Annotated in this window: 52 protein-coding genes, 2 tRNA genes, 1 other RNA gene and 2 pseudogenes (2 of these 57 running past the window's edge); 25 read left to right on the top strand and 32 right to left on the bottom strand. The window is 62.8% G+C overall.

Features of this window, described 5'->3' with window-relative positions:
* A protein-coding gene (locus ACN9MO_RS18640) for a ribonuclease D (protein WP_057248232.1) crosses the window boundary here: on the bottom strand, positions 1 to 444 show its 5' portion. It extends 183 nt beyond the left edge of the window; the window shows 444 of its 627 coding nt (coding positions 1–444); the start codon lies at positions 442 to 444; its stop codon lies beyond the left edge, outside the window.
* A 108-nt stretch (positions 445 to 552) separates the two neighbouring features.
* Between ACN9MO_RS18640 and ACN9MO_RS18635 the strand changes: the two genes are divergently transcribed.
* From ACN9MO_RS18635 to ACN9MO_RS18625, 3 genes are all read left to right on the top strand, one after another.
* The gene (locus tag ACN9MO_RS18635; RefSeq protein ID WP_057247842.1) at positions 553 to 864 is read left to right on the top strand and encodes a hypothetical protein; all 312 of its coding nucleotides are present in this window, start codon (positions 553 to 555) and stop codon (positions 862 to 864) included.
* Positions 865 to 1,039: 175 nt separating this feature from the next.
* The gene (locus ACN9MO_RS18630; RefSeq protein WP_162733558.1) at positions 1,040 to 2,080 is read left to right on the top strand and encodes a hydroxyacid dehydrogenase; all 1,041 of its coding nucleotides are present in this window, start codon (positions 1,040 to 1,042) and stop codon (positions 2,078 to 2,080) included.
* Positions 2,081 to 2,232: 152 nt separating this feature from the next.
* The gene (locus ACN9MO_RS18625) at positions 2,233 to 4,224 is read left to right on the top strand and encodes an adenylate/guanylate cyclase domain-containing protein (protein WP_113131969.1); all 1,992 of its coding nucleotides are present in this window, start codon (positions 2,233 to 2,235) and stop codon (positions 4,222 to 4,224) included.
* A 6-nt stretch (positions 4,225 to 4,230) separates the two neighbouring features.
* Here ACN9MO_RS18625 and ACN9MO_RS18620 read toward each other — a convergent pair whose 3' ends face one another.
* From ACN9MO_RS18620 to ACN9MO_RS18610, 3 genes are all read right to left on the bottom strand, one after another.
* On the bottom strand, positions 4,231 to 5,187 hold the full coding sequence (locus ACN9MO_RS18620; protein ID WP_113132135.1) for an adenylate/guanylate cyclase domain-containing protein: 957 nt from the start codon (positions 5,185 to 5,187) through the stop codon (positions 4,231 to 4,233).
* Between the two features lie 278 nt (positions 5,188 to 5,465).
* A tRNA-Leu gene (locus ACN9MO_RS18615) sits at positions 5,466 to 5,552 on the bottom strand.
* Positions 5,553 to 5,629: 77 nt separating this feature from the next.
* Positions 5,630 to 7,063 carry a phosphomannomutase gene (locus ACN9MO_RS18610; protein ID WP_113131968.1) on the bottom strand — a complete coding sequence of 478 codons (1,434 nt, stop codon included), beginning with the start codon at positions 7,061 to 7,063 and terminating at the stop codon, positions 5,630 to 5,632.
* A gap of 214 nt (positions 7,064 to 7,277) precedes the next feature.
* Between ACN9MO_RS18610 and ACN9MO_RS18605 the strand changes: the two genes are divergently transcribed.
* Together ACN9MO_RS18605 and ACN9MO_RS18600 are read left to right on the top strand one after the other, a co-directional pair.
* Complete coding sequence (locus ACN9MO_RS18605) at positions 7,278 to 7,832, top strand: BA14K family protein (protein ID WP_113131967.1); 555 nt, start codon at positions 7,278 to 7,280, stop codon at positions 7,830 to 7,832.
* Between the two features lie 184 nt (positions 7,833 to 8,016).
* Complete coding sequence (locus ACN9MO_RS18600) at positions 8,017 to 8,775, top strand: hypothetical protein (protein WP_113131966.1); 759 nt, start codon at positions 8,017 to 8,019, stop codon at positions 8,773 to 8,775.
* On the opposite strand, the gene ACN9MO_RS18595 is transcribed toward ACN9MO_RS18600, so the two are convergent.
* Positions 8,776 to 9,105, bottom strand: coding sequence for a DUF6665 family protein (locus ACN9MO_RS18595; RefSeq protein WP_058324533.1), 330 nt, complete (start codon positions 9,103 to 9,105; stop codon positions 8,776 to 8,778).
* Positions 9,106 to 9,507: 402 nt separating this feature from the next.
* Between ACN9MO_RS18595 and ACN9MO_RS18590 the strand changes: the two genes are divergently transcribed.
* A complete protein-coding gene (locus tag ACN9MO_RS18590) occupies positions 9,508 to 11,103 on the top strand; it encodes a hypothetical protein (RefSeq protein WP_113131965.1) in 1,596 nt (531 codons plus the stop codon).
* Between the two features lie 87 nt (positions 11,104 to 11,190).
* Here the strand turns inward: ACN9MO_RS18590 and rpsA are convergent, their stop codons facing one another.
* From rpsA to aroA, 3 genes are all read right to left on the bottom strand, one after another.
* Complete coding sequence (gene rpsA / locus ACN9MO_RS18585; protein ID WP_057247834.1) at positions 11,191 to 12,897, bottom strand: 30S ribosomal protein S1; 1,707 nt, start codon at positions 12,895 to 12,897, stop codon at positions 11,191 to 11,193.
* Between the two features lie 165 nt (positions 12,898 to 13,062).
* Positions 13,063 to 13,698: a (d)CMP kinase gene (gene cmk / locus ACN9MO_RS18580; protein ID WP_057247833.1), complete on the bottom strand. Its 636-nt coding sequence runs from the start codon at positions 13,696 to 13,698 to the stop codon at positions 13,063 to 13,065.
* 150 nt (positions 13,699 to 13,848) lie between these two features.
* The gene (aroA, locus tag ACN9MO_RS18575) at positions 13,849 to 15,195 is read right to left on the bottom strand and encodes a 3-phosphoshikimate 1-carboxyvinyltransferase (RefSeq protein WP_057247832.1); all 1,347 of its coding nucleotides are present in this window, start codon (positions 15,193 to 15,195) and stop codon (positions 13,849 to 13,851) included.
* 382 nt (positions 15,196 to 15,577) lie between these two features.
* Here aroA and ACN9MO_RS18570 point away from each other — a divergent pair, with 382 nt between their 5' ends.
* A complete protein-coding gene (locus ACN9MO_RS18570; RefSeq protein WP_057247831.1) occupies positions 15,578 to 15,967 on the top strand; it encodes a TIGR02300 family protein in 390 nt (129 codons plus the stop codon).
* A gap of 200 nt (positions 15,968 to 16,167) precedes the next feature.
* Positions 16,168 to 16,243: transfer RNA gene (locus ACN9MO_RS18565), tRNA-Ala, on the top strand.
* A 32-nt stretch (positions 16,244 to 16,275) separates the two neighbouring features.
* On the opposite strand, the gene ACN9MO_RS18560 is transcribed toward ACN9MO_RS18565, so the two are convergent.
* The gene (locus tag ACN9MO_RS18560; RefSeq protein WP_110877824.1) at positions 16,276 to 16,590 is read right to left on the bottom strand and encodes a hypothetical protein; all 315 of its coding nucleotides are present in this window, start codon (positions 16,588 to 16,590) and stop codon (positions 16,276 to 16,278) included.
* 201 nt (positions 16,591 to 16,791) lie between these two features.
* On the opposite strand from ACN9MO_RS18560, the gene ACN9MO_RS18555 reads away from it, so the two are divergent.
* Both ACN9MO_RS18555 and ACN9MO_RS18550 read left to right on the top strand, forming a co-directional pair.
* Positions 16,792 to 17,583 (top strand): YdcF family protein, encoded by a 792-nt coding sequence (locus ACN9MO_RS18555; protein WP_113131964.1) that lies wholly within the window; start codon positions 16,792 to 16,794, stop codon positions 17,581 to 17,583.
* A gap of 67 nt (positions 17,584 to 17,650) precedes the next feature.
* Positions 17,651 to 18,286 (top strand): trimeric intracellular cation channel family protein, encoded by a 636-nt coding sequence (locus ACN9MO_RS18550; RefSeq protein WP_057247828.1) that lies wholly within the window; start codon positions 17,651 to 17,653, stop codon positions 18,284 to 18,286.
* Between the two features lie 65 nt (positions 18,287 to 18,351).
* Here ACN9MO_RS18550 and irrA read toward each other — a convergent pair whose 3' ends face one another.
* A complete protein-coding gene (gene irrA, locus ACN9MO_RS18545) occupies positions 18,352 to 18,774 on the bottom strand; it encodes an iron response transcriptional regulator IrrA (protein ID WP_057247827.1) in 423 nt (140 codons plus the stop codon).
* Positions 18,775 to 19,096: 322 nt separating this feature from the next.
* Between irrA and fabA the strand changes: the two genes are divergently transcribed.
* From fabA to fabI, 3 genes are read left to right on the top strand one after another with little or no spacing between them, the layout of a single operon-like run.
* Entirely contained in the window at positions 19,097 to 19,612 is a 516-nt protein-coding gene (fabA, locus tag ACN9MO_RS18540; RefSeq protein WP_029742379.1) for a 3-hydroxyacyl-[acyl-carrier-protein] dehydratase FabA, read from the top strand.
* 45 nt (positions 19,613 to 19,657) lie between these two features.
* The gene (gene fabB / locus ACN9MO_RS18535; protein WP_058324524.1) at positions 19,658 to 20,881 is read left to right on the top strand and encodes a beta-ketoacyl-ACP synthase I; all 1,224 of its coding nucleotides are present in this window, start codon (positions 19,658 to 19,660) and stop codon (positions 20,879 to 20,881) included.
* Between the two features lie 4 nt (positions 20,882 to 20,885).
* Positions 20,886 to 21,692: an enoyl-ACP reductase FabI gene (fabI, locus tag ACN9MO_RS18530; RefSeq protein WP_113131963.1), complete on the top strand. Its 807-nt coding sequence runs from the start codon at positions 20,886 to 20,888 to the stop codon at positions 21,690 to 21,692.
* Positions 21,693 to 21,770: 78 nt separating this feature from the next.
* Here the strand turns inward: fabI and ACN9MO_RS18525 are convergent, their stop codons facing one another.
* The 11 genes from ACN9MO_RS18525 to rimP form a co-directional block, all read right to left on the bottom strand.
* On the bottom strand, positions 21,771 to 21,992 hold the full coding sequence (locus ACN9MO_RS18525; protein WP_058324522.1) for a hypothetical protein: 222 nt from the start codon (positions 21,990 to 21,992) through the stop codon (positions 21,771 to 21,773).
* Positions 21,993 to 22,255: 263 nt separating this feature from the next.
* On the bottom strand, positions 22,256 to 23,272 hold the full coding sequence (locus ACN9MO_RS18520; RefSeq protein WP_113131961.1) for a class I SAM-dependent methyltransferase: 1,017 nt from the start codon (positions 23,270 to 23,272) through the stop codon (positions 22,256 to 22,258).
* A gap of 81 nt (positions 23,273 to 23,353) precedes the next feature.
* Positions 23,354 to 25,504 (bottom strand): polyribonucleotide nucleotidyltransferase, encoded by a 2,151-nt coding sequence (gene pnp / locus ACN9MO_RS18515; RefSeq protein WP_113131960.1) that lies wholly within the window; start codon positions 25,502 to 25,504, stop codon positions 23,354 to 23,356.
* A gap of 350 nt (positions 25,505 to 25,854) precedes the next feature.
* On the bottom strand, positions 25,855 to 26,124 hold the full coding sequence (gene rpsO, locus ACN9MO_RS18510) for a 30S ribosomal protein S15 (protein WP_029742369.1): 270 nt from the start codon (positions 26,122 to 26,124) through the stop codon (positions 25,855 to 25,857).
* A gap of 260 nt (positions 26,125 to 26,384) precedes the next feature.
* Positions 26,385 to 28,094, bottom strand: a complete 1,710-nt coding sequence (locus ACN9MO_RS18505; RefSeq protein WP_113131959.1) for a sensor histidine kinase — start codon at positions 28,092 to 28,094, stop codon at positions 26,385 to 26,387.
* 183 nt (positions 28,095 to 28,277) lie between these two features.
* Positions 28,278 to 29,213 (bottom strand): tRNA pseudouridine(55) synthase TruB, encoded by a 936-nt coding sequence (truB, locus tag ACN9MO_RS18500; protein ID WP_113131958.1) that lies wholly within the window; start codon positions 29,211 to 29,213, stop codon positions 28,278 to 28,280.
* Positions 29,214 to 29,221: 8 nt separating this feature from the next.
* Positions 29,222 to 29,629 carry a 30S ribosome-binding factor RbfA gene (gene rbfA / locus ACN9MO_RS18495; RefSeq protein WP_063893313.1) on the bottom strand — a complete coding sequence of 136 codons (408 nt, stop codon included), beginning with the start codon at positions 29,627 to 29,629 and terminating at the stop codon, positions 29,222 to 29,224.
* Between the two features lie 72 nt (positions 29,630 to 29,701).
* Complete coding sequence (gene infB, locus ACN9MO_RS18490) at positions 29,702 to 32,401, bottom strand: translation initiation factor IF-2 (protein ID WP_058326186.1); 2,700 nt, start codon at positions 32,399 to 32,401, stop codon at positions 29,702 to 29,704.
* A gap of 105 nt (positions 32,402 to 32,506) precedes the next feature.
* Positions 32,507 to 33,214, bottom strand: coding sequence for an RNA-binding protein (locus tag ACN9MO_RS18485; protein WP_057247817.1), 708 nt, complete (start codon positions 33,212 to 33,214; stop codon positions 32,507 to 32,509).
* Positions 33,215 to 33,219: 5 nt separating this feature from the next.
* Positions 33,220 to 34,839 carry a transcription termination factor NusA gene (nusA, locus tag ACN9MO_RS18480; RefSeq protein WP_057247816.1) on the bottom strand — a complete coding sequence of 540 codons (1,620 nt, stop codon included), beginning with the start codon at positions 34,837 to 34,839 and terminating at the stop codon, positions 33,220 to 33,222.
* Positions 34,840 to 34,884: 45 nt separating this feature from the next.
* The gene (rimP, locus tag ACN9MO_RS18475; protein WP_057247815.1) at positions 34,885 to 35,505 is read right to left on the bottom strand and encodes a ribosome maturation factor RimP; all 621 of its coding nucleotides are present in this window, start codon (positions 35,503 to 35,505) and stop codon (positions 34,885 to 34,887) included.
* Positions 35,506 to 35,777: 272 nt separating this feature from the next.
* Here rimP and ACN9MO_RS18470 point away from each other — a divergent pair, with 272 nt between their 5' ends.
* On the top strand, positions 35,778 to 37,412 hold the full coding sequence (locus tag ACN9MO_RS18470; protein WP_162733557.1) for an MFS transporter: 1,635 nt from the start codon (positions 35,778 to 35,780) through the stop codon (positions 37,410 to 37,412).
* A 226-nt stretch (positions 37,413 to 37,638) separates the two neighbouring features.
* On the opposite strand, the gene ACN9MO_RS18465 is transcribed toward ACN9MO_RS18470, so the two are convergent.
* On the bottom strand, positions 37,639 to 38,877 hold the full coding sequence (locus tag ACN9MO_RS18465) for a lytic murein transglycosylase (protein WP_113131956.1): 1,239 nt from the start codon (positions 38,875 to 38,877) through the stop codon (positions 37,639 to 37,641).
* A 42-nt stretch (positions 38,878 to 38,919) separates the two neighbouring features.
* Positions 38,920 to 39,525 carry a recombination mediator RecR gene (gene recR / locus ACN9MO_RS18460; RefSeq protein ID WP_057247812.1) on the bottom strand — a complete coding sequence of 202 codons (606 nt, stop codon included), beginning with the start codon at positions 39,523 to 39,525 and terminating at the stop codon, positions 38,920 to 38,922.
* A 140-nt stretch (positions 39,526 to 39,665) separates the two neighbouring features.
* On the opposite strand from recR, the gene ACN9MO_RS18455 reads away from it, so the two are divergent.
* Positions 39,666 to 41,492 carry a patatin-like phospholipase family protein gene (locus ACN9MO_RS18455; RefSeq protein ID WP_162733556.1) on the top strand — a complete coding sequence of 609 codons (1,827 nt, stop codon included), beginning with the start codon at positions 39,666 to 39,668 and terminating at the stop codon, positions 41,490 to 41,492.
* Positions 41,493 to 41,556: 64 nt separating this feature from the next.
* Here ACN9MO_RS18455 and ACN9MO_RS18450 read toward each other — a convergent pair whose 3' ends face one another.
* The 3 genes from ACN9MO_RS18450 to ffs all read right to left on the bottom strand — a co-directional run bounded on the left by ACN9MO_RS18450 (position 41,557) and on the right by ffs (position 43,931).
* Positions 41,557 to 41,880: a YbaB/EbfC family nucleoid-associated protein gene (locus tag ACN9MO_RS18450; protein ID WP_057247810.1), complete on the bottom strand. Its 324-nt coding sequence runs from the start codon at positions 41,878 to 41,880 to the stop codon at positions 41,557 to 41,559.
* Between the two features lie 39 nt (positions 41,881 to 41,919).
* On the bottom strand, positions 41,920 to 43,788 hold the full coding sequence (locus tag ACN9MO_RS18445; protein WP_058324515.1) for a DNA polymerase III subunit gamma/tau: 1,869 nt from the start codon (positions 43,786 to 43,788) through the stop codon (positions 41,920 to 41,922).
* Positions 43,789 to 43,833: 45 nt separating this feature from the next.
* Positions 43,834 to 43,931: signal recognition particle sRNA small type (ffs, locus tag ACN9MO_RS18440), an RNA gene on the bottom strand.
* 64 nt (positions 43,932 to 43,995) lie between these two features.
* Here ffs and ACN9MO_RS18435 point away from each other — a divergent pair.
* The 4 genes from ACN9MO_RS18435 to ACN9MO_RS18420 all read left to right on the top strand — a co-directional run bounded on the left by ACN9MO_RS18435 (position 43,996) and on the right by ACN9MO_RS18420 (position 46,607).
* Positions 43,996 to 44,445, top strand: a complete 450-nt coding sequence (locus ACN9MO_RS18435; RefSeq protein WP_162733555.1) for an HIT family protein — start codon at positions 43,996 to 43,998, stop codon at positions 44,443 to 44,445.
* A gap of 2 nt (positions 44,446 to 44,447) precedes the next feature.
* Complete coding sequence (gene nudC / locus ACN9MO_RS18430; protein WP_057247807.1) at positions 44,448 to 45,428, top strand: NAD(+) diphosphatase; 981 nt, start codon at positions 44,448 to 44,450, stop codon at positions 45,426 to 45,428.
* Positions 45,429 to 45,456: 28 nt separating this feature from the next.
* Positions 45,457 to 46,164, top strand: coding sequence for a helix-turn-helix transcriptional regulator (locus ACN9MO_RS18425; protein ID WP_057247806.1), 708 nt, complete (start codon positions 45,457 to 45,459; stop codon positions 46,162 to 46,164).
* A gap of 74 nt (positions 46,165 to 46,238) precedes the next feature.
* Positions 46,239 to 46,607, top strand: coding sequence for a VOC family protein (locus tag ACN9MO_RS18420; protein WP_058324513.1), 369 nt, complete (start codon positions 46,239 to 46,241; stop codon positions 46,605 to 46,607).
* A gap of 162 nt (positions 46,608 to 46,769) precedes the next feature.
* Here the strand turns inward: ACN9MO_RS18420 and ACN9MO_RS18415 are convergent, their stop codons facing one another.
* The 3 genes from ACN9MO_RS18415 to ACN9MO_RS18405 form a co-directional block, all read right to left on the bottom strand.
* Entirely contained in the window at positions 46,770 to 46,907 is a 138-nt protein-coding gene (locus ACN9MO_RS18415) for a DUF1127 domain-containing protein (protein ID WP_064817013.1), read from the bottom strand.
* 485 nt (positions 46,908 to 47,392) lie between these two features.
* Positions 47,393 to 48,247 carry a prephenate dehydratase gene (locus tag ACN9MO_RS18410; RefSeq protein ID WP_058324511.1) on the bottom strand — a complete coding sequence of 285 codons (855 nt, stop codon included), beginning with the start codon at positions 48,245 to 48,247 and terminating at the stop codon, positions 47,393 to 47,395.
* 19 nt (positions 48,248 to 48,266) lie between these two features.
* Positions 48,267 to 49,025 carry a 3-deoxy-manno-octulosonate cytidylyltransferase gene (locus tag ACN9MO_RS18405; protein ID WP_113131953.1) on the bottom strand — a complete coding sequence of 253 codons (759 nt, stop codon included), beginning with the start codon at positions 49,023 to 49,025 and terminating at the stop codon, positions 48,267 to 48,269.
* Positions 49,026 to 49,181: 156 nt separating this feature from the next.
* Here ACN9MO_RS18405 and ACN9MO_RS18400 point away from each other — a divergent pair, with 156 nt between their 5' ends.
* Positions 49,182 to 49,883, top strand: a complete 702-nt coding sequence (locus ACN9MO_RS18400; RefSeq protein ID WP_057247801.1) for a c-type cytochrome — start codon at positions 49,182 to 49,184, stop codon at positions 49,881 to 49,883.
* Between the two features lie 149 nt (positions 49,884 to 50,032).
* Here ACN9MO_RS18400 and ACN9MO_RS18395 read toward each other — a convergent pair whose 3' ends face one another.
* Complete coding sequence (locus ACN9MO_RS18395; RefSeq protein ID WP_057247800.1) at positions 50,033 to 50,977, bottom strand: AEC family transporter; 945 nt, start codon at positions 50,975 to 50,977, stop codon at positions 50,033 to 50,035.
* A 131-nt stretch (positions 50,978 to 51,108) separates the two neighbouring features.
* Between ACN9MO_RS18395 and ACN9MO_RS18390 the strand changes: the two genes are divergently transcribed.
* The 5 genes and pseudogenes from ACN9MO_RS18390 to ACN9MO_RS18370 form a co-directional block, all read left to right on the top strand.
* Positions 51,109 to 51,390 carry a BON domain-containing protein gene (locus ACN9MO_RS18390; RefSeq protein WP_057247799.1) on the top strand — a complete coding sequence of 94 codons (282 nt, stop codon included), beginning with the start codon at positions 51,109 to 51,111 and terminating at the stop codon, positions 51,388 to 51,390.
* Positions 51,391 to 51,638: 248 nt separating this feature from the next.
* Complete coding sequence (cml, locus tag ACN9MO_RS18385) at positions 51,639 to 52,835, top strand: CmlA/FloR family chloramphenicol efflux MFS transporter (protein WP_110877811.1); 1,197 nt, start codon at positions 51,639 to 51,641, stop codon at positions 52,833 to 52,835.
* 126 nt (positions 52,836 to 52,961) lie between these two features.
* Positions 52,962 to 53,177: a MerR family DNA-binding transcriptional regulator gene (locus tag ACN9MO_RS18380; protein WP_425985924.1), complete on the top strand. Its 216-nt coding sequence runs from the start codon at positions 52,962 to 52,964 to the stop codon at positions 53,175 to 53,177.
* Positions 53,144 to 53,764 (top strand): hypothetical protein, encoded by a 621-nt coding sequence (locus ACN9MO_RS18375; protein WP_425985921.1) that lies wholly within the window; start codon positions 53,144 to 53,146, stop codon positions 53,762 to 53,764. Before ACN9MO_RS18380 ends, ACN9MO_RS18375 begins: the two co-directional genes overlap by 34 nt.
* A gap of 47 nt (positions 53,765 to 53,811) precedes the next feature.
* Positions 53,812 to 54,213: pseudogene (locus ACN9MO_RS18370) on the top strand (hypothetical protein); the annotation flags it as partial.
* A gap of 111 nt (positions 54,214 to 54,324) precedes the next feature.
* Here ACN9MO_RS18370 and ACN9MO_RS18365 read toward each other — a convergent pair.
* Together ACN9MO_RS18365 and ACN9MO_RS18360 are read right to left on the bottom strand one after the other, a co-directional pair.
* Positions 54,325 to 54,750 (bottom strand): annotated as a pseudogene (locus ACN9MO_RS18365) (dihydrofolate reductase family protein); the annotation flags it as partial.
* A 78-nt stretch (positions 54,751 to 54,828) separates the two neighbouring features.
* Positions 54,829 to 55,134, bottom strand: the 3' portion of a protein-coding gene (locus tag ACN9MO_RS18360; RefSeq protein ID WP_113131952.1) for an SRPBCC family protein. Its footprint extends 171 nt past the window's final position; the window shows 306 of its 477 coding nt (coding positions 172–477); the start codon falls outside the window, past its right edge; it ends in the stop codon at positions 54,829 to 54,831.

The raw sequence follows: 55,134 nt of genomic DNA, 5'->3' as shown, positions 1-55,134 counted from the left end.
CGGCGAGAGGATGTCCGCCGCCCAATCGGACGACTGCTGCTGCTTGGAAATGTCGACGTCGAGCATTTCCTTGAGATTGTCCTTGAGGCCGTGGCGGTCGGTATAGGTCCGGGTCAGCCGCGAGGCGATCTTGGTGCAGAAAACCGGCGTCGTCGTCACTCCGAACGTGTGGAAGAGCACGGCGATATCGAAGCGGCCGAAGTGGAAAATCTTCTGGCGGGCCGGATCGGCGAGCATGGCGACGAGGTTCGGCGCTTGCCTCTGGCCGGCGGCGATGCGGATGACGTCGGCGGTGCCGTCGCCCGGCGAAAGCTGTACGACACAGAGGCGGTCACGGCGGGGGATGAGACCAAGCGTTTCAGTGTCGATGGCGATCGCACCGGTATAGCGCGCAGCATCGGCTGCGGAAATGTCGCCTTCATGGACCCGTATTGCATTCGCCATCGAAAATCCCCAGATCAAACGAAGTGGTGTGGCCTATAGCGCAAGTTTGGCGCCGGCGATACCGTTACCGTATCCCGCCAGACGGTCGCCCGTTCGAAAGTCCTGACAATGACGTCTTTTCGCTCCGCTCTCGCCCTTTCGGCCCTCGCGCTGACTTTGGGGCTCTCCATCGTCCCGGCAACGGCACAGACCTACCGGGACCTGCCCGGCGTGCGCCAGATGGATCCGCTGAATGGCGGCGGAGACCATACCGTCTGCGAACAGACCTTCGTCGACCGCAACTATCCGTTCGAATCGACGGCCCGCGGCGGCCCCGTCTACGACACGATCTACAATTGCCGCCGCGGTGATGGACCGGTCTTCCAGGGCAGCGACCTGCCGCCGTCGCTCTATCGCCAGAAACGCGGCCTCGGCTATTGAAGCAGGCGTGCCTCGGCGCCCGTCGCGTTGCTCGCAAGCTTGCCTCCTCGACGACCACGCCGCTTAGCCTGACGGTACGGAAGCGGGACTGCCTCCGCCTACAGCACTTTGAATTGCTGCATGTTTTCATCCTTGAATCGGTTACGATCAAAGGAAACATGCAGTGGGAGGAACCATGCCCGATATTATGGCCAACAATCGGCCGCTTGCCATCAGCGCGCCCGCTCCACGCACGCTTGACCTGATCTTCACGCCGCAGGCGCTGAAGGACCTGCACCAGCGTTACCGGATCGTCGAAGCCGAATCGGACGATATCGCCGGGCTTAGCGACGATATCCTGTCCGAAGCGCGCTACATCATCGGCCAGCCGCCGCTCGATCATGCAACGCTCCAGCGCATGGGACAACTCCGGGCGATCCTCAATGTCGAGAGCAACCTGATCAACAACATGCCCTACGAGGTGCTGTTTGCGCGCGGCATCCATGTGGTGACCACCGGTCAGGTCTTTGCCGAACCGGTCGCCGAACTCGGCCTTGCCATGGCGCTCAACATCGCCCGCGGCATCGTCGACGCCGACCTTGCCTTCCGCGAAGGCCGTGAACTGTGGGGCGGCGACGGCAACCGATCGGCGCGGCTTCTCGCCGGCGCCGACATCGGCATCATCGGCTTCGGCGATCTCGGCAAGGCGCTGAACCGCGTGCTCTCCGGTTTCCGCGCCAGGATCCGCGTCTTCGATCCCTGGATGCCTGCCTCGATCCTGAGGGACAACGGCGTCGAGCCGGCATCGCTCGATACGGTCCTCGGCGACAGCGACTTCGTCTTCGTCGTCGCATCGGTCACCAGCGAGAACGAAGGCTTCCTCGGCGAAAAGGCCTTTGCCCGCATGCGCCCTGGCGCTGCCTTCATCCTCTTGAGCCGCGCCGGCGTCGTTGATTTCGATGCGCTGATGGCGGCGGTCGCACGCGGCCATATCGTGGCGGCCAGCGACGTCTTTCCGGAAGAGCCGCTACCGCTCGATCATCCGGTTCGCCGCCTGCCAGGTTTCCTGCGCTCCGCCCACCGCGCCGGCGCGCTCGACAGCGCCTTCAAGAAGATGGGCGACATGGTGCTCGAGGACATGGATCTGATGGACCGCAACCTGCCGCCGATGCGCTGCAAGCGGGCCGAGCGGGAAACCGTCGCGCGCATGCGCTCGAAACCGGTGACGGCGAACTGACCCAGCGATTTTTTGAGGCGGGTGTCGGCGGGGCGTGCATCCCGCCGGTTAACGTGTTTTATGGGAATCGCATTTAACTTTCCTTGCACATGCGACCATCCTTGCACGCTAAGGTCGTCGCCAGTTGATCGGTACGGAAGCAGAGAACCGCAATGGCAGACACGGCGTCCGGTGCTCGACAAGGCAGAACACGCGATGGCTGGAACAGCTCGCTGCGGTCGCTGTTCAGCCTGGTCATCGTCACCATGCTGATTGTCGTCTCGGCCACACTCGTCGGGCTCGATTATCATCGCTCGCGCAACGCCGCGATCGCCGACGCCGAGGCCAATATGCGCGGCTTCATGAACCGCCTCGTGGATCGACTGGGCGTGCTCTCGGGCGATACCTCGGCCCTCGTCAACCTCGTTTCCTCGGTCGCCAACTCCTTCCTCGTGCCGCCGCCGGAGCGCATGAACGACAAGGTGGCGGTGCTGCGCGAGGGCATCACCCGCTCGCCGCATATTGACGGGGTCTATGTCGGCTATCCCAACGGTGCTTTCTTTCAGGTGGTCGATCTCAAGCAGGTCGCCTGGCGCATGGCGCTGGACGCGCCACGTGGTGCTGCCATGGCCGTGCGCTCGATGGAAAAGGATGCGAGCGGCAAGTCTCTGCAGCGCGTGCTCTTCCTCGACAAGGACGGCACGCAGTTTTCCGAGCGGCGGCTGCCACCTACCGGCTTCGACCCGCGGACCAGGCCGTGGTATCGCGCGGCGGTCAACGGAAAGGCCGCGGTCTCGACCGGCCCTTATGAAAGTGCCACCACCGAAACGCTGGGCATGACGATCTCGCAAGCGCATCGGGGCAATCCGGAGATCGTCATCGGCGCGGACGTCATTCTCGATACGATCACCGATTTCCTGGCCCGCGAGCGGCTGACGGCCGGGTCCGTCTCCTTCATCCTCGATGCCGTCGGGCGTCCGATCATCCACTCGGACCTGGTGATGATGCGACGCATCATGGCGGCGAAGGACAAGGATAGCCCGATCGTGCAGGCCGAGAGCGATCCCTTGATCCAGAGCATCCGCCTCAATCCGCCTAAGCCCGGCAAGGCCGACTTCGTCGAGGTCGGAGACCGAACCTATCTCGTCATGGTGACGCCGCTCGAATCCGCGCTGCTTCTCTCCGGCAACCGCGCCGTGGTGGCGGCGCCGCTGGACGAGTTGATGGCGGAGGCCAACCAGACGCTCGTGCAAGGGCTGGCGATTTCCGGATCGGTCGTGGCGCTCGCGGTGCTCGCTTCGCTGGTGCTTGCGCATTTGATCACCAAGGGGCTCAACCAGCTGACGGCCAGCGCCAACCGGCTGCAGGATCTCGACTTCACGACGCCCATCGACGTCTCGTCGCATGTCAGCGAGATCTCCACGCTCGGCGGGGCCATGAACCGGGCGCGAGACGCGATCTTCACCTTCGCGCTCTATGTGCCCAAGGAACTGGTGCGCAAGGGCATCGAGTCCGGTCAGTTCAGCGGACGCTCCGCCTGGCGACAGGAGGTGACGGCGCTCTTCACCGACATCTACGACTTCACCACGCTCAGCGAAAAATATCCGCCGGAAGATGTAGTGGCGATGCTGTCGGAGTATTTCGACATCTTCAGCGAGACCGTCGGAGAACACGACGGAACGATCATCCAGTTCCTCGGCGATTCGGTGTTCGCGATGTGGAACGCACCGGCGGCGGACGAAAAGCACGCAGAACATGCCTGTCGGTGCGCGCTGGCGGTCGAGGAACGCTTGCGTGTCTTCAACGAGGCGCAGCGTCAAAAGGGTCTTCCGGAGTTCCGCACCCGTTTCGGCATTCATACCGGCACCGCCGTCGTCGGCAATGTCGGCGCGAAGGAGCGACTGCAATATACGGCGATGGGCGATACGGTGAACGTCGCCTCCCGCCTGGAAGGCATGAACAAGAACTACGACACCACGATCATGGCGAGCGGCGCCGTCGTCGCCCATGCCGGCACCGCTATCCGCTTCCGGCCCCTCGGCTCGGCGCAGGCGAAGGGCCGCGCCTCTGCGTTGGAGATCTATGAGGTGCTGGGCGCAGAGCCGGCAGCCGCAGACATGCCGGCAACCAAGCCGGAAGGCACGCAAGGCGGGGAAAGCGTATAGGCGGCCTCAGTGACCAACACTGCGGCGCGATCGGGTGACCCAGCGGATACCGGCGACGACAGCAAAGGCGAGCAGCGGCCAGACGGCCCAGAACACTCCATGCCACGTCAGCACGTTGATCGTCAAGAGCACCAGCCCGGAAAGGGCCAGCACACCGATGCCGCGATCCACCCACGGGTTTGCCTTGAACCACGCAAGGCCCGACAAAATGCCGAGCCCGAGCAATGGCCAAACGGACCAGAGCACCCCGTTCCAGGTGAGGAGGTTCAGCACGACCAGTCCTGCGGCGATGACGGCGAGCACGGGAAGAGATCCTCGCTTCGCCGCGGCGACCGCCCCGCCGCCCCCCTTTGCCTCAGCCCCTGATCGGCCGCCATTCCCGCTCGCTTGACCAGCGGAACGTCCGAAGCCTTGGATGCCGATTGCCGGGCGGGGATCGGCCGTGCCGATGCGCACGGCGTAGCTCGGAACACCACCATCGATGTTCTTCACCTCCAGCGGCCCCAGAAAATCGAACCCGACGGCGACCTTGTTGCGCACCTGGTCATAGACCGTATTCGAAATGACGATGCCACCGGCGGGTGCTGAAGCCTGCAGGCGCGCCGCGACATTGACGCCATCACCATAGAGGTCATCGCCCTCGGCGATCACGTCGCCGAGATTGATGCCGATGCGAAACAGCATCTGTTCGTCCGTAGGGCATTTCTCATTGCGACCGGCCAATTCGTTCTGCACGTCGATCGCCGCGCGCACGGCTTCCACGACGCTCGGGAACTCCGCGATGAGGCCATCGCCCCAGGTGTTGACGACACGGCCCTCATGCGCCTCGATGAGCCGTCCCATGGCATCGCGATAGCGCTTCAACGTGGCGAGCGTGCCCTCCTCGTCGGCACGCATCAGCCGGGTGTAGTCCTGAACATCCGCGGATAGGATAGTCGTCAGCTTGCGACGCGTCTCAGACATCGCCTCGTCCTCGCTCAGTTCCGCCGCCCCGGCGGACGATTGCATGGTGCCGCGTTCGTGCGGTCTGCACGCCACTTCGTTGCGAATAGAATATCAATGCTGCCGGTCAAAGCTTCAAGGCGCGTCGCGCGAAAATAACGGCGACGCGCAACCATATCGACGGAAAGAGCGCGCCGCGCGACAGGAAATCGCCTCGATTTGCGGGCAAACGCCAGAAACGAAAAAACCCCGGCTAACCGGGGTTTTTCAAAACCAAATCAAAGACTTGGTTGGGAATTTGGTGCCCAGAAGAGGACTCGAACCTCCACACCCTTGCGAGTACCAGCACCTGAAGCTGGCGCGTCTACCAATTCCGCCATCTGGGCGACGGGCTGGGGTGTAAAAGGCCCGAGCTGAAGTGTCAACAGGGTTTTTGAAGTTTTCGTGTCGGATTGCAAAAAACTCAGTTCGAAGCGGATTCTGCCCACCGGCGGATTGTGGATAGCCCCCTTGAGAGCAGCGCTTCGGCAGCCTCAGACGACTCCGCCTCGACGTAGCACCGCATCTCCGGCGCATTGCCCGAGGGTCGGAAATGGATGATCCGACCATCATCCAGCGTCACTCTCAGCCCATCGATGTCGCTCACCGCAGCGACGCCGCCGATCGGCGCCAGGAATTCCGCAAGATTTGCCTCGTCTCCGCGCAGATAGGCCATCAGCCGGGCGCTTGTTTCCACCGGGAAATTTTCGAGCCTATCGCTGAGCGCCACAGGCAACCGGTAGGAAGCGGCGAGCGCGGAAAGCGAAAGCTTGGCCTCAGCCGCCGCGGCCAGTGCCGCGACAATCGGCAGAAAGCTATCCCGGGTGGGTAGCGCTTCCAGCGTTGCGCCATTGATCTCAAAGGGGCTCGCGGTCAGCGTACCGCCATTGGCCTCGAAGCCGGCGACCTTCTGCGTACCCTCTTTCAGCGCCTGCTGCATGCCGGCGATCACAAAGGGCGAGCCGACGCGGGTGCGCAGGACGGAAAGCCCTTCCCTGCCCTCAAGGCCGGAATTCGACGTGACCGGAGTGACCGCAAGTCTGGCGCCGAGGAAACCGCAAGCCATCAGGCCCAGCAGGTCACCACGCAGGGGCAGCCCATTTTCGTCGGCGACAAGGGGCCGGTCGCCGTCCCCATCCGCCGACACGATCGCATCGAGGCGATGTTCGCGCGCCCAATCCTGAAGCCGCTCGATCGTCTCCGCCGAAACCGCCTCGGTATCAACAGGAATGAAGTGTTCCGAGCGCCCAAGGGCCACGACATCGGCACCAGAGTGGGTCAGCAGGTCGGCGATCAGGTCGCGGGCGACGGTGCTATGCTGGTAGACACCGACCTTGAGCCCGGACAGCGCCCCGGCCGGCAGCAATTGCCGGTTCCGTTCCATGAAGAGGGCGGCGGCCCTGGCGGCGTGGTCCTCACCGGTCCCGGCATCGGCGACCGGCGCGATCTGGTGTGCAATGCCGTCGGCGATGCGGCTGATCGCCACCTCGTCCGCCTTGTCGATCTCGCCATCCGGGCGATAGAACTTGATGCCGTTGCGATCGGCCGGGATATGGGAGCCGGTGATCATCAAGCCCGCTGCCCCGTTGGCGAGGCCGTAGAGCGCCAGTGCGGGCGTCGGCACCGTGCCGCAGTCAAAAACACGCAGCCCCTCGCGCGACAGCGCCGCGGCGCAAACGGCCGCGATCTCAGGGCTCGAATCGCGAAAATCGCGGGCGATGAGGATGGGATCGCCGGGCTTGCTGTGCCCAGACTCCACAAGATGCCGGGCGAAAGCCGTCGCATAGCGGGCCGAGGGTTCGCCCTTCAGTTCCTCGGAGAGCCCGCGCAAACCACTGGTGCCAAACTTCAACTGCATCGCGTACCTCGCTGAGGAAGGGAAGGGACCGGACAAGAACCACAGTGACACGACCGACGGATCGGCGCATCGTACTGAAGAGAGCAACGGGCGGAAATCCAGTGGTTCCCGCAACCACACACAGCGTCCGGCGCCATGAATAAACCAAGAAAAACAAACGTAATACAGGCAGGGACACAAACGGAAGGCATGGCCTTCTGAAAGTGAGGATAAAATGACGGGATTTCGCAATTTCGTTATCGGCTGCAGCCTAGCCGCCACCTCCCTGATCACCCCCATCGGACCTGTTGAGGCAATGCCGATCCAGGCGCCCGATCTCCAGATCAAGGCACAGGGCGACGTCCAGAATGTGCAGTATTACCACCGGCGCTACGGCGGATATGGCGGGTACGGCTGGCGTCGCGGATGGGGTCCAGGATGGGGAGGAGGGCCTTACTACCGGCGAGGATGGGGTGGCCCATATTATGGTGGTTCGGGCCTGAGCTTCTACTTCGGCTCCGGCGGCTATTATGGCGGCGGCTACGGCAGCTACTATGGCGGTGGATACTATCCCCGTTACTATGGCGGATACTATCCGCGTCGATATTACGGTAACCGATATTACGGTAATAGTTATTATGGTAATAACTACTACTATCGCGACCGATATGTTGGCGGCGGCTCACATGTGAGCTGGTGCATGTCGCGCTACCGCTCCTACAATCCGGCGACCAACCGGTTCCTAAGCTACGGTGGTGCCTACAGGGTCTGCTACTCGCCTTACCGATAGGCGAGACTGACGCGCCGCCGCGCAAAGGCGATGCTGCCTCACGCATTTCTCCGTGCGCAATCGCGGAGCAGATGGCTTCGTCTGCCCGATCGGTCCCGATTTGTGGGAAACGTCGGTTAAGCCGGCATTAACCGCGACGACCTACCTTTTCGGAAAGCTCCACGATGCTGTCCGGGGATCATACATGCTGCTTCCGACCCAGCAATCGACCGCCACCGCAACGACCAGCCTGGTCGGCTCGATCCTCAAGGACATCGAAAAGCGGCAGGCGGAAGAAGAAGAAAAGGCCAAGGGCACCAAGGACGACAAGGTCCTGAAGGCGCAGGTCCAGTCCGACGATGCCCGTAGGGAGGCCAACGACAAGATCAACGCGCACTTCTTCGATCGCACCCAGAACGACCCCAACAGCAATCGCGCGGCTCTCGTTCGCCAAGTCGGAGAGTTCTTCGACCTCGACCGCGAGACATTCACATCCGACGCCGCCTTCGCCAGAGCGCTCGAGAACCAGATCAAGAATCTGGATCCGAGCAATATCGCCAAGGTCGAGGAGCAGCTTGGGCTGGATAAACTCGGCCTCTCCCTCACCGAACTGGCTGAGGCACTCAAAAATCCAGGCGGCCGGGAAAACGAGACGCTGAAGGCGGCGCTTGGAGAGACGAGCGGCAAAAGTTCTCAAAGCCAGGCACAGGCTGCCAACGCGGTGGATCGGCTGAAGAGCACAACGGAATCCGGGTCGCTCGAGGAAGCCCAAGTCGACAGCTTGCGCAACGATCCCACGCGCAGAACCGACAAGCAGTCGCTGGTCGAACAAAACGAGCAGCTTCGTGCGCTCCAACTCAAGGACGAGATGGAAAATGTCGCCGAGCGCCGCGAAGCCGAGTTGCAAAACCTGGTCCGCTTCGACGAGAACGGCCTGTACAGCCTGACGGCGCAGAGCTTCTGATCATTTCCTCCGCACGATACCGAGCCTTGCCATGACCTCCTTGGGAATGCCGTAGCGGCGAACGGCATCGCGGCTGTCACGCAGCCCGCAGATCTCGCGCTGGATGAAAAAGGCCCAGACGACATCGGCTGCTTCATCGAGAAGCCGCTCGCGCAAATCCGGGGCCGCCTCCGCCTTCAGTTCCGACAGTGCGGCAAGCGCCTTTTCCACCTTCAGCCCATGCCGGCCGAGCGCATCGGCCCGCTCGGACATGAGTTCATATTCGAGCACGTTGAAGGCGCCGGTGGTCGAGAAGGTCGGGCTCAGGGCTTTTGGGGGACGAACGCTCATCCGAAACTCCTCAGAAGTCCAGAAGATGGCGCTGTCGAAGCCCGCAGGCAAGGGCGGTCGGCTGCCGCAGCGATCGAAACTTGGTTAAGATTTCATAAACCTCTTTCACCTAGCCTCAGTGATCATGCCGATTCCCTTATCCGCGGCCTGGTCGCGGCTGTCCGGCCATTGGACCCCTGCATGTTTCTTTAAGAAACATGCAGCAACTCAAAGTGCTACAGCGACCTTTGCGCGCCTCATAGGGCGCGCGGCGCTGTAGACGCGCATGAGGCGCCAACCCGTAAGTGACAAAGAAAACAGTTCGCACGCGAGCCGGAAATCGGTCCGTGCCCAAGCGTGCACCCGCGTTTCGTCGCTCACCGATGATTGGTCAACCTGAGGTCAAGCGAGATGGAGACCAGAATGCTGATACCCATCCAGACGGCCCGAGCCGCGGCCGCTACCGCAGAAGACACGAACACCAAGGCACAGCAGCCGGCAGCGCTGTTGCCCGCCGGCCAACGCGGCGAAGCCATTCAAAAGATCCTGGACGCGTTGACCCGACACCTCTCGGGTCGCGAAATCCTCTCCAAGGACGCTTTGGTGCGGCTGATGGAGGATCTGGCGCGCATCCTGAAGTTCCCACCCCTGCCTCAGGAAGGCGGGCGCGATTTCGTTCGGCGCCTGGTGGCCTTCCTCGAAACGATGCCTGCATCCGATCGGCTGTTGCTCGAGCGCCAGCTCGGCGGGCGCAGCCTCGCCGTCCGGGTCGGCCTGCTTGCCGAACTGCCCGCGATCCGCAATGGCACGAGTGCCCCGAGCAGCACCGTCACTCCGATGCCCACTCAAGCGCGCGACGTCATCCTGCGTAACCCCTCTCTCCAGCCGGCAATGCCTTTCAACCCGGTTGCTGCGCGTACCCCGGTTGCCGGCGAAGTCGCGCTGCTGCAGGCGGTGCTGCGCAAGACCTTTGGGGTCGGCAACGACACCGACGCGCTCGAACCGCGGGGTGATGACCTGGACCAGGCCGGAACGACAGAGGCGCCCTCAAAAGCCCGAAACGCCGCACCGGAGCGAAGCGAAACGCGTGCGAGCACAGGCAAGCCCACGCCACCGGAAAGCACGCCGGTCGAAACCGCCGCCGCCCTGCTGGCAGGCGAAGGCGAAGTCGAGGAAGCGCCGCAAACGGCCCTCGGACCTGAGCCTGAGGAAACCGGGCCGCCGCCCGATGGCGGGCATGCCGAAACCGAGGTCCCGGCCAGCGAGAGCACGGCGGCGCCGGCCGAAGCCGATACGACTGCCGAAACCGCTGAGGACGCCGACCCCGATGGCACCTATGGCCCAATGCCTGATGCGGAGGAGAAGGACGCCAAGACAGCAACGGCGGCCGGTCGCGGCAATCCCGAGGCCCGGCCGGTGCGGGTGCTCTTCGAGGCGATCAAGACGCTCATTCGCGACAGCGTAACCCTGCCCGGGAGCGCGACCGGCGCCGAGACCAAGCCGGCGGCTGAGCACGCCGATGGTACCGACGCGCCGGCGCCGGTTCCGGCAAAAGAAATCGCCACACCGGTGCGCGCGATCGACGCCGCGGCGCGCCAGCGCGAGATCCCGGACGGCGGCAACGCCCTGCCGTCCTTGCTCGACGACCAGACCGAGGACACAAAGGCTGCCCTGCGCCCGCCTGCGGACATGCGGCCGCAGCGCGCAACCGATGAACAGACGATGCAGCAGGTCATCGCCAGGCTGGTCGAAAACGGCCTGCCGCGCGAAGCCATTCCTTTTGCCATGATCCCCTACCCGCCGGCCGCCAAGGATGCGGCGGAGACCGAAAACCTCAGCCATGAAATGCCTGGCGGATCTGAAGACGAGGCATCGGACGAAGAGCAGGGCGCAGAAGAAGGCGACGGCCACGATCAAGGGGATGGAGCAGAGCCAACGGACGAAGCCATGCTCGAGGGCGAGACGCCGGAAGCACCCGACGCCTATGATCTTTATCGCAGGCTCGGCGGCCTCGGCTGAGGGCGCGACCCGAGCAAGAATTCGGCCAAAGAAAAACCCGCGGAGATCGCTCTCCGCGGGTTTTTCAGTTCAGGTGTCAGGCAACGATTACTCGTTGTTCTGGCGGTTCTTCAGAGCCGCACCAAGGATGTCGCCGAGCGAAGCGCCCGAGTCGGACGAACCGAACTGAGCAACGGCTTCCTTCTCTTCAGCGATTTCCAGAGCCTTGATCGACAGCTGGATCTTGCGGTCCTTCTTGGAGAAGTTGGTGACGCGGGCGTCGACAACCTGACCAACCGAGAAACGCTCCGGACGCTGTTCGTCGCGGTCGCGCGCGAGGTCAGCGCGGCGGATGAACGAGGTGATGTCTTCGTGGTTGACGAGCTTCACTTCGATGCCACCATCGTTGATCGCGATGATTTCAGCCGAAACAACGGCGTTCTTGCGCAGTTCGCCGGAAGCAGCGGCGTCGCCGACTGCATCCTTGCCGAGCTGCTTGATGCCGAGCGAGATGCGCTCCTTGTCGACGTCGACGTCGAGAACAACGGCGCGAACAACGTCGCCCTTGTTGAACTCTTCGATGACCTGCTCGCCCGGACGGTTCCAGTCGAGGTCGGAAAGGTGCACCATGCCGTCAACATCGCCGTCGAGGCCGATGAACAGGCCGAATTCGGTCTTGTTCTTGACTTCGCCTTCGACTTCGGTGCCAGCCGGATGGCTATGCGCGAATGCCTGCCACGGGTTCTCGAGCGTCTGCTTGAGGCCGAGCGAGATGCGACGCTTGGTCGGATCGACTTCGAGAACGACAACGTCGACTTCCTGGCTCGTGGACAGGATCTTGCCGGGGTGTACGTTCTTCTTGGTCCAGGACATTTCGGAGATGTGGATCAGGCCTTCGATGCCCGGCTCCAGCTCGACGAACGCACCGTAGTCGGTGATGTTCGTGACGGTACCGGAGATCTTCTTGCCGACCGGGTACTTCGCACCGATGCCATCCCACGGATCCGACTCGAGCTGCTTCATGCCGAGCGAGATGCGGTGGGTTTCCTGGTTGATGCGGATGATCTGAACCTTGACCTGCTGGCCAATGTTCAGGATCTCCGACGGATGGTTCACGCGACGCCATGCCATGTCGGTGACATGGAGCAGACCGTCGATGCCGCCGAGGTCGACGAACGCACCGTAGTCGGTGATGTTCTTGACGACGCCTTCGACAACCTGGCCTTCTTCAAGGTTCTGAACGATTTCAGAACGCTGTTCGGCGCGGGACTCTTCCAGAACCGTACGACGCGATACGACGATGTTGCCACGGCGCTTGTCCATCTTGAGGATTTCGAAGGGCTGCGGGTTGTGCATCAGCGGGGTGACGTCGCGGATCGGACGGATGTCGACCTGCGAGCGCGGAAGGAAGGCAACGGCGCCGTCGAGATCGACGGTGAAGCCACCCTTGACCTGATTGAAGATGATGCCTTCGACGCGTTCGCCGGCTTCGAACTTCACTTCCAGGCGCATCCAGCTTTCTTCGCGGCGAGCCTTCTCGCGCGACAGAACAGCTTCGCCGAGCGCGTTTTCGATGCGCTCAACGTAGACTTCGACTTCGTCGCCGACCTTGAGCGAGCCGTCCTTGGCCTTCGCGCCGAATTCCTTCAGAGCGATGCGGCCTTCGACCTTCAGACCGACGTCGACAACGGCGACGTCCTTTTCGATGGCCGTAACGATGCCCTTGGCAACATAGCCTTCGGCGAGATCGGTCTTCGCGAAGGATTCTTCGAGAAGAGCGGCGAAATCGTCACGGGTAGGATTGGTAGCAGACATGGAATCTCCTGCATGCATCTCATTCGAGACGCACATGCGCCGGGGGCTGGTGTTGAACAGGCCTGAACCCAGTCCGCCCCATCGAAGGGGCAATCCGGCGCGTGGACGGAATTTCAGGCTATGCAAGAAGAGCGTTTCAAACGAGGGTTGTGAAAGGGCTCTTCTTCAGATCTTCTTGATCAGGGCCGCATCGATCAAAGTCTTCGCGGCCTGAAACGCCGCCTCTATACTCATTTCAGACGTATCAAGCAAGTGCGCGTCTTCGGCCGGCCGCAAAGGACTGTCGGCGCGGCCCATATCGCGCTCGTCGCGCTTCTTCACATCCTCGAATATCGCCGCATAGTCGGCCGGCTGACCGCTGCCGATGATCTCGTCGTAACGGCGTCTCGCCCGTACTTCCGGCGACGCAGTGACATAGAGTTTTACCGGCGCACCCGGGCAGACAACCGTGCCGATGTCGCGTCCGTCGAGCACCGTTCCGGGCTCGCGCAGCGAAAAGGCGCGCTGCGCCTCGACCAGTGCCCGGCGCACCGCCGGCATGACGGCGATCTTCGATGCCGCCTCGCCGATCGCGTGGGCGGAAAGCACCGACCGATCAAGCCCGGCGAGCTCGACCTCGCGCGCCATCTTCTCGGCGACCGCCTCGTCATCGAGCGGCAGCCCGCTATCCAGCAGCGCCTTGGCGGTGGCACGATAGGTCAGCCCCGTATCGAGATGATGAAAGCCGTATTCCTCGGCGATCCGGCGCGAGAGCGTGCCCTTGCCGGCCGCTGCCGGCCCGTCGATGGCGATGGTGATCATAAGTTTCCTGCAATCGATGTTGTTACTGGCCTGTAACTGAAAGCGATGCTGGCTTCCATGCTTGAACAGCGACTATCTTAATCCACACAATCAAAGAAGCATCCTCCGCCGACGAACCTGAGCGGATATCGGCCGGTTCGCCCGTCGGCTTCACGCGATCCTCGCCCCGAGCCCCGCCATCAGATCAATGTACCCCGGAAAGCTCGTCGCAATCATCGTCGAGTCATCCACCTTGACGGGGTGCTCCGCGGCAAGACCCAGGACAAGGAAGCTCATGGCGATACGGTGGTCGAGATGGGTCTTCACCACTCCGCCTGAGGCATTTCCGAGGCCCTTGCCGCCGCGGCGACCGCGCACGACGAGCGAGGATCTGCCCTCCTCGCAGTCGACACCGTTGAGCTTCAGGCCCGCGGCGATGGCGGCGAGGCGATCGGACTCCTTCACGCGCAGCTCATCGAGACCATGCATGATGGTCGCGCCTTCGGCAAAGGCGGCGGCGATGGCGAGAATGGGATACTCATCGATCATCGAGGCGGCACGCTCTTCGGGGACCGTAACGCCTTTCAGTTCGGAATGGCGTACCCTCAGATCCGCCACGTCTTCTCCGCCGACCTGCCCGATGTCGATCACCTCGATGTCGCCGCCCATCTCCTGCAAGGTCAGGATCAGCCCCGTACGGGTCGGGTTCATCAGCACGTTCCGGATGGTGATGTCAGAACCCGGAACGACGAGCGCCGCGACCAGCGGGAAAGCCGTCGAGGACGGATCGCCGGGCACATCGATCTCCTGGGCGACGAGCCTGCCGCGGCCTTCGAGCCGGATGGTGCGGACACCGGTGGCATCGGTTTCCACCGAGAGTTCGGCGCCGAATCCGCGCAGCATGCGCTCCGTGTGGTCACGGGTGATCGCCGGTTCGATGACGGTGGTGATACCGGGCGCATTGAGACCGGCGAAGAGCACCGCCGATTTCACCTGGGCGGACGCGACCGGCACGCGGTAGGTGACCGGCGTCGGCGTCTTCGGTCCGCGAAGGGTCACCGGCAGCCGGTCACCCGTAGCAGCCTCTACCTGCACGCCCATCTCACGCAAGGGATCAAGCACGCGCGCCATCGGCCGCCGGCTGAGCGAGGCATCACCGATGAAGGTCGTTTCGAAATCATAGACGCCGACGAGACCCATGATGAGGCGGCAACCGGTGCCGGCGTTGCCGAAATCGAGCGGCGCTTCCGGCGCAAGCAACGCACCATTGCCGACGCCGTTGACGATCCAGGTGTCGCCCTCCTTGCGGATCCTGGCACCTATCGCCTGCATGGCCCGGCCGGTGGCGATCACATCCGCGCCTTGGAGCAGGCCGGTGATACGCGTTTCGCCGGCGGCAAGCCCGCCCAGCATCAGCGACCGATGCGAGATCGACTTGTCGCCGGGAATTCGGACCGTCCCCTTAAGGCCGTCTGATTTGCGGGCGGTGGCAGGGCTTTGGCCCAATCCTTGCGACATGCGGAATCCTCGAAACATGCAAGACAGTGTCGCGCTCAAGACGCGCCAAAGTCGCGGCGGCAGCTGAATGGCTGACTGTTTTTATTCTTAGACCGGATAGAGTTGAAGAAGACAATGCAACTCGTATGGCGTCCTTGCAGGCCGGCCTGCTGTCGGCAGCACTCCTGCCACAACCCCTGCTGCATACTTCCTTAAATCGCGGCGAGCGGCCATGCTTGCGCACGCCGGAACGCCCGTGACACAGGGCCTTGCAAGTTTTGCCTTTGACAGATGCGGTCAAGATGATTATGGGGACCGGCTAATCATCATAAGCTTGATACCCTTTCCACCCGCCGGTTTTCGGCAAGAGCCGGCTCGGCCGGCCATTCAAGAGGCTTTGACAGTGGCAAAACCGGAACTTGGAACAAAGCGCATCGACCCGGAAACCGGGCGCAAATTCTACGATCTGAACCGTGATCCGATCGTTTCGCCTTACACCGGCAAGTCCTATCCGCTGAACTTCTTCGAAGAAACCTCGGTCGCCAAGGTGCTCGAGAAGGAAGAAGAAGAAGACGTCACGGAAGTCGATGCAGAGAACACCGAAGTCGAACTCGTTTCGCTCGAGGATGCCGATGATGAGGCAGCGGGCGGCGACGACCTGCCGGATCTCGGCGACGACGATGTCGAGATCGACGGTGACGACGACGACACCTTCCTCGAAGCCGACGAAGACGAAGACGACGACGACATGAGCGGCCTCATCGGCGTTTCCGATGACGAAGAAGACGTCTAAGCGCTTCAAATGACATGGGAATGCTCCCGTCCTCGGCCTATAGGGCCCGGACGGGAGAAAATCGGCCCGGACTGGAAATAAATCCACAGGCCACGCATTTTTCGGCTTGCCATCCTCAAAAAGGGGAAGTAATAAGCCGCCACTCGCCGGACACAACAGCCCGACGAATTTCCCGGACCGGCCTAGCCGGAACCCGATATGGGGCTATAGCTCAGCTGGGAGAGCGCTTGCATGGCATGCAAGAGGTCAGCGGTTCGATCCCGCTTAGCTCCACCAAACTTCTTCTTCGATTGATGACCGATGGACCTTCAAGGTCCCTCACTGCTTTCCAACTCGTCCAGCGAATCCAGGATCATCGTCAGCAACCGGATGATGTCGGCCGACTCGAGCAGGGCGTTGCGGATTTCGCGTTCCGATCGGTTGGGCGCGGAGGCGGCAATGTCGAGCAGAATATTGGTGACATCAGGGGCATCGGTGTTCGGTTCCATGCCGGTCTGTTCGCGCATGCAGCGGATCAGCGCCACTGCGCCTTCGAGCAGCCGTTGTGCCTGCACCGGGGTGAGCTCATGGACCTCATTGGCGGCACGAAACAGCTGGGATCTGAAGCCCGATATCGTGGTCATCTCCCGGATGATACTCCTTTCGGCTTCAAATGAAAGTGGTGGCCGACCCCACCCGTGCAACGTTCGGATGAATAGTCTACGCGAGAGACCTTGCGCGAAGGCGAACGAGGCGGCCAAACCGCACAGTCACACATCGGTGCAGCCGGCCCCTCCAGCGCGCGTTTATAATTTGTTAAGCATCGGAACGCAGAAGCTGATGCCATGTTCCTGATCTCGAAAATCTTCTGGCTGGCCGCACAGCCGCTGTCGTTCTCGTTCTTCGCCGCCTTTTCCGGGCTGCTGGCGACGGCGGCGGGCCTGCGCCGCACCGGCGGCTTCCTCGGCGGGCTTGGCGCGCTGGTGCTCTTCGTCAGCCTGTTCACCACCGCCGGCCCCTACGCCCTCCAGGCGCTCGAAGACCGCTTCGCGCGCCCCTCGCCATCACCTGCAACGCTCTCCTGCATTATCGTGCTCGGCGGCGCCTTCGAGAACGAGGTGATGGCAGGCCGCGGCGGCATGGAATTCAACCAGGCGGCGGACCGCTTCATCGAGACGGTGGCGCTCGCCAAGCGCTACCCCGAGGCGCGTATTCTGGTTTCCGGCGGTGACGGCTCCTTCAGCGGCGCCTATGCCGGCGACGCCGAGGCCTCGCAGGGCTTCCTCGCCGCGTTCGGCGTCGGCGGCGAACGGCTGATTCGCGAAGAACAATCGCGCACGACCTTCGAGAACGCCCGTAACACCAAGGAATTGCTGGCGGCGAATGGGCTCTCGAATTGCGCACTCGTCACCTCCGCCTTCCATATACCCCGTTCGGTCGGGCTCTTCCGCGCGCTCGACATCCCGGTCATTCCCTGGCCGACGGATTACCGCACCAGCGGCAAGCTTGGCCTTAGCTTCGACTTCACCCAGCCGTCGCTCAACGCACAATTGACGACGACGGCGGTGCGCGAATGGATCGGCCTCCTCGCCTATCACCTCGCCGGGCGGACACCCTCGATCCTGCCGGCGCCCTGAGAGTTGACGGCGGGGCACGAGATAGCCCAGCTTCAAAGCGAACCGCCGAATCTTGCCCGGAGCGTCCATGCCGATCCTCGAAATTCTCGACTACGCCGGTGTGGCCGTCTTCGCAGCGACCGGAGCGCTGTCGGCGTCACGCAAGCAGCTCGACATCATCGGCTATCTCTTCCTCGCCTCGGTGACCGGGATCGGCGGCGGCACGATGCGCGATGTCGTTTTGGGCGCGACACCGGTCTTCTGGGTCACCAACCCGACCTATCTGCTGGTCTGCGCCACCGTGGCGGTCATCCTCTTCTTCACCGCCCATCTCTTCGGCTCGCGCTACCGGGTGCTCGTCTGGCTCGATGCGATCGGCCTTTCAGCCTATTGCGTCATGGGCGCTGCGAAGGGGTATGCTGCCACCGGCTCGGCGACGGTGGCACTTGTCACCGGCATGCTGACCGCCACCTTCGGCGGGGTCTTACGCGATATGCTCGCCGGCGAGCCTTCCGTGCTTCTGAGGCCGGAAATCTATGTTACGGCGGCGCTCGTCGGCGCCGGCGCCTTCGTGCTTGCAACGGTCGCGGGCCTGCCGCTTGTGGCAACGTCGACACTGGGTGTTCTCTCCGCCTTTGCCGTGCGCGGCGGCGCGCTCAAGTTTGGCTGGACCCTGCCGACGGGCAAGGCGTTGCCGGGTCGCGATCCCGACGACGTGATGTGAAGGCTCACACGCCGACAGACGCAAGATCTGCAATCAATTTATCTTGATGATCGACCTCGGTCGGATCAGCGGCCGTTCTTGCGGCGCAGGCGGATCACCACGTCGACATGCGCAATCTCCATGCCCTCGGGCGGTTCCGGGAGATTGTCGATCTGGATGTTGCTGACGGGGATATCGAGTACCTCGTTCTGGCCCTCGACGAAGAAATGATGGTGATCCGACACGTTGGTGTCGAAATAGGTCTTGGCGCTTTCCACCGCCAGGACACGGATCATGCCGGCCTCGGTGAACTGGTGCAGCGTATTGTAGACGGTTGCGAGCGAAACAGGCACCCCGGCCATGACAGCCTCCTCGTGCAGTTCCTCGACGGTCAGGTGACGGTCACCCTTGGCAAAGATCAGATCGGCGAGGGCAACGCGCTGACGGGTCGGACGCAGGCCTGAGTGACGCAGCCTTTCTTCCGAACTCACTTCTGTTGCTTTCGTCATCAAGGGTCGTTCCATGTATCCCGGCGAAATTCACAATACTTCCGTTGCGATATAACTTTTGCGCCCCGCGCTTTCAATAGATTCTCGGTCAAACATGCGTTGCAAAGCCCGAAAAACCGGTCAAACTCGGGGAAGGCTGGCAATTAACTCTGGTCGCGCCCACATTGATCCTGTAAGCGACGGCGGAACGAAAATGCCATCTGAGGCGGCGGTAACCTGGCCGGAAACGAGAAGGTTCGGGTTCGCCACGCTTCATTTCAAGCCGAACTTGCTCTAAAGCAGATCGGACAACACGTTAAGTCATTCGGGGAAGCATCCATTCATGACCACCAGACAATCCAGCTTCAGCTACGAGGAAATCCTGGCCTGCGGCCGTGGCGAGTTGTTTGGCCCTGGCAACGCGCAGCTGCCGCTGCCGCCGATGCTGATGGTTCATCGCATCACCGAGATTTCCGAAACGGGTGGTGCCTTTGACAAGGGTTATCTGCGCGCCGAATACGACGTGCGCCCCGATGACTGGTATTTTCCCTGCCACTTCCAGGGCAATCCGATCATGCCGGGCTGCCTCGGCCTCGACGGCATGTGGCAATTGACCGGCTTCTACCTCGGCTGGCTCGGCGAGCCTGGCCGCGGCATGGCGCTTTCCACCGGCGAAGTGAAGTTCAAGGGCATGGTTCGTCCCCACACCAAGCTTCTCGAATACGGCATCGACTTCAAGCGCGTCATGCGCGGCCGGCTCGTGCTTGGCACCGCCGACGGCTGGCTGAAGGCCGATGGCGAGACTATCTATCAGGCAACCGACCTGCGCGTCGGTCTGTCCAAGGATAAGGCCGAGTAGTCCAGGCCTACCTGCACCGAACGAAATAAAGAAAAGGTCAGTATCATGAGACGGGTTGTTGTCACGGGCCTCGGCATCGTTTCCTCGATCGGAAACAACGCGGACGAAGTCACCGCGTCGCTGCGCGATGCAAAGTCGGGCATCACGTTTTCTCCCGATTTCGCGGAGAACGGCTTCAAGTGCCAGGTCTGGGGCGCCCCGTCGCTCGATCCGACCGAGCTCGTCGACCGTCGCGCCATGCGCTTCCTGTCGCAGGGCGGCGCCTGGAACCACGTGGCGATGAAACAGGCAATCGCCGACTCCGGCCTCGAAGAAACCGTCGTTGCCCGCAACGAGCGCACCGGCATCATCATGGGCTCGGGCGGTCCGTCCACCCGCACGATCGTCGAAGCCGCCGACGTCACCCGCAAGAATGTGAGCCCGAAGCGCATCGGCCCATTCGCGGTTCCGAAGGCGATGTCGTCCACGGCGTCCGCGACGCTCGCCACCTGGTTCCAGATCCACGGCGTCAACTACTCGATCTCCTCGGCCTGCTCGACCTCGGCGCACTGCATCGGCAATGCTGCCGAGATGATCCAGTGGGGCAAGCAGGACGTGATGTTTGCTGGCGGCCATGAGGATCTCGACTGGACGATGTCCAACCTCTTCGACGCCATGGGCGCCATGTCCTCGAAATACAACGAGACGCCGGCGACCGCGTCCCGTGCCTATGACGTCAACCGCGACGGTTTCGTCATTGCCGGCGGCGCCGGCGTTCTCGTTCTCGAAGAACTGGAACACGCCAAGGCCCGCGGTGCGAAGATCTACGCCGAAATCGTCGGCTACGGCGCGACCTCCGACGGCTACGACATGGTGGCTCCCTCGGGCGAAGGCGCAATCCGCTGCATGCGCCAGGCGCTTTCGACGGTGAAGGGCGATGTCGACTACATCAACACCCACGGCACCTCGACGCCTGTTGGCGACAGCAAGGAAATCGGCGCGATCCGCGAAGTGTTCGGCAGCAAGATGCCGCACATCCAGTCGACGAAGTCTCTGACCGGCCACTCGCTCGGCGCTGCCGGCGTGCAGGAATCGATCTACGGCCTCCTGATGATGCAGGCCGGCTTCATCGGCGAAAGTGCGCATATCACCGAACTCGACCCCGAATTCGAGGGCGTTCCGATCGTTCGCAAACGCATCGACAATGCCAAGATCGATACGGTTCTGTCGAACTCCTTCGGCTTCGGCGGCACCAATGCGACGCTCGTCTTCCAGCGCTACAACGGATAACACCATGACGGGACTGATGACCGGAAAGCGTGGCCTCATCATGGGTGTGGCCAACAGCCATTCCATTGCCTGGGGCATTTCCAAGGCGCTTGCGGCGCAAGGGGCGGAACTCGCCTTCACCTACCAGGGCGAAGCGCTCGGCAAGCGCGTCAAGCCGCTTGCCGGCGAGCTCGGCTCGGACTTCCTGCTGCCTTGCGATGTCGAGGACATTGCGTCCGTCGATGCCGTGATCGATGCGATCAAGGAACGCTGGGGCAATCTCGACTTCATCGTGCATGCCATCGGCTTCTCCGACAAGAACGAGCTGAAGGGCCTCTATGCCGACACCTCGCGCGACAATTTCAGCCGCACGATGGTGATCTCCTGCTTCTCCTTCACCGAAATCGCCAGGCGTGCTGCCGAGCTGATGAATGACGGCGGCTCGATGCTGACGCTGACCTATGGCGGCTCGATGCGCGTCATGCCGAACTACAACGTCATGGGCGTTGCCAAGGCGGCGCTCGAGGCTTCCGTGCGTTACCTCGCGGCGGACTACGGCGTGCGCGGCATTCGCGTCAACGCGATCTCCGCCGGCCCGATCCGCACCCTTGCCGGCGCCGGTATTTCCGACGCCCGGGCGATGCTCTCCTGGCAGCAGAAGAATTCGCCGCTGCGTCGCACTGTCACCATCGACGACGTCGGCAATTCCGCGCTCTACCTGCTCTCGGACCTGTCGCGCGGCGTCACCGGCGAAATCCACTACGTCGATTCCGGCTACAACATCACCTCGATGCCGGCACTCGACACGTTGCGGACGGCCGACGTCGAGTAACACTCTCAACTTACCGGAAAACAGAACAAAGCCCGCGGACCGGCCTCGATCCGCGGGCTTTGTCATTCATTGAGCCGCTCAGGGAAATAGAAACAGTGCGAGCACGGCGACGACGATCGCCAGCACGATGAACCCCGTGTGCGTGCGCCGCCCCGGCTCCAGCGGCAGGTGATAGAGGCTCTTCAGGAACGACATGGGTACCTCGGAGGTCGCTCCATGTCCCTCGGCATGCTTGATGTCCTTGGCAACAGCCTCGGCCGCATCCTCGGTCAAGGGCGGCCTGTTCACTCCCCACGTCATGGCACTCATCCTCCGACGAGAAATACCGACGACGTCATGGTGAGCCCGAACAGGGGCGATGGCAACAGGCAAACTGTCGCTGCCCGTTGGCCGGGGCGCTACTGCATGTCTCCTTAAATCGACCTCGATTTGAGGACGAAGACATGCAGAAAATCAAAGTGCTACAGCGACCTTTGCGCGTCTGATAAGACGCGCGGCGCTGTAGACCCGGAACGAAAAAAGCCGGGCGATTGCCCGGCTCCTTGCTTAATCCTTGATGGGCTTCAGCGCTTCGCCCAGAGCACCTTGAAACGGGCGTTGCGGCAGGTTTCGCCGTATTCCTTGGAGTTCTCGGCCAGTACCTGCTCGTAGGGCAGGCCGCGGTTGGCGACCAGCATCAGCTTTCCGCCCTGCTTCAGCGCCTTCAGCGCCGTCTTGATGATGGCAATGCCAAGCGTCGGCTCGGCGGCGTGGGCCTCGTGGAAGGGCGGATTCATGACGATGAGATCGTACTTGTCGCGCGGCTCTTCACTCGTCAGGTCGAACCAGTGGAAGCGCGCCGGCGTCGACGGCGCGTTTGCCATCATGTTGACGCGCGCGGCTTCGAGCGACTCATGGTCGGCTTCGAAGAGATCGACGCCCTTGAGGCCCGGCGAGGCTTCAGCGAGCTTGACGGCGAGATAGCCCCAGCCGGCGCCGAAATCGGCGGCATGGCCGTGAAAATCGTTCGGCAGGCGCGAGGCGAGCAGTTCCGAACCCGCGTCGATGCGGTCGTGTGAGAACATGCCCGGCGAAGCCTCGAACAGGCCATCGACGCGCACCGGCACCTTGGCGAGCTTGTGCACCGCGTCGGTGACGTCTTCGGGACGGGTGAACCAGAAGGCGACGCCGTGATATTTCGGCAGATGATCGCCGTCCCATTCGAACTTGGCGATCCGCTTCTTCAGCGACTGGATGCCGTCTTCCTTGCCGCCGGCAACGACGATCAGGCCGCCCTCGCGGGTGCGCTTCAGCGCCTCGGCGATCCGGTCCTCATTCTCGCCCTTGTGCTTGCCACAGAGCACCAGCGTAACGTCGTAGTCCTCGCCGGTGATCTCGGGCGTCACATCGGCGCGCATGGCCTCCAGGGCGCGATAGAGCGGCCGCAACGGCTGAACGGCGGCGATCGAGGCTTCGAAGCCCTTGGGCAGCCTGTAGCCCGCCTCGGCGCCGAGAAAGAGAACACGCTCGCCTTCGCCCGGGGGGTCGATCACACCGCTATCGAACGGGTAAAACAGGGTCTTCAACGCATCTCGGCTCATCGGTCTATCCGTCATCTTCCTACAAGAAAGGGGCGCGGAGCGTTCCGCCCCGCGCCCCGAATGCATTCGGGTGAAGCTCGCTTATTCGGCGGCTTCGCCGTCGCCCTTCTTCTCAGACTTCTCGGCAGCAACTTCCTTGCCGGTGGCCTGGTCGACGACCTTCATGGAAAGGCGAACCTTGCCACGCTCGTCGAAGCCCATGAGCTTGACCCAGACCTTGTCGCCTTCCTTGACGACGTCGGTCGTCTTGGCAACGCGCTCGGAAGCGAGCTGCGAGATGTGGACGAGGCCATCGCGGGCGCCGAAGAAGTTGACGAAGGCGCCGAAGTCGGCGGTCTTCACAACGGTACCTTCATAAATCTGGCCAACTTCCGGCTCGGCGACGATCGAGTGGATCCACTTGCGGGCCGCTTCGATTTCCTTACCGGACGAGGAGGCGATCTTCACGGTGCCGTCGTCTTCGATGTTGATCTTCGCGCCGGTCTTCTCGACGATTTCGCGGATGACCTTGCCGCCGGAGCCGATGACTTCGCGGATCTTGTCGACCGGGATGTTCATGACTTCGATGCGCGGAGCGAACTCGCCGAGCTGGCCACGGCTTTCGGAAATGGCCTTGGCCATTTCGCCGAGGATGTGGAGACGGCCGCCCTTGGCCTGGTTGAGCGCAATGCCCATGATCTCTTCGGTGATGCCCTCGATCTTGATGTCCATCTGGAGCGAGGTGATACCAGCGTCGGTACCGGCAACCTTGAAGTCCATGTCGCCGAGGTGGTCTTCGTCGCCGAGGATGTCGGAGAGAACGGCGAAGCGCTCATCTTCCTTGATCAGGCCCATGGCGATACCGGCAACCGGCTTTGCCAGCGGAACGCCGGCGTCCATGAGAGCGAGCGAGGTGCCGCAAACCGTCGCCATCGACGACGAGCCGTTGGATTCGGTGATCTCGGATACGACACGCAGTGTGTAGGGGAACTGCTCGGCTTCCGGCAGCATCGGGCGAATAGCGCGCCAGGCGAGCTTGCCGTGACCGATTTCGCGACGGCCCGGGGAGCCCATGCGACCGGTTTCGCCGACCGAGAAGGGCGGGAAGTTGTAGTGCAGCATGAAGCGTTCTTTGTACATGCCGGTCAGGCTGTCGACGTACTGTTCGTCTTCGCCGGTGCCGAGCGTGGCAACGACGATCGCCTGCGTCTCACCGCGGGTGAAGAGCGCCGAACCGTGGGTACGCGGCAGAAGGCCGACTTCCGAGACGATCGGACGAACGGTTTCCAGATCGCGGCCGTCGATACGGCTCTTGGTGTCGAGGATGTTCCAGCGAACGATCTTGGCCTGCAGGTGCTTGAAGACGGCGCCGATGACTTCAGCGGTGTACTTGGGCTCCGCACCTTCCGGGAAGAAGTGTGCCTTTACCTTCGCCTTGACGGCATCGACGGCAGTGTAGCGGGCAGCCTTTTCGGTGATCTTGTAGGCGTCGCGCAGTTCGGCTTCGGCCATGCCGAGCATTTCGGCTTCGAGCGCGGAATGATCTTCCGGTTCGAATTCGCGCGGCTCCTTGGCAGCGACTTCAGCGAGCTTGATGATCGCGTCGATGACTGGCTGGAAGCCCTTCTGACCGAAGACGACGGCGCCGAGCATGACGTCTTCAGCCAGTTCCTTGGCTTCCGATTCGACCATCAGCACCGCTTCCTGGGTGCCGGCGACAACGAGGTCGAGCGTCGATTCGTCCATCTCGTCGAGATGCGGGTTCAGCACGTACTGGCCGTTGATGTAGCCGACGCGCGCGCCGCCGATCGGGCCCATGAACGGGACGCCCGACAGCGTCAGCGCTGCGGAAGCGGCAACCATCGACAGAACGTCGGGGTTGTTTTCGAGGTCATGCTGCATGACCGTGACGATGACCTGGGTATCGTTCTTGTAGCCATCGGGGAAAAGCGGACGGATCGGACGGTCGATCAGGCGCGAAACGAGCGTTTCGTTCTCGCTCGGACGGCCTTCGCGCTTGAAGTAACCACCCGGGATCTTGCCGGCAGCGTAGGTCTTTTCCTGGTAGTTGACGGTCAGCGGGAAGAAGTCCTGGCCCGGCTTCGGCGACTTGGCCGAAACGACGGTGGCGAGAACGACGGTTTCGCCGTAGGTGGCGATGACGGCGCCGTCAGCCTGACGGGCGACCTTGCCGGTTTCGAGCTTGAGCGGACGCCCAGCCCATTCGATTTCAACCTTGTGGGTATCGAACATGTTCTGTCCTTCATGTGCGGCGGACCTTTCCGCGGCTGTTGCAGCGCGGGTGGTCGAGGGGCCGCATGAAATGGCGCATCACGGGCAAGACAACGGGAGGCTTCACGCTTGAAATCGGCTTGTTTCCGCTTCCCGCGCCGCTTATCTGCGGCGTTCCGGCAAGCAGAGCCGAAGCATCCTGCAATCCTGCCCCATGACGGGCCATCGGTTGATCCGCGATACCGGCCCATCCGGTTCGCTGGATTCTCTCCTGGTGCCACGCTTCCTAAGCGGCCGGAGAGATCATTGCTTGAGCGTTGAACGCTCCATAAAAAAGCCGGCGGGCCGCAAAGACCCGCCGGATAAGTCGCTTAGCGACGGATGCCCAGGGCACCGATCAGCTTGGTGTAGCGCGCTTCGTCTTTCTTCTTCAGATAGTCGAGGAGCGAACGACGGCTGGAAACCATTGCGAGCAGACCACGGCGGGAATGGTTATCCTTCTTGTGGCCCTTGAAGTGTTCGGTCAGGTTGTTGATCCGTTCCGTCAGGATAGCAACCTGGACTTCCGGAGAACCGGTGTCGCCTTCAACGGTTGCAAATTCCTTGATGAGCTGAGCCTTACGCTCTGCAGCAATCGACATCGGATGATCCTTTCGATTTCGAGGATTTAGGGACGCCGTCAGCCGGGATGTCGTCCAGCTGCAGCCGTGAATGCAACGGGCATGCGCCTTTTGCTGGCGTGCCTATAAACGAATTGGATGAAAAAGGAAAGGGTCATGGACCTGCACCCCGATGGGCTTCCGGAGGGCCTCGGAAGCTTGTCGGTCGCGGCCGATTTCCGACGGTCGCGATCGACGCTCCGGCCGACCTTCGCGCCGTTTTTAAAGGGGCCCATCCGCATTCACGAATCTTCGTCCTTCGCCTCGCGCGGAATGGTGATCCGCCACTCGATGCCATCGGCATGCATCACCCGCTCCAGCGCGGCGTTCAGCGCCATGCCGAGCATGCGCTCCAGCACCAGTGTTCCGAAGCCCTTGCGGACCGGATCGGAGGGCTTGTCGGCGAGATCCGCGCCCTCCTCCCGCCAGCGAATGGCAATGCCTTCATCCTCCAGCGACCAGCTCAGCTTGACGACCCCGGTGGTGTTGGCGAGCGCTCCGTATTTGGTGGCGTTGGTCGCGAGCTCGTGCAGGGCCATGCCGAGGGTCTGGGCGATCTGCGTGTCGAGCCTCAGAGCCGGGCCGGAGAAGATCACGCGCTTCGGATCGTCAGGCGTAAACGGCTGCAACTGGTTCTGGGCGAGCTCGCGGAAATCGACCCCTTGCGCGGCGTTGGTGATCATCAGGTCGGTGGAGCGCGCGAGTCCGGCAATGCGCTTGCGGAAGCTGTCGGCGAAGTCCGACGCGCTCTCGGCCGAATAGACCGATTGGTTCAGCATCGACTGGATGACGGTAAGCTGGTTCTTCGAGCGATGCGCCACCTCGCGCATGAGGAAGCGGATCTCGTTTTCAGCCTTGCCGCGCGCCGCCGCTGCCCGTGCGAGCGCTGCCGAGACCTGCTCGACCTCCGAGATCATGTGCGGCCGCGATTCGATCCGTTCGCCGGCGCCGAGACGGCGCGCATCCTGCGCCACGAGCTTGACGCCCTGCGACAACAGCCGCGCAATCGCCAGCGAGCCGGCAATCGCGATGCCCGCGAAGATGATGCCGCCGAGCGACAGCCACAGGAACGACCAGACGGCCGGTGCATCGACGGTCGCGCTAGGCGCCCAGGCGATGATCCGCCATCCCGTGACGACGGAAAACTCGGTCGCGACGCGATATTTAGTGCCGTTTTCCTTGATGTTGCGGACACCGATGCTGATCGCCGGCACCTTGTCGAGGAAGAATGGTTCCCCGGCCTTGACGGCCGCATCCGACGAGATGATGACCTTGCCTGCGCCATCGACGAGTGCCGCGTTCCAACCGGGAGAAAGCGTGTCGCGGTTGACGGCCTTGGCCATGTTCTCGGCGTTTTGCGTCAGCGTCAGCAGATACTCCTCACCGGTCGCCAATTTCGCCGGCAGGTAGACGTTGAAAACCCACTTTCCAGCGGTCTGGCCAAAGAAGACGTTGGAGACGAGCGGCGCACCATTGTTGGTGAAGGCCCGCTCGACCGAGCCCGTATCCGAGGCTTTGCTGAGTTGCGCACCGAAAGGCACCCTGGTGTTGAGCCGCTGGTTGTGCTTGCGGTCGATGACGATCAGGTAGGAGTCCGTTTCGGCGAGCGCCGTGGCGGCCCTGCGGTAGAAGGCCTCCATATTGCCGTCTTCGATCTCTTGCGATGTCGACAGCACCTTGAGCGTCGTCAGCATGCCCTCGATGTCACGTTCGACGATGCGCGTCACCGACCCGGTCGAAGCCTGCAGCAGCGCCGTGATCACCTGTTCCTGCTGGTCGACGCTGCGCTTCAGCACGACGAGCGAAAAAATGAAGGCCGGAACGATGGCCACCAGGAGCAGCGACGTCAGATAAAAACTGAACGGCCGGGTCAGGCGATGACGAACGAGATCGACGATCGTCGCCAGACCGTTCGCAGCCTTCCGCTTTTCTTCGTCCAGCACGCCCGTCACCTCAGTCGCCCTTCTTCGTTCCGCGCCGGCACACAGCCGCTTTCGGCGCGCGCCGCGGGAGACGGTGCGATCGCCAATCGGCTCCGGAGCACGGGACGGAAACGGAATCACCTCGGATGGATTGGAAGCCCATGCCGGGGATCATGCGTCAAGGATGGGGCAAAGGCAAACGCTTCCGGGCGCTTAGCCGGTGGCGAAAACACGCTTCGGGCGGAACTCACCCTCGGCGATCTCACCGATGGCGACCAGCTTGCCGCGTGCCGTCGCATAGGCTTCAGGCGTCGCAAGCGGCGCATCGCGGCCGCGCAGGATGATGGGATTGCCCATTCTCAGGCGGTGCGCCTGATCATCGTTGACGGCAACATGCGGAAGGTTAGAAAGCGCTTCACCGGTCTCGATCAGATAGGCGTCGAGCGCCGCCAGGCGTTCTACGTCGCTCTCGATTTTCTCCAGCGCCACCAGATCGGCGAGCGGCACCATGTCCTCTTCACCAAACGGTGCGACAAAGGTGCGGCGCAGCGAGGCGATGTGGCCGAAACAACCGAGATCGCGGCCCATGTCACGCGCGAGCGAACGCACATAGGTGCCCTTGCCGCACTCGATTTCGAAATGCGCGAGATTGGGAGCGGCACCCAAGAGCGTCAGGCGGTGCACCTCGACTTCACGAGCCGGAATTTCGACCGTTTCGCCATCGCGGGCGAGGTCGTAGGCACGCTCGCCGTCGATCTTGATCGCAGAGAACTGCGGCGGCACCTGGCTGATGACGCCGGTATATTTCGGCAGCAGCGCGCGGATCGCCTCTTCGTTCGGTCGTTCGGTCGAGGAATGCGTGACCTCGCCTTCGAGATCGTCGGTCGAGCGTTCCTCGCCCCAGGCAACGGTGAATTCGTAGATCTTGCGACCGTCCATCACGTAAGGAACGGTCTTCGTCGCATCACCGAGTGCAATCGGCAGCATACCGGAGGCCAACGGGTCGAGTGTGCCGGCATGGCCGGCCTTCTGGGCCTTGAACAGCCACTTGATCTTCGAGACGGCTTCGGTGGAGCCGAAGTCGAGCGGCTTGTCGAGGATCAGCCAGCCCGAGATCGGGCGGCCCTTGGGCTTACGCGGTTTGGACATGAAATCTACTATTCTTCGTCTTCGCTGGACTGGTCGAGATCGCGGCTGACTTCCGGCGAGCGCAGCAGCTCATCGATCTTCTTGTAGTTGTCGAAGCTCGTATCGTCGCGGAAACGAACGTCGGGCATGTATTTCATCTGCCGAAGCTGGGGGCCGAGACGGCCGCGGATGTACTTGGCATTGCGGTTCAGCGCGTCGATGACTTCGTCATGATTGGGCACGCCGAGCGGCGTGACATAGGCCGTGGCGATCTTCAGATCCGGCGACATGCGCACTTCCGAGATCGCGATGACGGTCTTCTCGATCACGGGATCGCGGACCTCGCCGCGCTGCAGAACCTGGGTGATGGCAGCGCGCACCTGTTCGCCGACGCGCAGCATGCGCTGTGAAGGGGCAGAGGATGTGGCTTTGGTCATGGACGGTACCTCAAAAAAATGCGAGCGCCGAAGGACAACCCGGCGCCCGCATAATCTCTAATCGGACGGTTCTTAAAGCGTCCGCGTGATGTGCTCTACGCGGAAGCACTCGATCGTATCGCCGGCGCGGATGTCTTCGTAGTTCTCGAAGGCCATACCGCACTCCTGACCGACGTTGACTTCCGAGACTTCGTCCTTGAAGCGCTTGAGGGTCTTGAGCTTGCCTTCGTGGATAACGACGTTGTCGCGAACCAGACGGACGCCGACGCCACGCTCGACCTTGCCTTCGGTGACGCGGCAACCCGCGACCTTGCCGACCTTGGTGATGTTGAACACCTCCAGGATCTCGGCGTTGCCGAGGAAGGTTTCGCGGCGCTCGGGCGAGAGCAGACCGGACATCGCTGCCTTCACGTCATCCACCAGATCGTAGATGATGTTGTAGTAGCGGATTTCGATGCCGGCACGCTCGGCTGCCGAACGGGCCTGCGCGTTGGCGCGGACGTTGAAGCCGATGATCGCAGCATTCGACGCCTCGGCGAGCGAGATGTCGGACTCGGTGATACCGCCGGCACCCGAATGCACGATGCGCGCACGCACTTCGTCGGTTCCGAGCTTGTCGAGCGCACCGGCGATCGCTTCGATCGAACCCTGCACGTCGCCCTTGATGACCAGCGGGAACTCCTTGAGACCGGAGGTCTGGAGCTGGGTCATCATCTGCTCGAGCGAGCCGCGCGAGCCGGACTGACGGGCAACCTGCTTCTCACGGGCGAGCCGCTGGCGGTACTCGGAGATCTCGCGGGCGCGGCTTTCGTTCTCGACGACGGCGAACTTGTCGCCGGCAGCCGGTGTTCCGGACAGGCCGAGAACCTCGACCGGCATCGACGGACCGGCTTCCTTGACGTGTTCACCCTTGTCGTTGACCAGAGCGCGCACACGGCCCCACTGGTCGCCGGCGACGATGATCTGGCCAGGACGCAGCGTGCCCTTCTGGACGAGGACGGTTGCAACCGCACCGCGACCACGGTCAAGCTCGGCTTCAACCACCGTACCTTCGGCCGTCCGGTTCGGATTGGCGCGCAAGTCGAGGATTTCGGACTGCAGCAGGATCGCTTCCAGCAGCTTGTCGAGGTTGGTGCCGTTCTTCGCGGAGACTTCCACGTCGAGAACTTCACCGCCCATGGATTCGACAAAGACTTCGTGCTGCAGCAGCTCGGTGCGAACCTTCTGCGGGTTCGCCGTCGGCTTGTCGACCTTGTTGATCGCCACGATGATCGGAACACCGGCCGCCTTGGCGTGGTTGATCGATTCGATCGTCTGCGGCATCACGCTGTCGTCGGCCGCAACCACCAGGATCGCGATGTCGGTCGCCTGGGCACCGCGGGCACGCATGGCGGTGAACGCCGCGTGGCCGGGGGTGTCGATGAAGGTGATCTTGTTGCCGTTCTGCTCGACCTGATAGGCGCCGATGTGCTGGGTGATGCCACCAGCTTCGCCGGCCACCACGTTGGCGTGGCGGATCGCATCGAGCAGCGAGGTCTTGCCGTGGTCGACGTGCCCCATGATCGTGACGATCGGCGGACGCGGCAGCAGTTCCTCGTCGGAATCGGTCACGTTGAAGATGCCTTCCTCGACGTCGGATTCCGAGACGCGCTTGACCGTGTGGCCGAATTCGCCGGCGATGAGTTCAGCCATGTCGGCGTCGATCAGATCGCCGGGCTTCATCATCTGGCCTTCCTTCATCAGGTACTTGATGACGTCGACGGCGCGTTCGGACATGCGCTGCGACAGTTCCTGAATGGTGATGGTCTCAGGCAGGATGACTTCGCGCGAGATCTTCTCGCGGGTTTCCTGCATCTGGCTGCGCTTAAACTTCTCCTGGCGGCGACGCATGGCCGACAGCGAACGGGCGCGCTGGCCGCCATCCTCGTCGACGGCAGCGGTCAGCGTCAGCTTGCCCTGGCGACGACCGTCGTCGGCCTTCGGGCGGGCAGGAACCTTGGCAGGCTCGGGACGCACGACCTTGCCGCGTGCCGGGCCTGCGCCCGAACGCGGACCACGATCGTCATCCTTTTCGTTGTCGACCTTACGGCCGCGCAGAGCGCCGGCCGGAGCCGGGGTCGGAAGTCCAGTTGCCGCTTCAGCAGGCCGTGCAGCCTGCGGGCGGTTGTCGACGCGACGCTCAGTGGAAGCCGGTGCGCGAGCTGCCACGGGGCGCTCTTCGACAACCTCTTCGGCCTTTGCTTCAGGCTCGACAGCCGGGCGGGCCGCTTCTTCAGCGGCGCGGCGTGCGGCCTCTTCCTTCTCCTGAAGGAGACGGGCTTCTTCCTCGCGCTTGCGGCGTGCTTCGTTCTCGGCGCGGATGACCGCTTCTTCGGCATCGCGGATCTGCGCTTCGGCGAGAGCACGGCGGCGCGCATCGATCTCACCGGCGGAAAGCTGGTTCAGAACGACACCCACACGCGGACGGTTGGCCTGATTGGCTTCCTGGCGCGTCGAGTGCTGCTGCGGCTGCGGGGCCGGGCGGCCGGAAGGCTGCGGCTGAGCCGGACGCTGTTCGACCGGGCGTGCTGCGGGAGCCGCGGCGACCGGCGTGATCGGACGCTCGTCCTTGGGGCGATGGAAGGGGCGTTTCTTGGTTTCGACCACGACCGCCTTGGTGCGGCCACGGCCCATGTCCTGACGCACGGTCCCCTGCGAAACCCCGTGGGGTTTCAGGGTCAGCGTCTTCTTGCCTGCTGCGCTGCCTGTCTTGTCGTCGTTGTTGTCGGTCATTCCGTTCCGTTCCTAGCGATCAGGGCCGGATGCGTATCACCTGACCCTGTCTTCCAAATTGTCTCAAACAATGTACGCGATGCCAGACTGTGCTGGTGACGCGGGTCATTGCTGTGGCTTGCCAGCGCCGCCGTCGGCCCGGACCGGGACGGATCCTCGGTACTTTTCGAGCATGATTGCGCGCTTCACTACACCCTCACCCGCCTGCCCTGCAAGCGCTGCGGCATGGATAAAAGCATTACTTCCTAAAAGGCCCTCCATTTCCGCCCCGGTGAAGGGACGGAACGAAGGTATTTCCATTTCATCGTCGGCCACGAAGCTCATCGCCTTGCGGGCCTGGTCTATCTTCCGCACACCGTCGGCTGCAGCGTCGGCCGCATGGAACACGGCAAGCGCTGCAAGACCGCGCACGGCCTGCTCCGTCTTCGTCGCGCCGGAGATGAACTGGGCCGCCTTGCGCGCCATGTTCATCATGCCGGCCAACTGCTCGGCGAGCAGCCGGTCGACGTCGTCGGCGAGCGTCGCGTCGGCCTTGACGTCCGCCTTCAGGGCGCGGGCGAAGAACTTCTTCGCCACCGCCTTTTCAACGAGCGCCCGCTCGGCCTTCACCCAGCAGCCGCGTCCCGGAAGCTGACGCTTCAGATCGGGAACGACGCGACCGTCGGGCCCGGCAACGAAGCGGATCAACTCATCCGGCGAACCGCTTTCGCGGGTGACGATGCACGTCCGCGTGCTGCCGCTCCGATCCTTCGGGCCCCCATCCAAGGGCAATGTGTCCGAAGGCAGGCTGTCGGCATCATCAGAGGCGGTCATCGTCCTTAAGCGTCCTGCTCGGCGCCTTCGGCAACGTCGATCGGCTCTTCGCCTTCGACCTCATCGCTTGCCAGGTCCTCTTCCGTGATCCAGCCGGCCGCGAGGCGGGCCTGAACGATCATGGCTTCGGCTTCGGCGCGCGAAACGTCGAACTTCGAGAAGGTGCCCTCGAAGCGCTTGGTCTCGCCGTCCTTGCGTTCGCTCCAGCCGACGAGGTCGTCAGCGGCGCAGCCGGCAAAGTCTTCGATCGTCTTGATGCCTTCTTCGCCGAGCGCAACGAGCATCTGGCTCGTCAGGCCGTCGATCGAGCGCAGCTCGTCGGCAACGCCGAGTTCCTTGCGCTTGGCATCCATTTCCGCTTCGAGCTTGTCGAGGAATTCGCGCGCACGGGTCTGGATTTCGGTAGCGGTCTCCTCGTCGAAGCCATCGATCGACGAGATTTCGTCGAGGTCGACATAGGCAAGCTCCTCGACGGCGGCAAAGCCTTCGGACGCCAGAACCTGGCCGACCATTTCGTCGACGTCGAGCGCGTCCATGAACAGGTTGGTGCGCTCGGTGAATTCCTTCTGGCGACGCTCGCTCTCTTCCTGTTCGGTGAGGATGTCGATGTCCCAGCCGGTCAGCTGCGAGGCGAGGCGAACGTTCTGGCCGCGACGGCCGATGGCGAGCGAAAGCTGCTCGTCCGGAACGACCACTTCGATGCGCTCCGCATCTTCGTCGAGAACGACCTTGGCCACTTCCGCCGGCTGCAGCGCGTTGACGATGAACGATGCCGGATCCTGCGACCACGGAATGATGTCGATCTTTTCGCCCTGCAGTTCGCCGACGACGGCCTGAACGCGCGAACCGCGCATACCGACGCAGGCGCCGACCGGGTCGATCGACGAGTCGTTGGAGACAACGGCGATCTTGGCGCGCGAACCCGGGTCACGGGCAACCGACTTGATCTGGATGATGCCGTCGTAGATCTCAGGCACTTCCATGGTGAAGAGCTTCACCATGAACTGCGGATGGGTACGCGACAGGAAGATCTGCGGGCCGCGCTGTTCGCGGCGAACGTCGTAGACGAAGGCGCGGACGCGGTCGCCGTAGCGCATGTTTTCGCGCGGGATCATCTCGTCGCGGCGGATGATGCCTTCGCCACGGCCGAGGTCGACGATGACGTTGCCGTATTCGACGCGCTTGACCGTGCCGTTGACGATCTCGCCGACGCGATCCTTGAATTCGTCGAACTGGCGATCACGCTCGGCTTCGCGAACCTTCTGGACGATGACCTGCTTGGCAGACTGGGCGGCGATGCGGCCGAAGTCCATCGGCGGCAGCGGGTCGGCGATGAAATCGCCGAGCTTGGCGTCCGGATTGCGATCGCGAGCAAGCTCGAGCGGGATCTGCGTGGAATAGTCGTCAGCCTTTTCGACCACTTCCAGAAGACGCTGCAGGCGGATTTCACCGGTCTTCGAGTTGATGTCGGCGCGGATGTTCGATTCCGACCCATAGCGCGAGCGGGCGGCCTTCTGGATCGCATCGGCCATTGCGGCCAGAACGATCTCGCGGTCGATCACCTTTTCACGCGCGACGGCATCCGCGATCTGCAGAAGCTCGAGCCGGTTAGCACTGACTGCCATGTCTTATCTCCGTTGGGTTGCAGGGGGCTTCACGCTCCGCCCGACTTATTCCTCAATAGGTGAATCTTCGTCTTCGAAATTCTCGTTCGCGGCGCGCTCGGCCTTCGCCTTCTTGTCGGCCGTCAGCGCATCACGGATCAGATCGTCGGTCAGGATCAGCCGCGCTTCGGCAAGCGTGGTGAACGGGATGACGACGACAGGTTCCTCGCCGTACGCGGGCTGGTCGCGCTCAAGCCGGAAACCATCGTCATCGACGGAAACGATCTTGCCGCGGAACCGCTTGCGGCCATCGACCAGAACCGACGTCTCGCATTTCAGCAGGTGCCCCTGCCAGCGGAAGAAGTCGGACTTGCGCACCATGGGACGGTCGATGCCGGCCGACGACACTTCGAGATGATACGCCTTGTCGATCGGATCTTCCACATCGAGCACCGGCGAAATGGCCTTGGAGATCTCTTCGCAGTCTTCGACGGTCATGGTGCCGTCGTTGCGCTCGGCCATGATCTGCAACGTCAGGCCGTTCTGGCCGGACATGCGCACGCGCACCAGGCGGTAACCCATCGGCACGATGACCGGCTCGATGATGTCGGCGATGCGCTGGTCGAGACCGGTTTCGGTGATCAGGCGCGGTTCATTTGCATTTTCAGCCGTTGTCGTATCGGACAAACGATCATCTCCTCATCGGACCGGCTAATAAAAAAGAGCGGGTCCTGACGGGCCCACTCTTCATCTACCGATCAAGAATTTGAGGCTCATATACGCTTCATCGCCGCAAATTGCAAGGCATTGGGCCGTCCGCTCCAAATGCGCCGATCCGCTCGCAGCCGACGATCTTCGACAACAAGGTCAATTTCAGCGGGTGGCACTTCGCGTCCTCAGGCCTATAACAGGGATAGAACCGCTTCGAGACGACAATCAAGGACAAGAGAGAAGACGAGGTGCCTCACCGTAATTCGCCGCTGGCGCCCTTCAAGCACGACATCTTCCGCACGATCTGGATCGCGAGCCTCGCATCCAACTTCGGCGGCCTCATCCAATCGGTCGGCGCCGCCTGGCTGATGACCTCGATCTCACCTTCAGCAAACATGGTGGCACTGGTACAGGCATCGACCTCATTGCCGATCATGCTCTTCTCGCTCGTCTCAGGCGCACTTGCCGATAATTTCGATCGGCGGCGGATCATGCTGGTGGCGCAGTGTTTCATGCTCTCCGTCTCGGCGCTTCTGACCATCTGCGCCTATGTCGGACTGATCACGCCCTGGCTGCTCCTGCTCTTCACCTTCCTCATCGGCTGCGGCACGGCGCTCAACAACCCATCCTGGCAGGCCTCGGTCGGCGACATGGTCCCGCGCGACGACCTGCCGGCGGCAGTCGCGCTCAACAGCATGGGCTTCAACATCACCCGCAGCGTCGGCCCGGCGATCGGCGGCGCGATCGTCGCCGCGGCGGGGGCTGCCGCCGCCTTCTTCGCCAATACGCTCAGCTATTTCGCGATCCTCTTTGCGCTGGTGCGCTGGCGGCGGGAAGTGCCGACGAACACCTTGCCGCGTGAGACGCTCGGCCGCGCCATATCCGCGGGCCTGCGCTATGTCGCGATGTCGCCGAACATCGGCAAGGTTCTGCTGCGCGGTTTTCTCTTCGGTCTTTCGGCAAGCGCGATCCTCGCACTCTTGCCGCTCGTCGCCCGCGACCTCGTTCAAGGCGGGCCGCTCACCTACGGCCTGATGCTCGGCGCCTTCGGCCTCGGCGCGATCGGCGGGGCGCTGCTCAGTGCGCGATTGAGGGAGAAGCTGTCGAGCGAGGCGATCGTGCGCATCGCCTTCACCGGTTTTGCCGCCAGCGCCGCGATCACGGCCTGGAGCACCTATGCGTGGCTCAGCTGTCTCGTGCTGCTCGTCTCCGGCGCCTGTTGGGTGCTGGCGCTGTCGCTGTTCAACACGACAGTACAGCTCTCGACACCGCGCTGGGTCGTTGGCCGGGCGCTATCGCTCTACCAGACTATGACCTTCGGCGGCATTGCTGGCGGCAGCTGGCTCTGGGGCACGGCGGCCGAACAATATGGTGCCGCCAATGCGCTGATGGGCTCCTGTCTGCTGATGTTCGCTGGCGTCGTGGTCGGCTTCCGGCTGCCCCTGCCGGAGTTCACTTCGCTCAATCTTGATCCGCTCAACCGCTTCAACGAACCGCCGCTCGAACTGGACCTGAAGCCGCGCAGCGGCCCCATCGTCATCATGATCGATTACGAGATCGCGGACGACGATATCCCCGAGTTCCTCACGACCATGGCGGAACGCCGGCGCATCCGCATCCGCGACGGTGCGGGCCACTGGGCGCTGATGCGCGACCTCGAGAACCCGACGACCTGGACCGAGACCTATCACGTGCCGACCTGGGTCGAATATGTGCGCCACAACCAGCGGCGCACCCAGGCCGACGCCGCCGTCGGCGACAAGCTGACGGCACTGCACAGCGGTGTGGCACCACCGCGCGTGCACCGGATGATCGAACGCCAGACGATCGTGCCGACGCATTACGAGCGCTACAAACGCCAGGTCGATGTCGACATGCACTAGATCATTTCATTGTTTCATCGAAACACTGAAGTGATCTAAGTCTTTGAAATTACGCAATTCCGGACGGAAAGCCGTTTCACACTTTTCCTGGAATTGCTCTAAATGCCGTTGTCGCCCCCAACGCTGACATCGACCAATGCAACGAAAGAGGCCCCGTCACGTAGGGCCTCTTTCGGTTCAGCGGTTCAGCTTGAGAGAGCGTCGACGCCTCTGGTTGGAAATTGCCTTAGCGCAGCTTCGCCTTCAGCGAGGCATCGGGGAAGCAGGTGGCGGCAAGCCCGCTCTTTGCCTGCCAGTCGCCAAGCGAGCGGCGCGTCTTGTAGCCGGGAAGGCCGTCGACCTTGCCGACGTCATAGCCCTTGGCGACGAGCGCATTCTGCATGGCGAGAACGTCCGAGCGCAGCATGTTGCCGACGTCGCCCCAGCTCCCGCGGAACGCACCGCCGCCGGTGGCGATGCGGTCGGCGAGATTGCCGATGAACAGCGCATAGAGGTCGGAGTTGTTGTATTCCTTGAGTACATAGAAGTTCGGCGTGACGATGAATTCCGGCCCATGCCGGCCGGCCGGCACCAGCATCATCGACGACGCCGACAGTTCATGCGACGGGAAGGCCTTGCCGGAAATCCGCGTGATGCCCTTGTTGGCCCAGTCCGAAATCGGCCGTGCGAGGTCCGGGCCTTCCTGGGCGCAGGAGACGGCGTCGGGGATCGACACCTCGAAGCCCCAGTCCCGGTTGCGCTGCCAGCCCTTCTTGACGAGATAGTTGGCGATCGAGGCTAGGCTGTCCGGCACCGAATTCCAGATGTCGCGGCGGCCGTCGCCGTCGAAGTCGACCGCATATTGCAGGAAGCTCGACGGCATGAACTGCGGCTGGCCCATGGCGCCGGCCCAGGAACCGCGCATCGCCGCCTCGTCGACGTCGCCGCTGTCGAGAATGTGCAGCGCCGCGATCAGCTCGCGTCTGAAAAGGTCGGGGCGCGTCGACATGAAGGCCTTGGTCGCCAGCACGTCGACGACCGGATAGGGGATCTTGGCGCGGCCGAAGCCGGACTCACGGCCCCAGATCGCCACAACCACCGACGCCGGCACGCCATAGGTGCGCTCGATCTTCTTCAGGGTCGACGCATGGGTGGAAGCAAGGCTGCGGCCGGTTGCCGCCAGTCCTTGCAGGCGCTTCTCCGAGAAGTAGCTGCCGGGCGAGGAAAACTCCGCCTGGCTCTGCTTCTGCTCTTTCGGCTTCGGGAAGCCGGGAGGCGCCAGATCCGGCAGGTCCCAGTTGAGCTTCACGTCGGCGAAGGCGGCCTTGAACGAACCGGCGGAAATGCCCGCCTTCTGCGCTTCCGGCCAGAGATCGCTCTGGAGCCAGGCGCGAAACTCCGCCTCGACATCCGCCTTCGTCGCGGCATGCGCGAACCCCAGCCAGCCACAGAGCAACAAGGTCGAAAGTGAAAGAAGTCTCAGCATAAGGCTTCCCTATCGGTTGGATCGCGGCGTTCGAAAATAGCGTCAGATCGACGTGCGGGCGCGAAGGGCGGCCGCCAGCGTGCCTTCGTCGAGATAGTCGAGTTCACCACCAACAGGCACGCCATGGGCAAGCCGGGTGATCTTCACTTCCATGCCCTCGAGCTGGTCGGTGATGTAGTGCGCGGTGGTCTGGCCCTCGACCGTCGCATTCACGGCGATGATCAGTTCGCGGACGCCGCCATTGGCGACGCGCTGAACAAGTCCTTTGATGTTGAGGTCTTCAGGACCGACACCGTCGAGCGGGGAGAGCGTGCCGCCAAGCACGTGATAGGCGGCGTTCATCGCGCCGGCGCGCTCCAGCGCCCAGAGGTCGGAAACATCCTCGACGACGATGATGACCGACTGGTCGCGACGCTCGTCGGAGCAGACGGTGCAGGGATCGATCGTATCGACATTGCCGCAGCAGGAGCAAATGCGGACCTTGCGGTGCGCCTCGCCCATCGCGTCGGCGAGCGGCCCCAGCAACTGGTCCTTCTTCTTGACGAGATGGAGGGCGGCGCGCCGTGCCGAACGCGGCCCGAGCCCCGGGACTTTTGCCAGGAGCTGGATGAGTTTTTCGATTTCGGGGCCGGTGACTCGTTTTGCCATGCGGCGCTTTTAGCCCATATCGAGCCCGAACGGAATCGACTTCGCACACTGCAATGGGCCATCGCAAAGGGCGCAGGAGAAATCGGCGTGCATTCGACGAGGGCGCAATCTATTGTTGATCGCAGCAGATGGAGGCTCCGATGACCGATACGCCTTTCCGCTATGCAGCCCCCAGCGATGAATGCGATCTGATCATGAAAGGCGGCATCACTTCGGGTGTCGTCTTCCCGCGCGCCATTACCGAACTCGCGACCCGCTACCGCTTCATGCACATCGGCGGCACATCGGCCGGTGCGATTGCCGCCGTCATGACAGCCGCTGCCGAATACCGACGCCAAAGTGCCGCAACGGCGGACGAAAAGAACGCTGGCTTCGCGCTGATCGATGCGATGCCGAAGGAGCTGGCCGCCAATCTCCCGACCTTCTTCCAGCCATCGGCGGAAACAGCGCCGCTCTTTCGCGTCGGGATGGCGATGGTGCGAACGCAGGGAAGCAAGGTGGCGGCGGCAGGCCTGGAGGCCCTCAGGGTTTTTCACTTGGCGTTGCTTCTTGCCGCCCTCCCCGGCCTCGCGCTGATCGTCGCCGGCATCGCCGCAACCGACTGGGCGCTTGGCATCCTGGGGGCGCTCGTCGTCCTGATCGGCGCGATGGCGATGTTGACCTATCAGCTCTATCGCGCGGTCGCGGTGGTGTTGCCGGCCCACGACTTCGGCCTATGCAGCGGCCTGACCCAACCGGGCGCGAAGAAACCTGCATTCACCAACTGGATCGCGGAGCGGATCGAAGCCATTGCCGGCCCGGTTCGTCCCGACGGAGAAGCGCGGCCTTTGACGATCGGCGATCTCGATCGCTTCGAGATCACGTTGAAGAGCGTCACCACCGATCTCTCTTCGCGACGGCCTTACGAGCTACCCTTTGGCGACCGGGTGCACAATTACCGCAAGTCGGAATTCGAGAGGCTGTTTCCGCCGTCCACCATGAGTTACCTCCTGAAGGAGAGCAAACCACGCGACATCGTGGGGCCGGACGGCGTACGGGATTTCTACCAGCTACCGCCGGCAAAGAAGCTACCGGTGGCGATCATCGCCCGCATGAGTCTCAGCTTCCCCGGATTGATCCGCGGCGTTCCACTCTATCGCTACGATTATTCCCTGCGCGCGGCAGCCCGGCGCGATCCGTCAACCCATATCCGCTGCCTGTTTTCCGATGGCGGCATCACCAGCAATTTCCCGATCCATTTGTTCGACGGACTGCTGCCCGGTCGCCCGACCTTCGGTATTTCGCTGGCGAGTTACGATCCGAGGCGCCATGGAGAGGATGAGGACGGATCAGGTGGCAGCCGCGTGCACCTGCCGCGCCGTACGGCCGAAGGCAAGGCGACGCCGGTCTATCCGGTCGAGGGACTTTTCGCCTTCGTCGGCGCTATCCTCGACACAGCCCGCAACTGGCAGGACACGCTACAGAGCCAGCTCCATGGCTACAGCGAACGCATTGTCGAGGTGAGGCTCGACGATGCCAAGGAAGGCGGGCTCAATCTCGACATGGATGGAGAAACCGTGAATTTCCTGAGTATGCTCGGCGGCAAGGCCGGCGACGTCGTGCTCAAGAATTTCGACTTCAACGAACATCGATGGCGCCGGGCGATGACGATGCTGCCGACACTTTCCGAGTCGCTGCGCAAGCTGTCCAATCGTTACATGGAACCGGCGACCGAGCGCAGGATCGACTATCCGGCGATCCTGACGGAATACGATCCGACCGGCCTCGTCGGCGTTACAAAGGCTGATCGCCTAGCGCTGAACGAGCTTACCCAGAAGCTCGCAGCCATAGGCGCCGAACTCGATCGGCGCCCGATTCCTCCACCTTCCAGCCAGAAGGTGGATCTCAGGATCACCGCCAGCATGGATACCAATCCACGCGGGACGAACCCTCCGCGGCCGGACACGCCACCGGCGCCCAATCAATAGAGCGGGATGCGGAATAATGCGTGCGGTTTTCCGAACGCACCGCGCTCCAACTCGTTCAAACCGGTCAGAACGGCAGCTTCATGCCGGGCGGGATCGGCAGGCCGGCGGTCAGTTCGGCGGTCTTTTCCGCCTGGACGGCTTCGGCCTTGTCCTTGGCGTCCTTGTGAGCCGCGACGATCAGGTCTTCGAGGATCTCGACGTCATCTTCCTTGAAGAGCGAAGGATCGATCTTCAGGCTCTTGAGGGTGCCCTTGCCGTCGAGGCGGACGGTCACCAGACCACCCCCGGACGTGCCGTCGACTTCGAGTGCGGCGATCTCCGCCTGCATCTTCTCCATCTTGGCCTGCATTTCCTTGACCTTGCCCATCATCCCCATGATGTCACGCATCGTCGTCTCCTGTTTTTCTGTTTCTGCTCGCAGACGGGACTATTCGATGTCGTCGCCAGGGACGATATCGCCGTCGGCGGATTCGGCTGTAGCCGGAGCAACACTCTCGGCCTCTTCCTCGACGGCGCGAATGCGCACGTCGGTGATCTTGGCACCCGGAAAGCGGGCAAGAATGGCAGCGACATCGGGGTCCTGCCGTGCGTCGTTGACGCGCTGTTCCTGCGCCCGCTGTTCGGCCTCGATCAGCGTCGGCTCGCCGCGCTCGCGGCTGTAGCTGACGATCCAATGGATGCCGGTCCATTCCTTGAGCTTGACCGCGACTTCACCAAGCAGCGTTTTCGGCGCATCGTCGGAAACATTGACGTCGAGACGACCGGCCTCGATATGCACCAGACGCAGGAAGCCGCGCACCAGCGTCTTCAGCTTGATGTCGCGGTTCTTGGCGCAAAGTTCGGCGATATCTGCGATCGAATTGACCGGAACCGACGGCTGCGGCTTGGCAGCTGGGGCTACCGCGGGTCGCTCCTCGATACGGCCGACGGTGACCGGCTGGGGTGCTGCATCCGGCACGGCGCGCAGCATCGTCGCGCCGTTGCTCGTCGGGCGCTGCACCGGCATCGCCTGCGTTGCCTGCGCCGAAATCGATCCTGAGGCGGAGGCCTGTGCCCCGCCGCCATTGCCGCCAACCGGCCCGGAACGGGCGCCGCCGCCTTCACCGCCGGAAAGCTCAAGCACGCGTCGCGCAGCCTCTTCCGGCGCCGGCAGGTGTGCGGCATGCGCCAGCCGGATCAGCACCATTTCGGCAGCTCCCGCCGGGCGCGACGAGCTTTCCGCTTCCGGAATGCCCTTGAGCAGCATCTGCCAGATACGCGAGAGTGCCGTGACCGCAACGCTTTCGGCGAAGACGGCACCGCGGGTGCGCTCGATCTCGCTCAGCGACTGATCGTTGACCGCCTCCGGCACATATTTCATGCGAGTGACAAGATGGGTGAAATCGGCGAGATCGGTCAGAACGACCGTCGGGTTGGCGCCGGCCCCGTATTGCGCGGCAAACTCCTGGAGCGCGGCCGCAACATCGCCTTTGACGACATGGTCGAAGAGATCGACGATGCGGGCGCGGTCGGCAAGGCCCAACATGGAGCGCACGGTCTCGACCTCGACCGCACCGCCGCCATGCGCAATGGCCTGGTCGAGCAGCGACAGGCCGTCACGCGCCGAGCCTTCGGCGGCGCGGGCGACCATGGCGAGCGCTTCCGGATCGAAGGAAACGCCTTCCTTGCCGAGGATCGTCGAAAACAGGCCGACGAGATCAGAGGCGCTGATGCGGCGCAGATCGAAGCGCTGGCAGCGCGACAGAACCGTGATCGGAACCTTGCGGATTTCGGTGGTGGCGAAGATGAACTTCACATGTTCCGGCGGCTCTTCGAGCGTCTTCAACAGGCCGTTGAAGGCCTGGGTCGAGAGCATGTGCACTTCGTCGATGATGTAGACCTTATAGCGCGCCGATACCGGGCGGTAGCGAACCTGTTCGATAATCTCTCTGATGTCATCGATACCGGTATGCGAGGCGGCGTCCATTTCGATGACGTCGACATGGCGGCCATCCATGATCGCCTGGCAGTGTTCGCCCGGCACACGAAGGTCGATCGTCGGCCTGTCGGTCTCAGCGGTCTTGTAGTTCAGCGCACGGGCGAGGATGCGGGCGGTGGTGGTCTTGCCGACCCCGCGCACACCGGTCAGCATATAGGCCTGCGCGATGCGACCCGTTTCAAAAGCGTTGGTGAGCGTGCGCACCATCGGTTCCTGGCCGACCATCAGGTCGGAGAAATCCTTGGGGCGATACTTGCGCGCCAGAACACGGTAGGCGGCCGGTTTCTCAACGGATGAAATGGACGTGTCGTCGCTCATCGACCCTGCCGCTGTTCGAACTCTTGTCCCGACAGGACGGAAAAGGTGGGAGGCTGGCACGATGACCCGTGCCGGGGCTCGTTAGGGCTGCTTCCTTCCGGACCTGACCCGGTTGGCGAGTGGCTCGTCCACCACCAACCTCCCGGCTTCCATATCGGCAATATCGAAAGCAAATGCAAGCCAAGCCATCAAAAAACTGATATCGATATGCAAAACAAGGCGAATCCGTTGTCTTTGCCTGAGGAGAATGACTTGGCGACCTTCACTCTCGACGAGCGGCTCGAACGCGACGGCATCCCGATCGCCTCGATCGGCCTCTGTCAGATGCGGCTTATGAACGACCGCCGCTGGCCCTGGCTCGTGCTCATTCCGCAGCGTGAAGGCATTTCGGAAATCTTCGACCTGACCCCACTCGACCAGACGATGCTGACCTTCGAGACGACCATGGCGGCAATCGCCCTGAAGACGGTCACCGGCGCTCAAAAGATCAACGTCGGCGCATTGGGCAATATCGTTCGGCAACTACATGTGCATATCATCGCCCGCAACGACGGCGACCCGAACTGGCCGGGGCCGGTCTGGGGCTTCGGCAAGCCGGAGCCGTGGGACGAGAAAGAACATCGGGACTTCGCAGCGCGCATTCTGGAAAACCTCTGAACATGACGAAATCGATCTTTGACCTTCGTAGCCCGCATCCGGAGCCAAGCACTCTCGTCGCCTTTTCCGAAAACCATCTGGACCGCCAGTCGGAGCACCGCAGCGACGATTGCGTCGAGCTGGCGCTCAAGCACCCGGGCGCCCATTTCCTGGCCTTCTCGGGACCGAAGCTGATCGTCAAGCACGACGAGAAGATCATCGACCCGCTGTTTGCCCCTTACGAACTCGAAGGGCTCGAACCCGTGCTCGACGAGACCATCCTGCTCGGCTACCTGCCGAACGGCGAGCCACGGCTTGCCGTGCCGACGGGCTTGACCGAAGAGACGATCACTGAACCCTTCAAGATCGCCGATGGCCGCACGCTCTACCGGCAGCAGATGCTGCCGGAGGAACTGCTCGGCCAATTCGCCCAGGCCTCGAGCCTCATTACCTGGAACGCCAACAACCGCTTCTGCGGCCGCTGCGCCGGGCCGATGGAAGGCACGGCCGGCGGCTATCGCCGGGTCTGCACCGCCTGCGGCCACATGGTCTTTCCGCGAACAGATCCGGTCGTCATCATGATGACGATCGACCTTGAGCGCGACCTCTGCCTGCTTGGCCGCAGCCCACATTTCGCGCCGGGCATGTATTCCTGCCTTGCCGGTTTCGTCGAGCCGGGGGAGACGATCGAAAATGCCGTGCGCCGGGAAACGCACGAGGAGTCCGGCATCCACATCGGCCGGGTGCGTTACCATGCCTCGCAGCCCTGGCCGATGCCGCACACGCTGATGATCGGTTGTTACGCCGAGGCGAAATCGACCGTCATCAAGCGCGACGAGCAGGAGCTGGAAGACGTGCGCTGGTTCACCCGCGAGGAAACGATCGCGATGCTCGAACGCTCGACCGGCGTTGCCAATACCGGCGACGAGCATATTCCGCCGCCGAAGGGCGCGATCGCGCACCAGCTGATGCGCGACTGGCTCGCCTGGGACGAGCGGGCCTGAGGGCGACGGGTTACGAGGAGGGCCGACCGTGTCCCGCTCCGAACGGCTGCTGGATCTTCTGCAGGTGCTCCGGCGCTACCGCCAGCCGGTGAGCGGCCAGCGGCTGGCGGAAGAGACCGGTGTCAGCCTCCGAACGCTCTATCGCGATATCGCCAGTCTGCAGGCTCAGGGCGCCCATATCGAGGGCGAACCGGGGCTCGGCTATGTGCTGAAACCCGGCTTCATGCTGCCGCCGATGATGTTTTCCGCGGAGGAAATCGAGGCACTGGTGCTCGGATCGCGCTGGGTTTCAAAGCGTACCGACGACGATCTCGCAGGTGCTGCAGCAAACGCCCTTGCCAAGATCGCCGCGGTGCTTCCGGCCGAGCTTCGCGAGGAGCTGGACAGCTCGACCCTGCTCGTCGGGCCGAGCCCGCCGGCCACCAACGGCATCGACATTGCCGCACTCAGGCGGGCGATCCGCAACGAGCGCAAGGTGGAACTCGACTACGTGGACAATGATGGCAGTGCCACGCAGCGCACGATCTGGCCCTTTGCGCTCGGCTTCTTCGAGAACGTCCGCATGGTCATGGCGTGGTGTGAACTGCGCCTGGACTTCCGGCACTTCCGCGCTGACCGCATGCGCCGGATGACCGTGACCGAAGCGCGTTATCCTCGTCGCCGCCAGGTACTGATGAAGGATTGGCGCGCCAGCCAGGACATCGCCGCATCCAAGCGCCAGACGGTCGGCTCCTGACAACTCTCGATGCTGACAGAAGTTGGCAGCCACCACGCCTAGCCTGCATTTCCCCGCAACAAGGAGGAAACAACATGGCCAAGGCAAATCTCATCGTTCTTTATGTCAAGGACCCGCTGGCGAGCGTGGCGTTCTACCGCGATGTCCTCGCGCAGGAACCAAGCGTCACCTACCAGACCTTTTCGTCCTTCGAACTGCCCGGCGGCTTCACCCTCGGGCTCTGGGCCGAACATACGGTCGCGCCGGAGCCGACGGCATCAGGCCATCGCTCGGAACTGGCGTTCATGGTGGAGGATGAGGGCGCAGTGCGCGCGCACTACGAGAAATGGAAGGCGGAAGGGCTGCAGATTGCGCAGGAATTGACCGAGATGGATTTCGGTCCGACCTTCGTCGCGCTCGATCCGGATGGTCACCGGCTGCGCGTCTGCCTCTTCGATTCGTGATCGAGAGGACAGCGGCGCGTATCCCGCCAGCCCTACAGCGCCGCACGTCTTAGCAGACGTGCAAAGGTCGCTGCAGCACTTACATTGCCGCATATTTTTGTCCTTTGATCGGAACGATCAAAGGACACATGCAGACGCGGCGGGATACGCGAATGATGCGGATTAGCGGCCGTAAACGGCGGCCTGGATCTGCGAACGGGACAGACCGATATCGCTCAGTGCGTGATCGTCGAGAGCGTTCAGCTCGCGGATCGCACGGCGGGTCTTCGCATATTCCATGATCTTCTGACGGATCTTCATCTTTAACACTCCTTACGTGAACGAGCGTTAGATAGGCATTTGCCTAAAATTTGTGTACCGCCGCGATTGCAGATTAGGCATGCGCCAGACGCGTAGCCGGTTAACGAATTTTTGCCACTTTCTTACGCCGCGACACGATCGTTAAGCTGATGATTCCCGTTGCAAAACCGCCTTGGATCACGGCCGGAACGAACGGGTGTTGCCACAGCCAATTCTATTGGCCAGTTTTGATAAACGAAGATGACGACATGCGAATGGGAGAAGATCGCAGCCTTTCAGATGCCATCGGAATTCGATCGCTTCGAGCGCTGGATTGCAGATCAGGTGAGCGCGGGGATCGCCCTGGAGGTCCCGGTGAGGACATCTCGTGCGGGGAGCTTACCGGACGAAAAGTGGTATCGGCACCTTGCGTCCGGTGAGGTGTGGCGGCTCGTCTCGCCCGACTTTCCCTTTCGAGGAGCTTTCGAGCGGGTCTGAGGCAAGCGTCAGAGCACGCCGCGCATCGGGTGCGCCTTGTAGGTACCAAGGATGCGGACCTTCTCGGAGAAGAAACGCAGCTCGTCCATGGCGTGGAGCACGCCGATATCGTCGGGATGGCCTTCGATATCGGCGTAGAACTGCGTCGCCACGAACTTGCCGCCGAGCTGATAGCTCTCGAGCTTGGTCATGTTGATGCCGTTGGTCGCGAAACCGCCCATCGCCTTGTAGAGGGCCGCAGGAATGTTGCGGACATTGAAGACGAAGGTGGTGATGATCAACTCGTCGTCCGCGGAACGCCCTATGCGCTGTTCTTCACGGGAAAGCACGACGAAGCGGGTGACGTTACTTTCGGTGTCCTCGACGTTTTCGGCGACGATCTCGAGGCCGTAGAGATCGGCGGCAAGGCGCGGCGCAAGCGCCGCCATCGAGCGGTCGCCCTTTTCGGAAACAAGCTTCGCCGCGCCGGCGGTATCGCCGGCGACGACCGGCTTCCAGCCATTGGAACGCACGATCTTGCGGCACTGGCCGAGCGCGTGGATGTGGCTGTGCACGGTGCGGATTTCGTCACGCGTGACGCCGGGCAGAACCATCAGCTGGAAACGGATCGGCATGAAGTATTCGCCGACGATGTGCAGCCGCGATTCCGGCAGGAGGTGATGGATGTCGGCGACGCGGCCGGCGATCGTGTTCTCGATCGGGATCATTGCCAGGTCCGCATCGCCGTTCTCGACCGCGACGAAGGCATCCTCGAAGGTCTGGCAGGGCAGCGGCTCCATCGACGGAAACATGTCGCGGCAGGCCATGTCGGAATTGGCGCCGTAGTCGCCCTGGAAGGAAATCCTGTTGGTCTTGACGGTCACGGTAGCTTCCTTCTCAGGCTTATTCGGGATGGCGGGCGGAAAGGAGACGGCGGGCTTTTTCCAGCTCCACCGGCGTATCGACGCCGAGCGGAACCGAATCGACGATCTCGACATCGATGCGCATGCCGGCCTCGAGCGCGCGCAGTTGCTCCAGCGACTCGCGGCGCTCGAGCACGGAGGGCTTTAGCGATACGAAGCGCTCCAGCGCCTGGCGGCGATAGGCGTAGAGACCGATGTGATGGTAGAGCGGGCCCTGGCCGTAGGGCGCGGTGGCGCGGGTAAAGTAAAGTGCGCGCAGGCGCGTGTCGCTCAGCGGCGAGCCGACGACCTTGACGATGTTCGGGTTGGTCTTTTCGCTCTCTTCGGTGATCGCCACCGTCAGCGTCGCGATATCGGTGCCGGCGTTTTCAAGCGGGTTCAGCGCGGCACGGATCGATGCCGGCTCGACCGTCGGCAGATCGCCCTGCACGTTGATGACGATCTCCGCTTCGCCGGTCGGGTCGGCCTTCTGCAGCGCTTCATAGATCCGGTCGGATCCGGACTGGTGATCGATGCGGGTCATGATCGCTTCGAAGCCGGCCTCCCGCACCACGTCGAAGACCTGCTGGTCGTCGACGGCGACGACCACGCGGCCGACGTCCGCTTCCTCGGCGCGTTTCGCCACCTGGACGATCATTGGCAGGCCGCAAATGTCGGCGAGCGGCTTTCCGGGCAGGCGAGTCGAGGCCATGCGCGCCGGAATGAGCACGATGGCTTTACCTGAATTTTCGCGATTCATGATCTGGCCTTCAAAAACCCCGCTGAAAGTGTCAATAAGTCTCAGTTAGGGGCCGATAATCACTGTTGCAACGCAGAGCCAAAAGACATAGGTTCCGCGCGATTTCAAGATAGGCCGGGTTTTTGTTTGCGCCGGTGGCAAAGGGAGCGTTTGCAGATGAATTCATATGTGAACATGGGCGTGGGTGCCTTTCTGGGGACGGTCTTCGTTCTGATGTCCGTGTCCATTGCATCGGAAGGCATTTTCCACTCCGAGGCTCCCGAGAAGGAAGGCTTCGCGATCGTTGCCGAAGAGGGCACGTCTGAAGCCGGTGCCGGCGGCGCCGCAGAAGTCGAAGTCGATATCAAGCCGCTGCTTCTCAAGGCCGATGCTTCTGCCGGTGAAGCCGTGTTCAAGAAGTGCGCAAGCTGTCACACCGCCGACAAGGGCGGCGCAAACAAAGTCGGTCCGAACCTCTGGGGCCTCGTCAACCGTCCGATCGCCTCGCATGAAGGCTTCAGCTATTCGGCCGGCATGAAGACCTTCTCCGAGGGCAGCAAGGTCGTCTGGGATTACGACCACCTGAGCTTCTTCATCGAAGCGCCGAAGAAGCACGTTCCGGGCACCGCCATGGGCTTTGCCGGCGTCAAGAAGCCGGACGAGCGCGCCAACCTGATCGCGTGGCTGCGCGAGCAGGCCGATTCTCCGGCTCCGCTGCCGGATGCGGCTGGCGGCGCTGCCGAAGCGGCACCGGCTGCTGGCGCCGAAGGCGCAAAGCCGGCAGAGGCTCCGGCAACCGAAACCAAGCCGGCTGAAGGCCAGGCCGCTCCGGCGACGGAATCCAAGCCTGCCGAAGGCCAGCCGGCACCGGCGCAATAAGCTTAGCGGTTGGAAACAACCCATTCGAAAGGCCCGGCTCGCGCCGGGCCTTTTGCATTTGCGGGGCACGGTGACGCGACACATCCACGCGAATCGATAGACGGGATTTCGCTCCTCCCGAGGAAACACTTCCCGAAGTTCCGAAGCAGTCACACCAGCAGATAGGCCCAGACCGAAACGCTGACGACGCCGAGCGCGGTCGTCAATGTGATGGTCGAGGAGGCGAGTGCGTGGCCGACGTTGAAATGGTTGGCGATCAGCCAGGCGTTGACGCCGGTTGGAACGGCCGATGTCAGCACCAGCGCCGTCGTCCAGTTGTCGTTGAGGCCAAGCAGGTGGCAACTGGTGAACACGACCCCGGGCATGACGAGGAGCTTCAGCACACTCGTAAAGGAAGCAAGACCGAGATTGCCGGCAAGGCCGTATTTGTCTAGCGCCATGCCGATCGAGATCAGCGCTGCCGGCGCCGCCATCGAGGCAAGCTGATCGACGACAGTCTTCACAGGTCCGCCAAGCGGCTGGCCGACGAGATGAAACGCTGCGCCGCAAGCAAGCCCGATGACCAGCGGATTGCGCACCAGGTTGCGGCCGACGCCGGCGAGAAGATGCAACGGGCTTTGCCCTGGTTTGCCGCTTGCACGGCGCTCGGCACGCTCCATCAGCAGCGTGCCGGCGATCATCATGACCGGCAGATGGACGGACAGCAGGATCGAAATCGCCACTATTCCCTCCTCGCCGACGATGCGTGAAACCAACGGCAAGCCGATGAACACGGTGTTGGCGAAGGCCGAGGAGACGCCGGCAAGAACGCCCATGCGTGGGTCACGCCGGAAGATGAGCGTTGCAGCCAGATGCCCGGCCGCCCAGGTGACGGCAACGCCGGAAAAGTAGGCGACCCAGAGCGGCCAGGGCGAACCGTCTTTGAAATCCGCTTCGGCAATCGTGCGAAATAATAGAACGGGAACGGCAACACGAAAGACGAAGTCGCCGAGCGCTTCGCCGACAGCCGGTTTCAGATAGCCTGACCGAACCAACAGCCAGCCGGCAAGGATCAGGACGAAGATGGGCAGAACGTTCTGGAAGATGTCGGACATGCGCAGGCCTTGGGATGGGACTGCCAGCAATAACCGCGTTCACGCCAGGATCGCAAGCGCGGCGCGGCAGAGCACTTTCAAGGGAACCTTCGCAGACCGCAGGCGTTCGGGAAGAGCATGAGGAACATGCCATGCCGCCAGATAAGCCCATTTATGCCCATGGAGACGACGATCCGCATCTGACGGATGACGCGCTCGCCGACAAGGTGCTGCGCTTCATCCAGTATGCCGCCCTGGTCGACACGAGCCGCATCTCGGTGATGGCGCTTGGCGGGCTCGTCGTTCTTTCCGGTGAGGTCGCGAGCGAAACGGACGTCGCCTGCGCCGGGGATGCGGCGGCATCGGTGATCGGTGTTGCCAGCGTCGAGAACCGGCTGAACGCGAAGCCGGGCGACGCCGACCCGCATGCCTGAGCGGTGATCCGACGGGTTGCCGCGTCAAAAGCCGAATGATAGGACATGCGCCACTATTGATGTCGATATGGGCCTGGCATTGCCGTCAGCCTGCAGGAGCCGCAGATGAGGACCGACGAGTCAGCAACCAGGTAAGCCGCAACAACGGTTTGAAAAAGTTGTTGCGGCGTCTGTCGGCTCACACTCCCAAGATTTGATGAAGTGGCAGATCGCCGCCGAATGTTACCCATTTGCGCGGATGTTTCATCATGCCCGATCATAACTTGCCCACCTGGCCCTATACGCTGCCGGCGGCTCTGCTGCTGATGGCGCCTTTCGATATCCTGGCGTCGCTCGCCATGGACATCTATCTGCCTGTCGTGCCGGAAATGCCCGGCATTCTCGGCACGTCGCCGGCAATCGTCCAGCTGACGCTGAGCCTCTACATGCTCATGCTGGGCTTGGGACAGGTGCTCTTCGGCCCGCTCTCCGACCGGTTCGGCCGCCGTCCGGTGCTTCTCGGAGGCGCGACTTTGTTTGCACTGACGTCATTGCTGCTGGCGGTCACCACCTCAGCGCCGGTCTTCGTGGCACTCCGGCTTGCGCAGGCGGCGGGCGCCTCGGCGGCGCTGGTCGCGACCTTCGCGACGGTGCGGGACCTCTATGGCGCACGTCCGGAAGGCGTCACCATATACGGCCTCTTCAGCGCCATGCTGTCCTTCGTTCCGGCGCTCGGACCGATTGCCGGCGCGCTGATCTCAGGCGCTTTCGGCTGGCAGGCGATCTTCCTGACGCTCGGCGTGCTCGGTCTTACCGCGCTCGGCCAGGCGCTGCTGCGCTGGTCGGAAACCCGGCCAATCCCTTCCGGCAACGGGAAGCCCAGCTTTAAGCCCATTCTCAGGAACGGCGCGTTCTGGACCTATACGCTCGGCTTCAGCACGGCGATGGGCGCGTTCTTCGTGTTCTTCTCGACCGCGCCGCGCCTGCTCATCGATCGCGCCGGCTATTCGCAGTTCGGCTTCAGCCTCGCCTTCGCGACGGCGGCAGTGGTGATGATCCTGACCACGCGCTTCGCCAAGGGTTTCGTCGGCCGCTACGGGATGTCCGGCTGCCTCATGCGCGGCATGGCAGCGCTGATCCTTGGCGGGCTGTTGCTTGCCGCCGGCGAAGTCTTCACGACACCCTCCTTCGCAAGCTTCGTGCTGCCGATGTGGGTGATCGCCGTCGGCATTGTCATGAGCGCCTCGGTGACTGCGAACGGCGCGCTGAAGGCCTTTGACGCGATCGCCGGAACGGCGGTGGCGCTCTACTTCTGCATCCAGAGCCTGATCGTCGCCGTCGTCGGCACCGGCGCCGTGCTGTTTCTGAAGGGCGATACGGCCTGGCCGCTCGTCGGCTACTGCCTGGTGATGGCGACGGTCACGCTCCTGGCGCTGGCGCTCCTGAGCCGACGTGGAAGGCAATAGCTGCCATGTACCTCCCGGAGCGGTTGCCTGCTCCGGGAGGTATTCAGCCAACCGGTCCGGCGGCTGCCAGCAAGACGGCAAGATGCCTCTTGACCTCGCCCCTGGGGCAGGCCCCAGACTTGTCTCATGACCGATTCTTTTTTCCTCGCCGGCCGTTTCGGCGCTGCCACAAGACTGTCACCGAAGGCGCTCCGGCTCTATGCCGAGCAGGGCCTGCTCGTGCCCGCCCACGTCGATCCGGTGACCGGCTACCGCTACTACGCCGCCGAGCAGGCGGGCCGCGCCCGCTTATCGCAAGGCTGCGGCAATTGGGCCTGCCGATCGCCCGAATCGCCCGCCTGATCGAGCTTCAGCCCGAAGTGCGCCTCGCCGAACTACGCGCCTGGCTGGAGGTACAGACCAAACGGCTCGAGGAGCAGAGCGAGCTGGTGCAGGCGATCTTCCGGCAATCGTCCGGCGGCGATGATCCGCTGATCAAAGCCGTCCGCGTCCGCGACACTGCCCCTTCGAAGATCGTCTATCGGCAGGGTCATGTGACGGTCGATGCGCTCGACGCTTTCACGGAAAGCGCCGAAGCGGCGATCCGCAGCTACCTGGCACTATGCGGCAAGGACGACGATGGGCCGATGACGCTGCATTTCCACGAGCCCGTGAACCATGGCAAGGGCCTCGTCGAGGTCGCGATCGGCTACACCGGCAGCCTCGAACCGTCAGGTGATCTGCGCATGCGACTTCAGCCGGCTGGGCGCGAAGCATTCCTGCCGGTGTCCGAGACGTTCGAGACCTTTCCGGCGGTGCTGCGTGTCTACGACGCGATCGAGGCCTGGTTCGAGCACAGCAACGATCTCAATTGTTTCGGCAGCCCCTACGAAATCTACCCCGGCAGCGGCGACGCCCGTTTCGATGTCGCCTATCCCATCGTGCCTTAACAAGCCTCCCTTCACATCCCCCCTCAATCGCTCAAGGGTTCCATCCGATGCAGCACGTTCCCTATGTGGGCTCCGGCCCCTATTGCTACGCCAATTCCTTCGCCATGATGTTCGGCGAGGCGGCGCCCTCGCCCGCCGTCATCGAATTTGCCACAAGCAGCCCGTTCGGAATGCAGCTCATCGGCGGCTCGCTGCCGTTCTTCGACCCCTATGGCTGGGACCCGGAAGCCGGGTTCGACGGCGCGCTTGCTGCGCTCGGCTGGACCTCGGAAGTCAGCAAGGGTGACGATGCCGAGGACGCGCTTTCTCGCCTCCGGTCGACGCTCAAGGATGGCCCGGTCTGGGTCGGCCCGGTGGAAATGGGACATCTCCGCCATCAGCCCGGCATGACCGGGCCGATCGAGGCCGACCACTATGTCGTAGTCCTCGCGCTCGACGAGGAGCGGGTGCTGATTCGGCCGCTCCGACTTGGCGTCGCGTACGGTTGCGTAGTGAAGTCCGACGACACCGTTGTCGTAGTGTTCGCTGCCGATCAGCTGCAGTTCGTTCTTATCCCTCAGCCGGGCGAACCACGGTTCACCCGGCGAGACGACGGGATAGACGAAGAAGTGGTAGCGATCGACCAGCCCAAGGCCGATCACCGTCTGCGCCAGGCTGGCGCCACCCGAGAGATGGATATCGCCGCCGGGCTCAGCCTTCAGCTCCATCAGGTAGCGCGAAAGTGCGGCGTCGTCGGCAGCCACGACCTGTTCGGCATTGTGCCAGGGGCTGATTGCCTGCTCACCGGTGCGGGAGAACACGATCTTGCGGGAGTCGTGCATGCGTTTGGCCATCACGCGATTGGTCTCGCCGTTGACCTCATCGTTCAGCGCGCCGGGCCAATAGCCGACCATCTCCTCGTAGGTGGTGCGCCCGACGAGTACCGTGTCGTAGCCGGCATAGAGGCGGTCGATCGCCCGGTACTGCTCATCGACCACCGTGCCCATCCAGGCAAGCGGATCGTCGAGGCGGCCATCGAGCGTCGTCATCATCTGCAGGACGATGTTGCGCATGTCTTCGCCTCCTTAATGGGCTTGCTCGACGAGCCGGGCCAGTTGCTCCGCCACCGTTCCCCAGCCGTCGTGGAAACCCATCTCCTCGTGCATCTTCCGGTCCGCGCCGTTGCGGTGCATCACGTGGGCGGCGTACTCAGTGCCGGCCGGATGGTCGCTGAGCGTGATGATTGCCGTCATGAAGGCGTTCTCGGCCGGCCGCCAGCCGGCAACGAGCGTATCGGTGAAGACGATGCGCGAGAGTTCGTCGACCGCGAGGAAGCAGGCATTGATATGCGGCACGAACTCGCCGCCGCCTTCGCTGATCCGGGTCACGAA

Source organism: Ensifer sp. R-19, from assembly GCF_049905105.1.
In the GTDB taxonomy this organism is placed as follows: Bacteria; Pseudomonadota; Alphaproteobacteria; order Rhizobiales; family Rhizobiaceae; genus Ensifer.
This window is presented reverse-complemented; position numbering and strand designations above follow the sequence as displayed.

Excerpts from the sequence above, each read along its gene's own strand:
- ACN9MO_RS18435 (WP_162733555.1), top strand. The coding sequence starts at position 43,996 with ATGCAAAACAAGGCGAATCCGTTGTCTTTGCCTGAGGAGAATGACTTG.
- ACN9MO_RS18590 (WP_113131965.1), top strand. The coding sequence starts at position 9,508 with ATGCTGATACCCATCCAGACGGCCCGAGCCGCGGCCGCTACCGCAGAA.
- ACN9MO_RS18625 (WP_113131969.1), top strand. The coding sequence starts at position 2,233 with ATGGCAGACACGGCGTCCGGTGCTCGACAAGGCAGAACACGCGATGGC.
- rbfA (WP_063893313.1), bottom strand. The coding sequence starts at position 29,629 with ATGACCAAAGCCACATCCTCTGCCCCTTCACAGCGCATGCTGCGCGTC.
- ACN9MO_RS18405 (WP_113131953.1), bottom strand. The coding sequence starts at position 49,025 with ATGAATCGCGAAAATTCAGGTAAAGCCATCGTGCTCATTCCGGCGCGC.
- ACN9MO_RS18630 (WP_162733558.1), top strand. The coding sequence starts at position 1,040 with ATGCCCGATATTATGGCCAACAATCGGCCGCTTGCCATCAGCGCGCCC.
- ACN9MO_RS18635 (WP_057247842.1), top strand. The coding sequence starts at position 553 with ATGACGTCTTTTCGCTCCGCTCTCGCCCTTTCGGCCCTCGCGCTGACT.
- ACN9MO_RS18455 (WP_162733556.1), top strand. The coding sequence starts at position 39,666 with ATGACCGATACGCCTTTCCGCTATGCAGCCCCCAGCGATGAATGCGAT.
- aroA (WP_057247832.1), bottom strand. The coding sequence starts at position 15,195 with ATGTCGCAAGGATTGGGCCAAAGCCCTGCCACCGCCCGCAAATCAGAC.
- ACN9MO_RS18465 (WP_113131956.1), bottom strand. The coding sequence starts at position 38,877 with ATGCTGAGACTTCTTTCACTTTCGACCTTGTTGCTCTGTGGCTGGCTG.
- ACN9MO_RS18555 (WP_113131964.1), top strand. The coding sequence starts at position 16,792 with ATGTTCCTGATCTCGAAAATCTTCTGGCTGGCCGCACAGCCGCTGTCG.
- ACN9MO_RS18595 (WP_058324533.1), bottom strand. The coding sequence starts at position 9,105 with ATGAGCGTTCGTCCCCCAAAAGCCCTGAGCCCGACCTTCTCGACCACC.
- ACN9MO_RS18415 (WP_064817013.1), bottom strand. The coding sequence starts at position 46,907 with ATGAAGATCCGTCAGAAGATCATGGAATATGCGAAGACCCGCCGTGCG.
- ACN9MO_RS18395 (WP_057247800.1), bottom strand. The coding sequence starts at position 50,977 with ATGTCCGACATCTTCCAGAACGTTCTGCCCATCTTCGTCCTGATCCTT.
- cmk (WP_057247833.1), bottom strand. The coding sequence starts at position 13,698 with ATGATCACCATCGCCATCGACGGGCCGGCAGCGGCCGGCAAGGGCACG.
- ACN9MO_RS18390 (WP_057247799.1), top strand. The coding sequence starts at position 51,109 with ATGCCGCCAGATAAGCCCATTTATGCCCATGGAGACGACGATCCGCAT.
- ACN9MO_RS18485 (WP_057247817.1), bottom strand. The coding sequence starts at position 33,214 with ATGACCGCCTCTGATGATGCCGACAGCCTGCCTTCGGACACATTGCCC.
- irrA (WP_057247827.1), bottom strand. The coding sequence starts at position 18,774 with ATGACGAAAGCAACAGAAGTGAGTTCGGAAGAAAGGCTGCGTCACTCA.
- nudC (WP_057247807.1), top strand. The coding sequence starts at position 44,448 with ATGACGAAATCGATCTTTGACCTTCGTAGCCCGCATCCGGAGCCAAGC.
- cml (WP_110877811.1), top strand. The coding sequence starts at position 51,639 with ATGCCCGATCATAACTTGCCCACCTGGCCCTATACGCTGCCGGCGGCT.
- ACN9MO_RS18445 (WP_058324515.1), bottom strand. The coding sequence starts at position 43,788 with ATGAGCGACGACACGTCCATTTCATCCGTTGAGAAACCGGCCGCCTAC.
- pnp (WP_113131960.1), bottom strand. The coding sequence starts at position 25,504 with ATGTTCGATACCCACAAGGTTGAAATCGAATGGGCTGGGCGTCCGCTC.
- ACN9MO_RS18450 (WP_057247810.1), bottom strand. The coding sequence starts at position 41,880 with ATGCGTGACATCATGGGGATGATGGGCAAGGTCAAGGAAATGCAGGCC.
- truB (WP_113131958.1), bottom strand. The coding sequence starts at position 29,213 with ATGTCCAAACCGCGTAAGCCCAAGGGCCGCCCGATCTCGGGCTGGCTG.
- ACN9MO_RS18420 (WP_058324513.1), top strand. The coding sequence starts at position 46,239 with ATGGCCAAGGCAAATCTCATCGTTCTTTATGTCAAGGACCCGCTGGCG.
- ACN9MO_RS18605 (WP_113131967.1), top strand. The coding sequence starts at position 7,278 with ATGACGGGATTTCGCAATTTCGTTATCGGCTGCAGCCTAGCCGCCACC.
- ACN9MO_RS18560 (WP_110877824.1), bottom strand. The coding sequence starts at position 16,590 with ATGACCACGATATCGGGCTTCAGATCCCAGCTGTTTCGTGCCGCCAAT.
- ACN9MO_RS18400 (WP_057247801.1), top strand. The coding sequence starts at position 49,182 with ATGAATTCATATGTGAACATGGGCGTGGGTGCCTTTCTGGGGACGGTC.
- ACN9MO_RS18520 (WP_113131961.1), bottom strand. The coding sequence starts at position 23,272 with ATGAGCCGAGATGCGTTGAAGACCCTGTTTTACCCGTTCGATAGCGGT.
- ACN9MO_RS18380 (WP_425985924.1), top strand. The coding sequence starts at position 52,962 with ATGACCGATTCTTTTTTCCTCGCCGGCCGTTTCGGCGCTGCCACAAGA.
- fabA (WP_029742379.1), top strand. The coding sequence starts at position 19,097 with ATGACCACCAGACAATCCAGCTTCAGCTACGAGGAAATCCTGGCCTGC.
- ACN9MO_RS18525 (WP_058324522.1), bottom strand. The coding sequence starts at position 21,992 with ATGACGTGGGGAGTGAACAGGCCGCCCTTGACCGAGGATGCGGCCGAG.
- rpsA (WP_057247834.1), bottom strand. The coding sequence starts at position 12,897 with ATGTCTGCTACCAATCCTACCCGTGACGATTTCGCCGCTCTTCTCGAA.
- ACN9MO_RS18600 (WP_113131966.1), top strand. The coding sequence starts at position 8,017 with ATGCTGCTTCCGACCCAGCAATCGACCGCCACCGCAACGACCAGCCTG.
- ACN9MO_RS18550 (WP_057247828.1), top strand. The coding sequence starts at position 17,651 with ATGCCGATCCTCGAAATTCTCGACTACGCCGGTGTGGCCGTCTTCGCA.
- fabB (WP_058324524.1), top strand. The coding sequence starts at position 19,658 with ATGAGACGGGTTGTTGTCACGGGCCTCGGCATCGTTTCCTCGATCGGA.
- ACN9MO_RS18620 (WP_113132135.1), bottom strand. The coding sequence starts at position 5,187 with ATGTCTGAGACGCGTCGCAAGCTGACGACTATCCTATCCGCGGATGTT.
- fabI (WP_113131963.1), top strand. The coding sequence starts at position 20,886 with ATGACGGGACTGATGACCGGAAAGCGTGGCCTCATCATGGGTGTGGCC.
- nusA (WP_057247816.1), bottom strand. The coding sequence starts at position 34,839 with ATGGCAGTCAGTGCTAACCGGCTCGAGCTTCTGCAGATCGCGGATGCC.
- rpsO (WP_029742369.1), bottom strand. The coding sequence starts at position 26,124 with ATGTCGATTGCTGCAGAGCGTAAGGCTCAGCTCATCAAGGAATTTGCA.
- ACN9MO_RS18610 (WP_113131968.1), bottom strand. The coding sequence starts at position 7,063 with ATGCAGTTGAAGTTTGGCACCAGTGGTTTGCGCGGGCTCTCCGAGGAA.
- infB (WP_058326186.1), bottom strand. The coding sequence starts at position 32,401 with ATGACCGACAACAACGACGACAAGACAGGCAGCGCAGCAGGCAAGAAG.
- recR (WP_057247812.1), bottom strand. The coding sequence starts at position 39,525 with ATGGCAAAACGAGTCACCGGCCCCGAAATCGAAAAACTCATCCAGCTC.